We start from the raw sequence: 53,663 nt of genomic DNA on the forward strand, positions 1-53,663 counted from the left end.
CAGTAAACAGAATGACATCAGCTGGCTCTAGGTTATCTGGAGCCATTTCAAGGAAGATGTCGTACGCAGCGTCGATAACGTCGTCGTAAGAAATCAAATCAGACATGCTTATGCTCGGCTCATGTATTTACGTTCAGTCGTGTTGATGATCACGCGGTCACCAGTCGCGATGTACTCAGGAACTTGAATTACAAGGCCTGAAGCAAAGCGTGCTGGTTTAGTACGTGCAGATGCAGATGCACCTTTAATTGAAGGGTCAGTTTCTTCAATCACTAGCTCAACAGAAGAAGGAAGCTCGATACCAACAGCAGAGCCGTTGATTAGAATAAGGTGGATACCTTGAGTGTCTTCGTTGATGAACAGAAGCTCATCTTCAACTTCGTTGTGTTTGAATGTGTATTGTGAGTAGTCTTCGTTATCCATGAAGATGTGCTCATCGCCATCAGCGTATGAGTACACAACTGCACGTTTGTTCATTTCTACCGTTTCAACCACATCATCAGATTTGTAACGCTCATCTACACGAGCGCCAGTGTTTAGATCTGTACAACGCATTTTGTAGATCTTAGCGCCGCCACGACCACCAGGAGTCGTAACTTCGATGTCTTTAACTAGAAGAGTTTTACCATTAGACTCGATTGCGAAGCCTTTTTTGATTTCACTTGCCTTTGGCATTGTATTTTCCTATTTACACTTATTAAGCAAAACTTGGTGATTATAGCGCTAACTTGTTTGTCTGGCACCAAAATTAATCGTTGTTGTTTAATCCTAATGAAACGGCTGAATGGGCTTGATTCAAAACCATAGCTAGTGGATCATATTGACCATCGTTCGCTAAAAACTCGAGATCGCGTTTCAATCAATGTCTCTCTCTGTTATCAATCCAAAACAACCTTTCCAACCAGAATTTGAACCTCTTATTCGAGAGGTGCTAGCGTGCCTAAAAGGCGGCCTCGGTGCTAACCTGCATAGTGTTTACGTGTATGGCAGTGTTGCGCGAAAAAGTGCCATTGCAGGTAAATCAAATCTTGATCTGGTGGTGGTAACGAAGTCCAGTTTTGAAAACAACCGAGCAACAATACTCAACACCATCAAATGGCGAGCGCAGCAGGGACACCCACAAGTTCAAGGTGTTTCTATTCGTACCGCGCTGGTGAGTGAGGTAGCAAACCTAGACAGTATTTTTACTTGGGGGTTTATGCTCAAGCATTGTTGCGTTTGTGTGTATGGTGAGAGCTTAGGCGATTGTTTTGGCGATTATGTTCCAAGTTGGGAAATTGCTAAACACTGGAATATGGATGTGGAAGATTGGATCTCAGTCTATCGAAGTAAGATTAGCCAAGCCAGCAGCGTAAAAGAGCAGGTAGCGGCACAAATCGTGATTGCGAAGAAATTACTGCGAGCGTCTTATTCGTTGGTGATGTATCGAGATAAACGTTGGTTTGATGATCCTGTTGAATGCGGTGAGGTATTTTTGAAGTATCACCCTGAAAAGCAATTGGAGATCGAACGTTTGGGTATCTTGCTGGCTGGTCGAGCAATTCCCAAACGCTCTGTACTTGGTTTGATGGATGGCTTTGGAAGTTGGCTTGTAAAGCAGTATCAAAAAACCGAGTTCCGAATAGGTTAAGCCACGCCATCTATGCGCAGTATCTTCTAAAATAATCCCATTTGAGGCGCTGACAGTTGCTCAAAGTCAGTGCCGATAAACGGCAGAATAGCATCGGCGACCGGCTTTAGTTGTTTATCAATGTAATGTTGGTAATCGATAGGACTGTTTAGGTATTCGTGTGGCTCTGGTCCATTTACGGTAATCAGGTATTCGATTCGACCACGGTTTTGATACTGCAACGGTCTCCCAAGTTTAGCATTGATGTCATCTGCTAAGCGTGCGGCTCGCACCTGTGGTGGAATGTTCTTTTGGTATTCGTGCAGCTTTCGACGTAGGCGTTTCTGATACACCAATTGATCATCGAATTCGCCGCTGTTGGTTTTCTCGACCATTTCTCGCACGTAGTCACTTGGATCTTCACCGTGAAAAACCATTTGATACAAGGTGTTCTGGAACTTCTGTGCCAGAGGCGTCCAGTCAGTTCGAGCGCTTTCTAATCCTTTGAAGATAATGCGCTCTTGTTCGCCTTCGCCAATCAGTCCGGCGTAACGTTTCTTAGAGCCTGTCTCTGCCCCACGAATTGTCGGCATTAAGAACTTGCGGTAATGGGTCTCGTATTCAATTTCGAGAATAGACGTTAAGTTGTATTCACTCCTTAAGTGTTCCGTCCACCAGTGGTTGATGTAGTCGACCAGTGTATTCCCAACCTCATCCGCCTCTTCTTGGCTATAAGCGCCATTTAAAGATACGAAGGTGGAATCGGTATCGCCATAAATCACTTGATAGCCTTTGTCTTCAATCAGCACTTTGGTTTGCTTCATGATCTCGTGGCCACGCATGGTGATGCTTGAAGCAAGGCGGGTATCAAAGAAACGGCAGCCAGACGAACCTAGCACACCATAGAATGAGTTCATGATGATCTTAATTGCTTGCGAAAAGGCTTTCTCGTTATTCTTTTTGGCGACATCACGCGCGGCCCACAGCTTCTCAATCATCTCCGGTAGGAAGTGTTTCGAGCGATGGAACTGACCGCCACGGAATCCCGGGACGGCTTCATCATCTGCCTTGCCGATTTCAAGCTGTAAACCTTCGACTAAGCCCATTGGGTCAATCAAGAAAGAACGAATGATCGATGGATATAGGCTTTTAAAATCCAATACCAAGACTGAGTCATACAGATTCGGAATAGAATCCATCACATAACCGCCTGGGCTAGCGATCCAGTTCTCGGGATGTAGGTTAGGTGCGACATAACCTGCACGGTGAATCTGTGGCAAATACAAGTTAGTAAACGCTGCCACTGAGCCCCCTACGCGATCCAGTTCCACTCCAGTTAAACGTGATCGTTCAATAGCGAAGTCGAGTAGGTGGGTATGGTCGAAAATCTTATTTACCAAAACGCAATCTTGCAGGTTATATTTTGCAAGAGAGGGCTTATCCAATCGGTACATGCGATTGATCTCGTCCATTCGGTCATGCACGTTATGAATTTCTTTACCTTCGCCAAGCAACTCTTGAGATACAGACTCAAGTGACCATGAACGGAAATGATATGTTGCTGTCTTTAAGGTATCGATACCATCGAGAACCACACGGCCGGGAATCGAGATAAACCCTTGCTGGCTTTGCGCTGAACTCCGGAAAAAGCTGGCTTGATCCGCTCGACCAATCATTAGCTTCATACTGTGCCATTCTGCACGTTTGTGTAAGAGGCGGAAGTCGAAGTCAATGACGTTCCAGCCAACAATGACATCCGGGTCGAACTGCTTAAACCAATCAATCATAGCTTCAAGTAATGCTCTCTCGTCTTTCACCCATTGGATTTTTGTTTCTGCGGGCTCCGGTTCACCAATCATGATTACGCGAGAATCTACAGGGCTGTCTAAACCGATTGAATAAAGAATGCCTTTCTCTGAACATTCCAAATCAAGGGAAACAACGTGCAGATTTGGTTCATATTCGCCACTACGGCATTTCGCATTTTGGACACGTTGGAAGCCATTAAGGAACTGTCGGTTGCCCTTAAACTCAATACTACCTTTGATAAAACGTTCCATAAGGTAGCGATCAGCTAAGCGCACATCCCCTTCATAATGAATGATGTCATTTTGTGTCAGAGCATCTTGCAAAGCGAAAGCGTCTTTGGTGTTGTGGGTGTAGCAAGCCGCGAGAGCTGAGTGTTGGAAGTTTTTGAGTTGGAGTGGTTTTACTGACACCTCGAGCTGTTTTGAAGCAGCCAGCATATTGACTTGTTCAAGGTGCGCTTGTTCAACAAAGAACACCGGTTTTTCCCCATGAATCAGCAATTGAGTTGGTCCGTCCTCTGTCGAAAGCCAAAGTTCAATTTGCGTTTGGCCTTTGATGTCTCGTGCTTGACGAGTGAGTAGGAAGCCTTGTTGGATATTCAAAAGAGAGAAACCTTATAATTCTTTGAGTTCACTATTCTAACATTAAGAACTGTAAAAATAACCAGTAAAACCCTGAGTCGGTATGGGGGAAGAAGAACCCATGTTTTCGCTTGTTAGGCCACGTTTGCTCGCTTATGGAATAACCATTTAGGGTTGATATTGCGCACTGCTAAACAATATGAAACCTAGTTGCTTGATTTATGGGAATTTCTGTTGTTAATTAGCTTGTCTTAAATTTCGGCTTTGCAGGTCTTTCACTCAAATAATAGAGTGGTTTATGAATAAGTTCTTGCCAAATTTTGCGTTTGAGCACATATTCATAGAAAGCAATTTTTTGCCTAATGCGTTATTATATAGGCACTCATACTGATATCCACATTTAACCAAGTTATGTGGGTGCAGAGCCAATAAAAGTGTGGAGATACAAGTTTGATAAATGTTTTCCTTGTAGATGATCACGAGCTGGTTCGCACAGGGATACGACGTATTATTGAAGACGTCCGTGGAATGAACGTAGCAGGAGAAGCTGACAGCGGTGAAGAAGCAGTAAAATGGTGTCGCAGTAATCATGCCGACGTTGTTTTAATGGATATGAACATGCCAGGAATTGGCGGCTTGGAAGCCACGAAAAAAATTCTTCGCGTGAATCCTGATGTAAAAATCATCGTACTAACCGTTCATACGGAAAATCCGTTCCCTACTAAGGTGATGCAGGCAGGGGCTTCTGGTTATTTGACCAAAGGCGCAGGTCCTGATGAAATGGTTAATGCAATTCGTGTAGTTAATAGTGGGCAGCGTTATATCTCCCCAGAGATCGCGCAACAAATGGCGTTGAGTCAATTCTCACCAGCCTCTGAAAACCCATTTAAAGACCTTTCAGAACGCGAATTACAGATCATGATGATGATCACCAAAGGTCAGAAAGTTACGGATATTTCTGAACAATTGAATTTAAGTCCAAAAACAGTCAACAGCTACCGCTACCGTCTGTTTAGCAAACTGGACATTAACGGTGACGTTGAGTTAACACACTTAGCGATTCGCCATGGAATGCTGGACACCGAGACCCTTTAGTGTGAATCCTCCCTTCGATTCGGCTTCCTTTCTCAAGACAGTAACTCATCAGCCCGGCGTTTACAGAATGTACAACGCCGAGGCTGTTGTTATTTACGTAGGCAAAGCCAAAGATCTTCAAAAGCGTCTTTCCAGTTACTTTCGTAAAAAAGTAGACAGTGAAAAGACCCGCGCCCTCGTTAGCAATATCGCCAAGATTGATGTCACAGTAACTCATACAGAGACGGAAGCGCTCATTCTTGAGCATAACTACATCAAGCAGTATTTACCCAAGTACAATGTCCTACTACGTGATGATAAATCCTATCCTTACATTTTTATTAGTGGACATAAACATCCTCGATTATCTATGCATCGTGGTGCTAAAAAACGTAAAGGTGAGTACTTTGGTCCATATCCTGATTCTGGTGCAGTGCGCGAGACGTTGCATTTATTGCAAAAAATCTTACCCGTTCGACAGTGTGAAGATACGGTTTACTCTAACCGAACTCGACCGTGCTTGATGTATCAAATTGGTCGCTGTGCAGGACCTTGTGTCAGCACCATTATTTCCGACGAAGAATATGCTGAACTGGTGGGTTTGGTCCGGTTGTTCTTGCAAGGCAAAGATAAGCAAGTGCTAGAGCAACTCATCGAAAAGATGGAGTTGGCCAGTCAGCAGCTCCGCTTTGAAGACGCGGCTAAGTTCCGAGACCAAATTCAAGCCATTCGCCGTGTGCAGGAGCAACAATATGTTTCTGAAGACAGCATGGACGATATGGATGTACTCGGTTTTGCACAAGAAAACGGCATCGCTTGTATCCATATCCTGATGATCCGTCAGGGTAAGGTGCTAGGCAGTCGCAGTCATTTCCCTAAGATCCCGCACAATACCAGTCAACAAGAAGTCTTCGATAGCTTTCTTACTCAGTACTATTTGAGTCATAACGAGGCGCGCACCATCCCTTCTCGCATTATTTTGAACCAAGAGCTAGGTGAGGATGTGTTGTCTATACAGCAAGCGTTAAGTGACGTAGCAGGGCGTAAGGTGCAATTTCATACTTCACCGACAGGCTCTCGTGCTCGTTACCTCAAACTGTCCAACACCAACGCATTGACGGCGATTACGACTAAGATTAACCATAAGATGACCATTAACCAACGCTTCAAAGCGCTGCGTGAGGTGTTGGGAATGGAGTCGATAAGTCGTATGGAATGTTTCGATATTTCGCACACGATGGGCGAAAGTACGATTGCGTCGTGTGTGGTATTTAATGGCGAAGGCCCGGTAAAACAAGAATATCGCCGTTACAACATCACGGGCATTACAGGTGGTGATGACTATGCTGCGATGGGGCAGGCGTTAGAGCGTCGTTATTCAAAGCAGTTGGACGTAGAAAAGATCCCAGACATCATCTTTATCGATGGTGGTAAAGGTCAGCTAAATAGAGCTCATGAGATCATTTCGCAATATTGGGGAGACTGGCCAAAGCGTCCAACGATGATCGGTATCGCAAAAGGGGTAACCCGTAAGCCGGGGCTTGAAACCTTAATTACCGTAGATGGTGAGGAGTTTAACTTGCCAAGTGATGCGCCAGCACTGCACCTCATTCAACATATTCGCGATGAAAGCCATAATCATGCTATTGCAGGTCATAGAGCTAAACGCGGAAAAACCAGACGTACCAGTGCGTTAGAAGGGATTGAAGGCGTTGGTCCCAAACGTCGTCAAGCTTTGCTGAAATACATGGGCGGTTTACAAGAACTCAAGCGGGCAAGTGTCGAAGAAATCGCCAAAGTGCCAGGAATTAGTCACTCTTTGGCAGAAATTATTTTCCAAGCATTGAAACAATAAGGAAAATCCCGCAACATTAACACGCAATGTGTAAGAGAATAATAAAATGCGTTTGAATATCCCGAACATTCTGTCTCTACTTAGACTGTTCCTAATCCCAGTTTTCGTGGTTGTTTTCTATCTACCTTACTCTTGGGCTCCTTTTGCTGCGGCAATGGTTTTCTGGGTTGCGGGTTTTACCGATTGGTTAGATGGCATGTTAGCCCGTAAGTTAGGCCAAACCTCTCGATTCGGTGCTTTCATTGACCCAGTAGCAGACAAGGTACTGGTGGCGACAGCGCTGATTTTGATTACTGAGCATTACCACTCGATTTGGGTAACGATTCCAGCCGTCACAATGATTGCTCGTGAAATCATCATCTCTGCATTGCGTGAATGGATGGCAGAAATCGGTAAACGTGCGAGTGTTGCGGTTTCTTGGGTCGGCAAAGTCAAAACCGTATCTCAGATGTTCGCCCTTTGGGTTTTGATCTGGCGTTACGACGACTGGATGGTATGGCTTGGCTTTGGAGCGCTTTACGTTGCCACGTTCTTAACATACTGGTCTATGGTTCAATACCTAGCTGCGGCGAAAGATGATTTACTTAATGAAGAACATCACTAAGTAATCGAAACAGATGAATTTAGAAAGCAGGCTATTAGCCTGCTTTTTTATTGCCTGAGAGAAAGCAGCCTTAATAGTAATTGTGATCTAAGTCTGGTTCTTACTCGCTGGGCCGTGGTCGGATACTCAAGTACGAATTTCTCTACTGTTGGGGGCTAGCGGAATACATGATAAAGGGAGGGAAAGTAGCCCAAAATTCATGATAAACAAGTGTATTTGGGAGATTCTCAGTATTAAAACTAATCAATTTACCGTCTTTCGCACAAAATCTGGTCAAACGATTTAAAAAAATAAAAATAGTGTTGACTCGATCGCTCGAATCCGTAGAATGCATCCCGTACCCAAGAGAGCATTGCTCGAAAGGGTGGTGAAAGAAGTTGACCTTCCTTCATGAATGAGGCGCCTTGGCAGAGTGGCTATGCAGCGGATTGCAAATCCGTGGACCTCGGTTCGACTCCGGGAGGCGCCTCCATTATTCTCTTTGAGAATGAATGCGACACTAGCTCAGTTGGTAGAGCGCAACCTTGCCAAGGTTGAGGTCACGAGTTCGAACCTCGTGTGTCGCTCCAAATAAAAATGATATGGCGTTAAGCGGTATCAGATGATGGTGTTTTACTTTTCTGTAAAGGCATCACAAAGAAATTTGTGTGCCCTGGTGGTGGAATTGGTAGACACAAGGGATTTAAAATCCCTCGACGTTCGCGTTGTGCCGGTTCAAGTCCGGCCCGGGGCACCATCTCAAAATCTGCGACACTAGCTCAGTTGGTAGAGCGCAACCTTGCCAAGGTTGAGGTCACGAGTTCGAACCTCGTGTGTCGCTCCAGATACGAAAAAGCCCAGCATTTATGCTGGGCTTTTTCGTATCTGTCATTCCTCATGGCTGTTTTCATCAAGGATTCATTTTTAGTGGTGGGCTTTGAATATGCCTCTCACGCTTTTTCTTTTCAGATCTTCTGAGCCGTTTCTTCCATTCCTTGAATTGCTGTTATCGATAGTCTGTTTCCTCTAAAGCACGAACCTTTGCGGTGCAAAACTGCAGCGATACGGTTTGATATGATTAAAAATGAATGGAGTAAACGTTTGCTGTTGTTTGTGATCTCAATCAATATGCAACCTGTGAAAACATATTGCCAGAAGATTTTATTTTGTGATAAATTCGCGCGCAATCTCGGAGCGTAACTTTTACGACATTTGATTCTCTGGGGGATACGCGTAGTGACCATTCAAGCTGATTGTGACACTACGTAGGGTAGGTATCGGCAAAGCCATTTGTCGATAGACGGGATACTAATGCTGTAAACGCAGCATGTTTATGGGAAACCCAACATTGAAACCTTTTAACAACCACACACTAATCAGCTTCATACTGCCGAAATGTCCTGTTTTACAAAACGGATGCATTACGGAACCTTGATTACTTCCCAATATTTATAAAAGTCGCGCTTGTCGTGACGGGTTATCTGTATTTGTCATTTAAGTAATGACGAATGCGGAGGTGTATCTGTATCTCCTGTTATTTAATACTAACGATAATAAATACAGGAAAGAGAATCATTATAATTCAAGGGATTATGTAGTATGAGCACTGCCTTTGAAGTCGATAATACTATCGCAAACTTTTTTTCTTCCCAGGTTCCTGTAGTTGAAGGAACGTATGATTTAACGCCAGATCAAATTCTTATTGATCAGGCGGAGCATGAATCTGAGGTTCGATCTTATCCACGTCGTCTGCCAATCGCGATAAAACAAGCCTATGGTTGTTTGGTTGAAGACACTCGTGGTCAAATCTTCTTAGACTGTCTTGCGGGGGCGGGCACTTTGGCTCTGGGTTATAACCACCCAGAAATCAACCAAGCGCTAAAAGAACAATTGGATTCTGGTTTGCCGTACCAGACTCTGGATATCGCAACATCTGCGAAAACGCATTTCATTAAGTCTGTTAAAGGCTTCCTACCTCAAGAGTTGAGCGACAACTGTGTGATTCAGTTTTGTGGCCCTTCTGGTGCAGATGCTGTTGAAGCCGCGATCAAACTGGCGAAGCAAACCACAGGTCGTAATACCATGTTTGCTTTTCGCGGTGCCTACCACGGCATGACGAACGGCACCATGGGCATGATGGGTAACTTGGGCACTAAGGCTCGTCGTACCGGTTTGATGTCAGACGTACACTTTATGCCTTTCCCATACAGCTTACGTTGTCCGTTTGGTCTAGGCGGTGACGAGGGTGCGAAAGCGAGTATTCGTTACATCGAGCGTCTACTGAACGACGACGAAGCAGGCATCATGAAACCTGCTGCAATCATTGCAGAACCGGTACAAGGTGAGGGCGGTGTTATTCCTGCTCCTGCGTTCTGGCTACGTGAACTACGCCGTATTTGTGATGATCATGGTATCTTGTTGATCTTCGATGAAATTCAATGTGGTGTTGGCAAGTCGGGCTACAACTTCGCGTTTGAAGAAGCGGGTATTGTTCCTGATATTTTATGTTTGTCTAAAGCGATCGGTGGTGGCTTGCCAATGTCACTATTGGTGATCAACAAACAACACGATACATGGAAGCCAGGTGAGCACACTGGTACTTTCCGTGGCAACCAGTTAGCAATGGTGTCAGGTGCAAAAGCACTAGAAATCATCCAGCGCGACAACCTTGTAAAGCATGCAAACGTTGCAGGCCAGTACCTACGCTTTGGTCTTGAGAGCATTCAAAAACGCGTTAACTGTATTGCAGATGTTCGCGGTAAAGGCTTAATGCTGGGTGTAGAAATTAAGAGTCCAAACGGCGAACTAAATAAGTTCGGCGAGCCTTTGTCGGATGGCCAACTTACTCTAGATATTCAACGCGCGGCACTTGAACGTGGCTTGATGGTAGAAAAGGGCGGCCGTGACGGCTCTGTGATTCGTTTCCTTCCACCACTTATCATCTCTTTCGAGCAAATCGACTTTGCCCTCCGAGTATTGGAAGACGCCATTATCGCGGCGGGTGGTAGCCACGTTGAAACAGACCCACAAGAAGAGTGGAAGAAGCACTTCATTCAAACCGGTGAGCTTGGTGGTACTGAGTTTGCGTCTGTGATGAATCACATGACTGCAGCAATGAAGTCAGTGTTTGAGCAGGTGAATTCACCATACTCGGGAATGGAACCTAAACTGCTGGAAGCGGCGATTAACGCGGTCGACCTAGACAACAAAAACGCATCGCTAAAATCAGTGATTGATGAATCAGCAGAGCTTGTTGCGAAGAATGCGATTTTCACTCACCACCCTGATTGTATTGCTCACTTGCATACGCCTCCTCTCATGCCTGCGGTAGCGGCAGAAGTCATGATTGCAGCGTTGAACCAATCAATGGATTCATGGGATCAAGCATCGTCTGCGACTTACGTTGAGCAGAAGGTAATTAACTGGCTGTGTGACAAATTCGAGCTTGGTGATAAGGCGGATGGCATCTTCACTAGCGGTGGCACACAAAGCAACCAAATGGGCTTAATGCTGGCGCGTGACTGGATTGCTGACAAGCTAAGCAACCACTCAATCCAAAAGCTGGGCCTTCCTGATTACGCCGACAAACTGCGCATTGTGTGCTCTAAGAAATCACACTTCACGGTTCAAAAGTCAGCATCTTGGATGGGGCTAGGTGAGAAAGCCGTGATGACCGTCGATGCGAACGCTGACGGCACAATGGACATTACTCAGTTAGATCATGTTCTAACGCAGGCAAAAGCAGAAGGTTTGATTCCATTCGCTATTGTTGGCACAGCGGGTACGACTGATCACGGTGCAATTGACGATTTAGATTTCATTGCTGATATGGCAGCGAAACACGAAATGTGGATGCACGTGGATGGCGCTTACGGTGGTGCATTGATTCTTAGCAGCTACAAATCACGCCTGAAAGGTGTAGAGCGTGCACACTCAATCAGTGTCGACTTCCACAAACTGTTCTACCAAACAATCAGTTGTGGCGCGTTGCTGGTGAACGACAAGTCGAACTTTAAGTTCTTACTTCATCATGCTGACTACCTAAACCGTGAACATGATGAGCTACCAAACTTGGTCGACAAATCTATCGCAACCACGAAGCGTTTTGATGCATTGAAAGTCTTTATGACGATGCAAAACGTCGGTCCTAAGACGCTTGGCGATATGTACGACCACTTATTGGTACAAACACAGCAAGTTGCTGACATGATTCGCAACCACGATCAGTTCGAACTTCTCGCTGAACCAGCACTTTCTACAGTTCTATTCCGTGCAACAAACGTTCCCGTAACAAACGTGTGTGCTGATCTAGATGAACTGAACAAAGCATTGCGTCTTGAAGCGCTGACTCGCGGTATTGCAGTTCTTGGTGAAACCATTGTTGATGGTAAGACCGCTCTTAAATTTACGATTTTGAATCCTTGTTTGACGACAGCGGACTTTGAATCTTTGCTCTTGAAAATCAACACGCTAGCAGTTGAGCTAGTTTAATAAAGGTAACGGAAAACTATGGCAGTTCTACAGATTGGTGCAGGCGGCGTTGGCTGGGTTGTTGCACATAAAGCAGCACAAAACAACGACGTTCTGGGTGATATCACAATCGCATCACGTACTATCGGTAAGTGTGAGAAGATCATCGAATCGATTCAGAAGAAAAACAACCTGAAAGATTCAGCTAAGAAACTAGACGCGCGTGCAGTGAATGCTGACGACGTAGATTCTCTGGTTGCTCTTATTGAAGAAGTCAAACCGGATCTAGTGATTAACGCGGGTCCTCCGTGGGTTAACATGCCAATCATGGAAGCGTGTTACCGAGCAAAAGTTTCATACTTAGATACATCAGTAGCAGTAGACCTATGTTCTGAAGGCCAACAAGTACCAGAAGCTTACGATTGGCAGTGGGGCTACCGTGAGAAGTTCGAAGAAGCGGGTATCACAGGTATCCTAGGTGCGGGTTTCGATCCAGGCGTAGTATCAGTATTTGCGGCGTACGCAGTGAAGCATCTGTTTGATGAAATTGACACTATCGACGTAATGGACGTGAACGCAGGCGACCACGGTAAGAAGTTTGCGACGAACTTTGACCCAGAAACGAACATGCTTGAGATCCAAGGCGATTCGTTCTACTGGGAAAATGGCGAGTGGAAACAAGTACCTTGTCACTCTCGTATGCTAGAGTTCGATTTCCCGAACTGTGGTTCACACAAAGTGTACTCAATGGCGCACGATGAAGTTCGCTCAATGAAAGAGTTCATCCCTGCTAAACGCATTGAATTCTGGATGGGTTTCGGTGACCGTTACCTAAACTACTTCAATGTAATGCGTGATATCGGCCTATTGAGCCCAGATCCGCTAACGCTACACGATGGTACAGTCGTACAACCTTTACACGTATTAAAAGCGATGTTGCCAGATCCAACGTCTTTAGCGCCAGGCTACACTGGCATAACGTGTATCGGTACTTGGGTTCAAGGTAAGAAAGACGGCAAAGAGCGTAGCGTGTTTATCTACAACAACGCAGACCACGAAGTGGCTTACGAAGATGTAGAACACCAAGCGATCTCTTACACAACAGGTGTGCCAGCAATTACAGCTGCGTTGCAATTCTTCCGCGGCGAATGGGCAGATAAAGGTGTGTTCAACATGGAACAACTAAACCCAGACCCGTTCCTAGAAACAATGCCAACTATCGGCCTTGATTGGCATGTTCAGGAATTAGAAGCAGGTCAAGGTTTGCCGCTGATTCACGAACTGAACAAATAAGTTTAAGGTTAAACTTATTTAGATTACTCGAGCAGTCATGGCGTGAAGCCGTGGCTGCTTTTGTCGTATTTAAGGTTACCCCCCCCCAGCCTCCCCTTGAAAAGGGGAGGAGCAAAGACAGGCCGATCTTAGTTTCAAATCTTCCACTTTTAAAAGGGGGGAAGCTGAGGCAAACCGAGTACGGTTTCCACTTTCCTTTGTAAGGAGAGGAACAGGGATTTACTGGGTATAGCTTCAATCTTTCCACTTTTTTGGCAAGAGTAGAGGTGGCTTGGTTTAATCCTCCCCCTTTCTAAGAGGGTGTTAGAGGGGGTTAATCGTTGATAAATGGTTAGTTATGAGTAAAGAGCAACTGAAAACCCCGTACTTCATGATCAATGAAGACAAGTTGGTTGAGAACTTAGAGAAAGCAAAACAGCTGAAAGATATCTCTGGTGTGAAACTGGTGTTGGCACTGAAGTGCTTCTCAACATGGGGCGTGTTCGACATCATCAAGCTTTACTTAGACGGGACAACCAGCTCTGGCCCGTTTGAAGTAAAGCTTGGCTATGAAACTTTCGGCGGAGAGACACACGCATACAGCGTGGGTTACAGCGAAGATGATGTCCATGAAGTAGCCGATATCTGTGACAAGATGATCTTCAACTCTCAGTCACAGTTGGCGGCATACCGTCATATTGTTGAAGGCAAAGCGTCGATTGGTTTGCGCTTAAACCCTGGTGTGAGCTACGCAGGTCAAGACTTAGCGAACCCTGCTCGTCAGTTCTCTCGTCTTGGCGTACAAGCAGACCATATCAAGCCGGAAACCTTCGATGGCATTGATGGCGTGATGTTCCACATGAACTGTGAGAACAAAGACGTCGATGCGTTTATTGGCTTGTTGGATGCTATCTCTGAACAGTTTGGTGAGCATTTAGATAAGCTTGATTGGGTAAGTATGGGCGGCGGCGTGTTCTTCACATGGCCGGGTTATGACATTGAGAAGCTAGGCTTAGCACTAAAAGCTTTCTCCGAGAAGCACGGTGTACAAATGTATTTGGAGCCGGGCGAAGCCATCATTACCAAGACCACGGACCTTGTGGTTACCGTAGTGGATGTCGTAGAAAACGTGAAGAAGACGGCGATTGTGGATTCTGCAACGGAAGCGCATCGCTTAGACACGCTTATTTACAATGAACCCGCGTCAATTCTAGAAGCCTCTGAAAACGGCGAGCATGAATACGTGATTGGTTCTTGCTCTTGCTTAGCGGGTGACCAGTTCTGCGTGGCGAACTTCGACCAACCGCTTGAGATCGGCCAACGTCTACATATTCTAGATAGCGCGGGCTACACCATGGTTAAGCTGAACTGGTTTAACGGTCTGCGTATGCCTTCGGTATACTGTGAACGTTCAAACGGCGAGATTCAAAAGTTGAATGAATTTGATTACTCAGATTTCAAACGCTCTCTGTCTCAATGGACAGTGAAGTAATCCTATTTCATTTGGTTGAACGTAAAAAGAGCAGCATAACGCTGCTCTTTTTTATTGGATGAAAGCGTTTGAATAGTGCGTTAACCTTCCACAATAACGCGTGTATCTTCACTTAATGCTTCAAGCTCATTCGCTACGTCATCAATGCCCAACTCACTTGGTAACTTAATCGCCATTTTTGCGCTGAAGAGGCTCGAGCTAACGCCACCTCCGCCAGCAATAAACACACGTTGGCAGTCCATATCGAGAATAGAGATGCCTTGCCCGTCGAGGACATGAGTGATTTCATTGACGATACCAGCTCGATCGTTCGCATCCAGACGTAATTGAAAAACCGTATCTTCTGAGTGAGCATGCGGCTCTGAATCAACAAATTTTACGACCAATGTTTGGCACGCTGAAAACGCTTCTTTAACAATGTCTGCGTTTTCTTCAGGAAGTTCAACCTTGATAACACCGGCGACCTGATCTTCAATAAAGTTCACTTTACTGATTAACCATTTGCCGTCGTTTTCGTGTGTAACAGCTGCAAGCTGTTTAATGGTCGCTGGTGATGCCTGACCGACAAAATTAACGATAAACACTGTGTTCATAATGTCCCCTCCCGGAATAAGGTTTGGGTGCGGCACGGTAGACGTATCGCTATAGTTATTTGGGCTTAAGGTTCAAGAACTTAAGTTAATAGAGTTTTTCCTTAAATTCAGTGTAGATGTTGGGGGAGGGGTAGGTTTGACAAAGGTCAATTTTTGACGCTAATTCGTGATGCAAATAATGAAAACTATGCTTGGGGCACAAAAAAAGCAGCCCGTGAGCTGCTTCTTAAATGTTTGGTTTTAGAAGGTTACCTTCATTTCGAAACCGTAGAAGACGTTGTCGTAGCTTGCGCCAGCGTCCATCGCGAATTTCGCTGCGTCTTGGTTGCCGAACCATGGGGACGAGCTGAACTGGAATTCTGCGCTACCACCCCAAGCATCGGATACCCAATAGTGGATATGACCTACAGGGTTTAGGAAGAACAGAGATACATCACCCATCGTTTCTGAACCCATCACTTCACCGCCGCCGGCAATAATGTCCTGCTCGGCTGTTAGCATCATTTCACCTACCACGGCACCAAAAAATGGAGTAATAAACAAGTCTTGCCATGATGGGATTTCTGCAAATGCTTCTACGCCGTATTCCCAGAAGAAAGTCGACATGGTCGCTGAGTATAGGAACGATTCAAACTCGTTGTAACCCGCGTGACGTGCAGCCGTATAGTAAACACCGCCAAAGTAAGGGTGCATAACGTAGTTTAGGAAGTGTTCATCACGATCCCAAACTGGACCGCTTGAAACGTTGTCTTTCCATTTACTACCAAGCTTACTCATGTCACGATCTTCATCGTCCCATTTCGTGATGCTTTCAGGTAACAGTGTCATCAAACCGACGGTTGCGACACTCAAGCCAAGAATGGTGTATGTCTGCCCCATTAAATAGTCCCAATCTTTATCTTTAGGGATGATGAGGTGTTTTGGTTGAAGACCAGCGTCAAGGTTTAAAGAGTCATCATTATCCAGACCCATAGCGAAACTACGATTTTGTGGCTCGAAGCTATACAGAGTGGTTGTTTCGCAGTAACCTGACAAGCAATCAGGCGTGTAAGAAAACTCAATATGATTAGTCATATCGTACTGGCTTGCGTTTGCTGAAGCAGATGCTGTCAGAACAAGACCACTTAGCGTTTTCTTGAACATGGATGATTTTGACACAGAGGTCTCCGAGTTGTTGGTTTGATGATCGGGCTCACAATTATCCCTTAAAAGAACAGCCATTTAAATACTTGACCTACATTTAATCTCAACAATTTGACTAAGAGATTAGTCTAATAAAAAGAAAACGATATAGGCACAATGTCGAAAAAAAGTGAATTTTGCCTATTTCCAGGAGTCAGTTGTGAAAATTTCGATGCTTAGTACCGGAGAAGAAGTGCTTCACGGTGATATTGTTGATACGAATGCAGCTTGGTTGTCGAGCTTGTTTTATCAACATGGATTTGGCTTAACCAAGCGCTCGACGGTCGGAGATAAACAGTCGAGCCTTATTGAAGAATTTCTCATGCTTAGCTTTAACAACGATGTTGTTATTGTTAATGGAGGTTTGGGCCCAACTACAGATGATATGAGCGCCGCTGCAGCGGCAAAAGCCGCCGAATGTAAATTAGTACTGTTCAAAGATTGGTTAGAGAATCTGGAGTCGATGTACGCTCGTCGTGGTATCCCAATGCCAGCCAGCAACCTCAAGCAAGCGATGTTGCCAGAGACGGCAGAAATCGTAGATAACCCAATCGGCACCGCTTGTGGTTTTAAGATGCTGATCAATGATGCGGTTTTCTATTTTACCCCTGGTGTGCCAAGTGAATTTAAGTTGATGGCAGAGGCGCAGATTCTGCCTGATTTAAAAAAACAGTTTCCTGAAATCGAAAGCTCGTCATGCAGTCGAATTTATACCTTTGGTCTCTCTGAATCTGGTATTTCTGACAAGCTCGATCAAATGAAATTGCCGCAAGGTTATGAGCTTGGCTACCGCTCTTATTTGCCTTTTATCGAAGTGAAGCTGTTTGGGCCATCTAATCAACTAGAGCAGCGTATGAAGCTCATGCAGCTCATTCACAAACACCTTGAGAGCAACACGGTGAGCGTTGACACACCAATGGTTGAGCACGTCGGCCACTTGCTGGTGGAGAAAGGGTTAACCTTATCGGTTTCTGAGAAGAGCAGTGCCGGGCATTTAACTTATTGGCTCAATGGCGATGAGAACGTCGAAAAACAATTTGGACATGGATGGGTGCTCTCAGCGCAGAGCCAAACCATTACTGATGAAGGTGATCCGTTAGCGGCGACGTTTGCGTTGGCGGGGGCGACGCGTGAGAAGTGTGGTACTGATTTAGCGTTAGTCACAGGTAAGCTTGATGAGGGCGTTTTCTCTGTCGCACTTTCCACTTCAACGGGAGAGTGGGGCGCGTTGTATAAGTTATCGAGAAAATACCAGCGTGACGACCAAGTGAAAGTCATCAGCGCGGCGGCACTAGATATGCTACGTCGTTATTTGGAACGCAAGCCAATGTCTGCACAATACGCTTTCTTAGAGAAAGTCAAAGAAATGCACATTCCAAGTAGTGCGCTTTAGGCTAATGGCAGACTGCCCAATTTACATAGCAAAAAGCCAAGACGATTGTCTTGGCTTTTTTGTATTTGTTAGAGCTAAGCTTATGCGCGTTTTTCTTTCATCGCATAGTTTACGCCACTAAGCGAAACACTGGATTTCGCTTTGCAAATACAAGGCAGAATCTCATCTGGCTGAGTGTAAGCCATTGCAAAACCTACATACTCTACTTCACCAGATTCTAACTTGCAGCGACAAGCACCACAGTGGCCGTCTCGGCAGTTATATTCTGGTAACAGTCCAGCTTGCTCCATCGTCTCCAAAATAGTATTGGATGGGTTAGACTCAATGCTGACGAGTTTGTTGATTTTGATGCTTGGCATTACAGCTCAAATCCTTCGAAGTCGTCTGCGCTTACTTCGTTGTCAATTTGACCAACAAGGTAAGAAGAAATCTCTGCTTCTTGTGGCGCTACTTGAACGTTATCCGATGACAACCAAGCGTTGATCCATGGGATAGGGTTCGTTGTTGCTTCTGGGTATGCCATTGGTAGACCTACCGCTTGCATACGGATGTTGGTGATGTACTCAACGTATTGGCTCAGGATATCTTTGTTCAGACCGATCATTGAACCGTCTTTAAATAGGTACTCTGCCCATTCCTTTTCTTGCTCAGCCGCTTCTTTGAAAAGATCAAAACAGTCTTGTTTTGCTTCTTCAGCGATTTGCATGAATGTGAAGTCATCTTGGCCGTTGCGTAGCAAGTTGATCATGTGTTGCGTGCCGTTCAGGTGAAGGGCTTCATCACGTGCGATCAGCTTGATGATTTTCGCGTTACCTTCCATCAGCTCACGCTCTGCGAAAGCGAATGAACAAGCAAAACTTACGTAGAAGCGGATGGCTTCTAGTGCGTTTACTGACATCAAGCACACGTACAATTTCTTCTTCAAGTCGTACAGGCTAACTTTAACCGTTTCGCCATTTAGAACGTGCTCGCCTTCACCGTAGCGGTGGTAATCATTTGTCGCTTGGATCAAATCATCATAGTAGTGTGCAATGTCTTTCGCGCGCTTTAGGATATGCTCATTTTTAACGATGTCATCGAATACAACACTTGGGTCATTCACGATGTTACGGATGATGTGCGTGTATGAACGAGAGTGGATCGTTTCAGAGAAAGACCAAGTCTCAATCCATGTTTCTAGCTCTGGCAAAGAAACAAGCGGAAGTAGTGCTACGTTCGGGCTACGACCTTGGATTGAATCTAGAAGCGTTTGGTACTTCAAGTTTGAGATGAAGATGTGCTTCTCGTGATCTGGTAGCTTGTTGTAATCGATGCGGTCGCTTGACACGTCAACTTCTTCTGGACGCCAGAAGAAAGACAATTGTTTTTCGATTAGCTTTTCGAAAATTTCGAATTTTTGTTGGTCGTAACGAGCAACGTTCACGGATTGACCAAGGAACATTGGTTCCTTTAGCTGGTCATTTTTGTTCTGGTTAAAAGTACTGTAAGCCATAATGCCTCAATTCCTTTTAGACCTCCCCAAGAGGGGAGGCGTTCGATAGTCTGTTTTTACGTATTGTTCAGTTGGGAAGATTAAATCTTACAACCGCCGCCTGCACAATCGTCATCTTGTGGTTGAACTGCGTCTTTCTGGTCGTCTTTCGCGCCATCACGAGTGTTATGGTAGTAAAGTGTCTTCACACCAAACTTATACGCAGTTAGCAGGTCTTGAAGAAGCTTCTTCATTGGAACCTTGCCAGTTTCGTAACCTGATGGGTCGTAGTTTGTGTTAGCTGAGATCGCTTGGTCAACGAATTTCTGCATGATACCCACAAGATGCAAGTAACCGTCGTTAGAACCGATGTTCCAAAGCAGTTCATAGTTGTCTTTCAGCTCAGTGAAATCAGGCACAACTTGCTTCAGGATACCGTCTTTCGATGCTTTTACTGATACATAACCACGTGGTGGCTCAATACCATTTGTTGCGTTCGAAATTTGAGAAGAAGTCTCTGATGGCATCAGCGCAGTCAGTGTTGAGTTACGTAGACCGTGTTCAACGATTTCTTTGCGTAGACTATCCCAGTCGTAATGAAGTTCTTCTTCACAGATAAGATCGATGTCTTTCTTGTAAGTGTCGATTGGCAATAAGCCTTTCGCGTAGTTCGTTTCGTGGAACGAAGGACACTTACCTTGTTCTTTCGCAAGTGCTACCGATGCTTTCAATAGGTAGTATTGAATCGCTTCGAATGTACGGTGCGTTAGACCGTTTGCGCTACCGTCAGAGTATTTAACACCGTTCTTCGCTAGGTAGTATGCGTAGTTGATAACACCAACGCCCAGCGTACGACGGTTCATTGTCGACTTGTATGCTGCTGGTAGTGGGTAATCTTGGTAATCAAGTAGTGCATCTAGTGCACGGACTACAAGTTCAGATAGCTCTTCGAAATCATCAAGAGATTTGATTGCACCAAGGTTGAACGCAGAAAGCGTACATAGTGCGATCTCGCCTGAGTCATCTTCAACGTTCTTCAGAGGCTTAGTTGGCAGTGCGATCTCTAAACATAGGTTTGATTGACGAACTGGCGCGACTTCTGAGTCGAACGGGCTGTGAGTGTTACAGTGGTCTACGTTCTGAATGTAGATACGACCCGTTGATGCACGCTCTTGCATTAGCAGAGTGAACATTTCAATCGCTTTAACGGTCTCTTTCTTGATTGAAGGATCGTTCTCGTATTTCACGTATAGACGTTCAAATTCTTCTTGGTTTTCGAAGAATGCGTCATATAGGCCTGGTACGTCAGATGGTGAGAACAGCGTGATGTTGCCACCCTCTACCAAGCGTTGGTACATCAGTTTGTTTAACTGAACACCGTAATCCATGTGACGAACACGGTTCTCTTCAACACCACGGTTGTTCTTAAGAACCATCAGTGAACGAGCTTCACCGTGCCATAGTGGGTAGAACACCGTCGCAGCACCACCACGAACACCACCTTGAGAACAACATTTCACTGCAGTTTGGAAGTATTTGTAGAATGGGATACAACCAGTGTGGAATGCTTCACCACCACGGATTTCAGAACCTAGCGCACGGATACGACCTGCGTTGATACCGATACCAGCACGTTGAGATACATAACGTACGATTGAGCTCGCCGTTGCGTTGATAGAATCAAGGCTATCACCACACTCGATCAGCACGCATGAGCTGAACTGACGAGTAGGAGTACGTACACCAGACATGATCGGTGTAGGTAGAGAAATCTTAAATGTCGATGTCGCATCGTAGAAACGCTTGATGTAATCAAGGCGTGTTTCTTTCGGGTAATTTGCGAACAGACAAGCTGAAACTAGGATGTATAGGAACTGAGCACTTTCGTAGATCTCGCCAGATACACGGTTCTGTACGAAGTACTTACCTTCTAGCTGTTTTACAGCAGCGTAAGAGAAGTCTAGATCGCGTTTGTGGTCTAGGTACGCATCAAGTTCGTCTAGTTCTTCTTTTGTGTAGTCTTCCAGAATGTGCTGATCGTACTTACCCATATCAATAAGACGAGCTACGTGATTGTATAGCGTTGGCGGCTCGTATTGGCCGTATGCTTTTTTACGTAGGTGGAATACCGCTAGGCGAGCAGCTAGGTATTGGTAGTCCGGTGTTTCTTCTGAAATCAGGTCTGCGGCAGACTTGATCATCGTCTCATGGATATCTGACGTGGTGATGCCGTCGTAAAACTGGATGTGAGCACGCAGTTCTACTTGAGATACTGAAACGTTGTTAAGACCTTCGGCAGCCCAAGTGATAACGCGATGGATTTTTTCCAGATCGATAGTTTCTTTACGGCCATCACGCTTGGTGACGGTAAGTTGTTGGTTCATTCTGCTTTATTTCCCTAAGAAAACTGATAAAAGCCGTGTTTTTGTTTGTTTATGTGCAAAACTTGTAAAATTTGCGGCGGCTTTGTGATCAAAGTCTATCTATATATTGTAGCTTAAACACAACATATAGGGGTTAATTTGTTTTCGAGTTACAAGATAGTGCTGTTACCCCAATTTTTCAAGGCACAGGTTTGGGATGACTTGTGGATAACTAACAAAATAAAAAAAATCAGTAAGTGAACACTAACCGATGAGAAAAGGGCGGACTTGAATGGGGAAAATTACGTTTTTCAGATCGGTTCATAAATAACCGCATGTAAAAATATTTTCCTTGATCTTTGATAGTTTTTGTCTGTTAAAAATAGATTGGTCAAAATGGAATCTAGAGCACTATTTTTATACAGAATATGACAAAAAAAGCGGTGCATTTATGCTACCGCTTTTCACTTAATTTCATATTTTAATGAAAGGATATCTCTTGGCGAGATGGTGACATTATCAATACTTCTGAGTGTGCACGATGTAGTTTACATCCACATTACGGCCTAGTTTGTAACTGTCGTTTAGCGGGTTGTAATGTAAGCCGGTGATGCCCATTTCTGTTAGGTCAGTTTGGTCTATCATCTTCATCATTTCTGCTGGCTTAATGAACTTTTCATGGTCGTGCGTGCCTTCAGGAACAATCTTTAATAGTTTTTCAGCACCCACAATCGCAAGCAAGTAAGATTTGATGTTGCGGTTTAGTGTAGAGAAGAAGACATGGCCACCAGGTTTCACAAGTGCCGCACACGACCGAATAACTGAAAGCGGGTCTGGCACGTGCTCAAGCATTTCCATACAAGTGACGACATCGTAAGACCCCGCATTTTCTTCTGCATGGTCTTCAATCGTGCTTTGGATGTAAGTCAACTTGGTGCCTGTTTCAAGCGCATGAAGACGAGCAACTTCGAGAGGCTCTTTACCCATATCTAGCCCGGTAACGACGGCGCCTTCTTTTGCCATACTCTCGGCAAGGATGCCACCACCGCAGCCAACATCGAGCACTTTCTTCCCAAACAGGCCATCGGCTTTGTCTAGGACATAGTTCAAGCGAAGCGGGTTAATTTGGTGAAGAGGTTTGAACTCGCCCTCTAAATCCCACCAACGAGAAGCCATCTCTTCGAATTTCTTAATTTCACTAGGGTCGACGTTTTGTGCTTTAGTCATGATAGTTATATCGCTTCGCTAATAGTCCTTTGGAAGGCGCGATTATACTCCAATGGTACGATACGTTAAAACTGCTTCTTTTCTCACAATCGCTACAGGGGAGATTTTTGAACGACGTTGGTGGAAATATAGTCAGTTTTCAGAAAGATATGGGATGAATGTGCAAATTCTCTTCATTTAACTCATAACGAAGCTCACAACCTGATAAAAGGAGCGGGAAAGTGATGCCCCGTTGATGAATTGTGTGTTATATTTTTGCACCTTACACGTATCGTAATTACGATCAGATAATAGAGGGATAATGGCTCTATGAGCGATTTAGCTAAAGAGATCACGCCCGTAAACATTGAAGATGAGCTTAGAGGTTCATACCTAGACTACGCGATGTCAGTAATCGTGGGTCGTGCTCTTCCAGATGTGCGTGATGGCCTAAAACCAGTACACCGCCGCGTTTTATTCGCGATGAACGTACTAGGCAACGATTGGAACAAACCATATAAAAAATCAGCCCGTGTTGTCGGCGACGTAATCGGTAAATATCACCCACACGGTGATAGTGCTGTGTACGACACAATCGTACGTATGGCTCAGCCGTTCTCACTTCGTTACATGCTGGTCGATGGTCAAGGTAACTTTGGCTCGATCGATGGCGACTCTGCTGCGGCAATGCGTTATACCGAAGTACGTATGGCGAAAATTGCCCACGAGCTTCTGGCTGACCTAGATAAAGAAACCGTGGACTACGTACCTAACTACGATGGTACGGAGCAAATCCCAGCGGTTCTTCCAACGAAAATTCCTAACCTATTGGTAAACGGTGCTTCTGGTATCGCGGTAGGTATGGCAACCAACATCCCGCCACACAACCTTGGCGAAGTGATCGATGGCTGTCTTGCATTCATCAATAATGAAGAAATCACCATTGATGAACTGATGGATTACATTCCTGGTCCTGATTTCCCTACGGCAGCACTTATCAGCGGTCGTAAAGGCATCGTAGACGCGTACAAAACTGGTCGTGGCAAAATCTACATGCGTTCAAAAGCGGACATCGAAGTGGAGAAGAATGGTAAAGAAACCATCATCGTCACTGAAATCCCTTACCAGGTAAACAAAGCTCGCTTGATCGAAAAGATCGCTGAGCTAGTGAAAGATAAGAAAGTAGAAGGCATCAGTGCACTGCGCGACGAGTCGGATAAAGACGGTATGCGTATTGTTATTGAATGTAAGCGCGATGCAGTGGGTGAAGTTGTACTAAACAACCTTTACGCACAAACTCAGCTTCAAACCACTTTCGGTATCAACATGGTTGCGCTAAACAACGGCCAACCACAGCTATTCAACTTAAAAGACATGTTGAAGTGCTTCGTTGACCACCGTCGTGAAGTTGTAACTCGTCGTACTATCTTCGAACTACGCAAAGCGCGTGAACGTGCTCATATCCTTGAAGCACTGTCTCTTGCTCTTGCAAACATCGATGAAGTTATTGAGTTGATCAAAAACGCACCAACACCAGCAGAAGCAAAAGTTGGCTTGGTATCGCGTGGTTGGGATCTTGGTAACGTAGCATCAATGCTTGAGCGTGCTGGTACTGATGCAGCTCGTCCAGAATGGCTAGAAGATCAATACGGTATCCGTGATGGTCTGTACTACCTAACTGAAACTCAAGCGCAAGCAATCCTAGAACTTCGTCTACACCGCCTAACCGGTCTAGAGCACGAGAAGATTCTTGATGAATACAAAGCACTTCTAGAAGAAATTGCAGAGCTAATGCATATCCTTGCAAGCACTGAGCGTCTAATGGAAGTGATCCGCGAAGAATTAGAAGCAGTTCGTGATAGTTACGGTGATGTTCGTCGTACAGAAATCACAGCAGCAACCCATGACATTGACATGGAAGAGCTGATTGCTCGTGAAGACGTGGTTGTGACTCTGTCTCACGAAGGTTACGTTAAGTACCAAATTCTAAGCGACTACGAAGCTCAGCGTCGTGGTGGTAAAGGTAAGAGTGCAACGAAGATGAAAGATGAAGACTTCATCGAGCGTCTACTTGTTGCAAATACTCACGATAACATCCTATGTTTCTCTACTCGTGGTAAGACTTACCGTCTGAAAGTTTACCAATTGCCGCATGCAACTCGCACTGCTCGTGGTAAGCCAATCGTAAACATCCTTCCGCTAGAGGAAGGCGAGCGTATTACTGCAATCCTTCCTGTTGATGAGTTCTCTCCAGAGAAATTTATCTTCATGGCAACGGGTGACGGTACGGTTAAGAAGACCCCACTAAACCAGTTTGCAAACGTACGTTCAAACGGTCTAATCGCTGTTAACTTGCGTGATGATGACTCGCTAATTGGTGTTGATATCACCAACGGCGATAGTGACATCATGCTGTTCTCTAAAGCAGGTAAAGTGGTTCGCTTTAGCGAAGACAAAGTACGTGCAATGGGTCGTACAGCGGCGGGTGTTCGCGGTATGAAGTTAGCAGACGATGACCAAGTGGTTTCTCTGATCGTTCCATCGAACGAAGGTGACATCCTAACCGTTACTCAAAACGGTTATGGTAAACGTACTGAACTAGCAGAATACCCAACGAAAGGTCGTGCAACTCAGGGCGTTGTGTCTATCAAGGTTTCTGAACGTAACGGTCCAGTAGTTGGTGCGGTACAAGTAGAAGAAGGCGACGAGATGATGATGATCACCGACGCTGGTACTCTAGTTCGTACACGTGTTGCAGAAGTTAGCCAAGTTGGTCGTAACACTCAAGGTGTGACTCTGATCCGTACAGCAGAAGACGAATCAGTGGTTGGCCTACAGCGTATCGATGAAGTTGAAGAAGTTGAATTGCCTGAAGGCGAAGAAGCAGAAGCAGCCGAAACGACAGAAGTGAATGCAGAGCAACAAGCACCTGAAGCGCCAAAAGCAGATGACGCAGAAGAAGGCTCTGAAGAAGAATAATCTTCACCTTCATAGCTAAATGTGAAAGCCGAGCGAAATGCTCGGCTTTTTTGTATTTGTATCACCGCAATTCAAATCATAAACCAGTAAACTGTGCGTACATTCTCCGATAGGTCGTGTTATGTCTGTTTGGTTTTTTGTTGCCATCACGTTGATGGGTTTGTTCATCGTCTTGTTGTCCTTGAGCGCGTCTCGAATAAAACCGGCAAAATGGTTTGGTTTTTGCGTATTAGTTTTCGTTCTGACGACCGCTGGCTTTTTGCTATTTCGACAACCGCCGCCACCGCCGATTCAAGCCGAAATGTCACGCATGATGACCACTCGCGACATCATGGAAGAGATTCAAACCCAACTTCGGGAGGAGCCTAATAATGCCGAGCTTTGGTTCCAGCTAGGGCAGGGCTATTTGCTCGAAGGAGAGTTTGATGGTGCTCTTATTTGTTTCGACTACGCGATCCAATTGACTGACCCTGTCAGTGCTACTCAGCTTGCCGCTAAAGCGACGACCCTGTATTACATTCATAAGCAAGCAATGACGGATGAAGTGGGTTTGTTGCTTGAACAAGCGCTACAACTTGAACCTCACAATGAAGCGGCTTTGTCTTTGATCGCAAATGACCATTTTTTGTCATTCCGCTTTCAGGAGGCCATTGATACTTGGGTACTATTATTAGATTCTAATGATCCAAACTTAGATAGAGTGCAAATCATTAACTCTATCAACAAAGCAAAAGAGCTGTTGTAGGCGTACAATTTAATAAGCAGTAGAGGGAAAGGTGGGCAACGAATGAAAAATAAAGCACTGAGCATATTGGTTTTGCTGTGCGGCTCTATATTGGCGGGTTGTAGCTCTTCCGATCATTCTGGCTCTTCCTCTTCGGTTTATTATTCTTCAGGTTACTATGATCCTTGGTGGTACGATCATGACGACTACTGGATTTATTACTACCCGGGTTGTTGCGACAACGACGATGAATACAAAGAGAAGCTCGAAGAATGGTGGAATGGCTTAGATGAAGACCAACAGCAATCGATTAAAGACAAGGTAGAAGATTGGAAGGACGATGATATGTCCGCCAATATTGACAATATGAAGCGTCAGTTAGACGACCATTGGCAATCGCTTCCTGAAGAACAAAAGCAGGAGATTCAAACCAAGTGGGAAAATCGTCCGGAGCGTATTGAGCCTGCAGCTTTACAAGACAAAGCCTTGAAAGAAAAGGTTCAACAAAGAAAAGCATTACCTGAAACGAAAATCCAGCGACCAGTTGCTCGTCCAAATGTGCAGATGCCTAAAGCACGTCCAAATATCCAACCTAGGCCGAGGCTTCCTCGTCGCTAGTGAATCTAATTTTTATCTCTCGATAAGATCGAGGGTGAAGAAATAAAGAAAGGGGCGTACTGTGCGCCCCTTGTCGTATCTATTTAACCATATCTGTCAGTTTAATTAGTACGTGGCTTCGCGTTCGGCTGCAGCCTTATCCCAATCTGGAGCAATGGTTTCCAAGAAGTCTTTCTTATCGGCGTTCATTTTCTCCATGTCCATACCGAGTGCTTGCTGCGCTTTCGCTTTAGTGGAGATGTCCGGGATCTGTACTGGTTCGGTAATGCCTTTCTTCGCAAGTAGACGAACAAGTTTAGTACGCGCATCCGCAGCACGGTCAACGGCGGTACCGAGCACTTCGAGCGCAACTTCAGGTGCATGCATGTGGACACCGTGAGACGCTATTGCATAGTCCCAACGCCATTGTGCGTGACGGATGTCTTGTAAGATTGGTTGCATTTCTTCTTCTGTTGCACCGGCATCCCAAGCCGCTCCTGCTTCAAAGTGTGCAGCAACGATTTGTTTCTCGGCGGTTAGCTTCATGTTCAATACTTGCGCCTTACGTGTTGAAACGATGCCCTGTAGCTGCTCTTTTGTTTGAGTGTGGCATTGCGCGCACGTATCATCAAAGCGATCAAATGGGTTACCGACTTTATGATCGGTATACACAGTGCCATCTTCTTTGGTTACTTTCGGCATGTGACAGTCTACACAAACTACTTTGTTCTTACCGTGGATGCCTTCTCGCCAAGTTTCGTAACCAGGGTGTTGTGCTTTTAACATGGGTGCTTTAGAAACGGCATGCGTCCAATCTTTGAAGTTTAGTGCGTCGTAATACTTCTCCATGTCGTTTACTGAAGTTCCCATATCCCAAGGGAATTTGACCGCTTTTGTTGGGCCTGTGAAGTAGTATTCAACGTGGCATTGTGCACAAACAGAGGCTTGTTGATCGAGGCGGGATTGCTCATCAAATTTTTTGCCAATCGTATCAAAAGCTCGCTCAACATACGGGCGAGTGACCGCAAGTGCTGGCTCGCCATTTTTGAACTCCTCAGAGCGAGTATCGTGACAGTCAGAGCAGCCAATAGGATTTACGATTTCTGAGCCCAAGCGTGCCCATTTTCCCTCGAAATACCCATCTTCACCTCGTTCATCAATCACACGTGCGACATCTGGGCTCTTACAGCTCCAACACGCCATTGGCATGGGACCTGATTTTTCATCGGTGGGAGCACCAGTGCGAAGTGTTTGACGAACATCATCGAGAGCGTAAAAGTGCCCGCGAGCCTTATTGTAGTCTTTAGCGAAGCCATAGCCAGCCCAAAGAATGACCATATTAGGGTCTTCTCCGAGTGCATCTTCAATATGTTCGCTTTCAGATGTCGCTTTCCAAGAATGGTATTGGTCAGGGTGGTTTTGTTCGAAGGCGTCATTGCGTGGATCGATGAGACCTTTATCTTCCGCCGCCAACGGAGCGCCGACCAAAAATAATTGGCTGGCAAATAAGGTCGCAACCGCGATAGGTGTGCTCATCCAGTGTTTTATGCTCACGGTGTTATCTCCATATTCATTTTTATTAGCAGCGTTGTGAGAAGCTATTCCAAATAAGAATCGGAGATCTACTGTTTATAATATGGCTTAATTAAATAGATGAAATAGTGAGCGGAACTTGTTTTGTTTTAGATCAATTTATACCAGTGATCTCAATCATGTTTGAATTTATATAACCCTAAAGGGGTAGTTATCAATGCTTTGTTTGATAAGGGGTTAGCTTTTTAACCATTTTAAAAATAGGGTGATTAAGCTCGCTTTTTGAACGGTTGTCTCTACCTCTTATGAATAATAGAGGTATTATAAATATAGGTTTAGCGTTGTGGCTTTCTGAAATAAGAATTGATGTCATTTGAAGATGTTAAAAATATCTTCAGAGGAAATTAATTGTCGCTCAAATAAATAATTGAGAATAATTATCACTTATTTAAGAGCTAAGGAAAGAAAATATGGGCAATATAAAATTGGCCATAGAGACAATGTTGAAACTTCTCTTCATCTTTGCCGTCTATGGTTTTTCCATCGCCGCCCATGCGACTTCTTCAGAGCTAGTTGAAGGTGCTCAAACCGAGCGCCATCAAGTCGAATTAATCCGTGACAGAGACTATAAATGTCTCCAGTGTCATAAGGACGCCAAAGATACTCTGAATCTATCGCATGACCCGCAAGCTCTATTAAGCCAGGGCAAACAGCTCAACTGCACGAATTGTCATAGTAATATCGGACCCGATCACCGTGAAGGGGCTTCGGAGGTGATTAAGTTTTCCGCAGTACAATCTCAAGCAGTTCACGATAAAGTCTTTCTTGATCCAAGTTTAATCCTTAAAGCCAATAGTCAATGTGTGGATTGTCATACACCGTTGAAGTTACGTGAAAGTCACTGGACGCATGATGTACACGCGAAAAACCTGACGTGTTCAAATTGTCATGATGTGCATGCTGCGAAAGCCAAAGCGCTGGCATACGACCGTAAAGAGCTGATTAAGCAATGTGTCGACTGTCACTCTGAATTTGCCATCGAGCCTGAACTTGCAAAAGAGGAGGAGAGATAGCATGAAATGTTCTAGAAGAAATTTCTTAGCCGGTAGCGGCGCACTGATTTTGACCACAGGCGTTGCAGGCACTTCCGTTGTGAGCTCTTCTCTTTATGCCAGTGACAGTGAGCGAGCTAAACGTTTAGGTATGGTACACGATGAAACGGCTTGTATTGGTTGCACCGCGTGTACTGATGCGTGTCGTGAAGTGAATAATGTTCCGGAAGGTGTGACTCGTCTTAAAATTCATCGAGGAGAGCCGATAGGGGAATTCCCTGATGTGGAATACCAATTCACTCGTGAATCTTGCCAGCACTGTGATAACCCACCTTGTGTGTATGTTTGTCCAACAGGTGCTGCATATAAAGACGAAACGACAGGCATCGTCGATGTGCACAAAGAGAAATGTGTCGGCTGTGGTTATTGCTTAGCGGCCTGCCCTTACCAAGTGCGCTTTTTCAACCCTGTTGACCACTCTGCAGATAAATGTAATTTCTGTCGCGATACCAATTTAGCGCAAGGTAAACAGCCTGCTTGTGTGGAGTCTTGTCCGACGAAGGCACTGATATTTGGTGATTTGAACGATCCGACGAGTGAAGTGAGCAAAGCGATAGAAGGCCACGTTGTTTACCGGGATAAATCGCACCTAGGTACGCAACCTAAGCTGTATAAAATTCCGCATAGCAAAGGGGAGGTGTCATCATGAACGGCTTTGAAAGTGCTTTCCACTTTGACTCGTTAGTCTGGGATTGGATTATCGCGATCTATTTGTTCTTAGCGGGTATGTCCGCTGGTGCGGTGATGATTGCCATCTATCTAAAACGTAAAGTCATCGAGGGTGACCCAGCAAATAACGGCATCATGAAGGCCATGGCTTGGTTGGCGCCATTTGGTATCATTGCTGGTTTGGTTATTCTGATTTTCCACCTAACTAAACCGCTAGAGTTTTGGAAGATCATGATTTACTACAATCCGACTTCCGTGATGTCGATGGGCGTTATCCTGTTCCAAGTGTACATGATTGTGTTGTTTGCCTGGATCGGCGTAATTTTCCGCCATCCTATCATCAACTTCTGTGAAGGAAAGCTGCCAAGTAAGCTACTGGACTTTGTTGATGGTCTGCTTATTAAGTTAGGTAAAGGCAACAACGCCATAGAACTTTTTCTGGGATTTTTAGCGATAATCTTAGCTGCATACACCGGTTTCTTACTGTCTGCATTGAAGACCTATCCAATGCTTAACAACCCAGTGCTGCCTATTTTATTCTTGTTCTCGAGCTTGTCTTCTGGCGCAGCGGCTTGCTTGATGTTCGGAATTCTCGTCTTTAAAGAACCGACTAGCAGCCCTAGCGTGTCTTGGGTTCACGGGTTTGAACGCCCAGTGGTGTTGTTCGAATTGTTCGTATTGGTGACATTTTTCACGGGCTTAATCTTCAGTGGAGGGCAAAATGAAGCAGCTGCGTGGAACGCGATATCCAGTGGCTTTTGGGCGCAGTGGTTCTGGGTTGGTGTAGTACTAATAGGTATGCTAACACCTCTTACCATGAACAGGCTGATACCTTCAGAAGTGCGCCATAAAGGCAGTTATGTCTTTGTCGTTACCACTTTGAGCTTGGTCGGTGTAATCATGCTACGTACGTTCATCCTTTATGCAGGCCAAATGACGGTTGTATAAGGAGGTAAAATGGAAGCTGAATTGGGGTTTTTCTTACTGGTATTGGTGGTCATGGCGTCCAGCAGCGCAGCATTGTTGCACTGGTTTCGACGTGCTATCGGAAAGAACGTGGCGTTAACACATCAAATTGCCACGTCGCACATCATCAGTTTAGCTTCCGTTATCTGTCTATTGCTTCTTGTTCTTTGTTTCATTAAAGACAACTTCGCTCTTGAATATGTCATAGCTCACTCTAATAGCCATTTGCCAGTCGCTTTTAAGGTTGCTGCCGCATGGGGAGGGCATCAAGGCTCGATGCTGTTTTGGGTGGTAACGCTTAGCTTGTGGGCGTCATTTATTGCGTTCAAATCTCCTATTAGTACGCAATATACAGGTGACTGCTTAGGCATCATGAACGTCTTAATAGCCGTCTTTGCGTGGTTCACATTAACAACTTCTAACCCCTTTGAATACGCTCAAGTCCTAGCTACAGAAGGACGAGACTTGAATCCGATGTTGCAAGACATTGGGCTTATTATTCATCCACCACTGCTTTATTTAGGTTATGTCGGTTATGCCGCGATATTGGCCTTTGCTTTAGCTGCTTTGCTGGGTAAATGTCCTCTGAGTGAATGGTACGGGATTGCTCGTCGTGCCGCTTTCTTTGCTTGGGGGACACTCACTGTCGGTATTTTGGTTGGCTCTTGGTGGGCTTACAACGAGTTAGGGTGGGGCGGTTGGTGGTTCTGGGACCCAGTAGAGAACGCTTCATTATTACCATGGTTAACCGGAACCGCACTGTTACACAGCGGAGTTCTAGCTCAAAGACATAAAAGTGCTCTATGGAGTACCTATGCGTTGGCATTTGCGACTTTTAGCTTGAGTATTTTGGGAACATTCATTGTGCGCTCTGGGGTTCTTACCTCGGTGCATGCTTTTGCGGTTGATCCAACCAAAGGCTTATTACTGCTGGCGGTGTTGAGTCTGTTGGTCGTGGTCACTTTTGGGATACTTATCGTTCGAGGTGACGGCATCAAAGCTTTTAAGCTAGTTTCTCTTCTTAGCCGAGCATACTTGACTTACGTTGCGATAGGTTTGTTCGTCATTACTACAGCGATTGTTTTCTTGGGTACGTTCTACCCGATGGTCTACCAACTGTTAGGACTTGGTAATATTTCCGTTGGTGCTCCTTACTTCAACAGCTTGCTATTCCCATTGTCATTATTAGCATTGGGCGTAATGGCGATTATTCCTTTGCTTAGGTGGCAAAAGGGAGCGGATAAAAATGCTTTTATCTTTGCCTTGATTGCTATGATGGCAGTGGTGAGCTCTGCTTTCGTGTTTGTTTTCTCGGTTGAAAGCGTGCGTACAACCAGTTTGATCACGATTATGTTAGCGGTGTGGGTTGTGGTCGCCCATTTTTTGCTGATATTAACGTCTGAGGCTAAGGTGACGCTGGTTCCTATGGTAATGGCACATATTGGTTTTGCCTTCGCCGCAACTGGGGCGGTGATAAACAGTGACTATTCTTATGAATATCATTTGCGAGTTGAGCCTGAGAGCTCGCACCAACGTTCAGACGTGAGTATTGATTATCATGGCATTGAGTGGGTAATTGGTCCAAATTACACCGCAGAACGAGCGAGTATTTATCTTCATTTGGAAGATGGTCGTACCTTGTCCCTTCAACCGGAAAAACGCCATTATCCAGTTCGAGTTATGAATATGACCGAGCCAGCCATTCGTTCATTGTGGCATGGAGACTACTATGTCACGCTAGGCGATAAAGTAGATTCCAATGCCTATGCAATTAAACTTCAGTATCGAGCCGGTATCTGGTGGATTTGGAGTGGTGGGCTAATCGCAGTATTTGGTGCGTTAATGACACTCGCGAACAAAAGAAAAAAGGTGGCACATGGTGTCGAAGAATACGCTTAAGTTGTTTTTTCTTGTTAGCGTTGTAGCTTTGTTTGCTGCTCTTACGGCAACCGCTCTGTCTGACAGGCCCAATGTTGAATTGTCTGAGCAGCGCAAGTTGGTGATTCCTAGCTTTACCTCGATATCATTGCTTTCTGAAAAGGAAGTAAACCAAACCGTGTTTAAAAGCGAAGGTTATAAATTGCTGAATATTTGGGCTTCTTGGTGTGGAATATGCAAGAGTGAGCACGATGAATTACTTCTATTAGCAGAGCAGGGTGTACCCATCATTGGTTTGAATTATCGAGACCAAAAACAAGCCGCTCGTGAATATTTGAGCTTTAAACGAAATCCATATAAAGAGGTAATCAGTGATCCCAATGGAAAGCTTGCTGTTGAACTTGGTGTAATAGGTACACCAGAAACTTACTTGATTGATCAAAATGGAATCGTGTTGATCAAATATCGTGGAGAGCTCACTAAAGATAAATGGAATGATATATTTTCGGAGTATTTTGATGTTTCGATTTAATTATCTACTCGCCTGTTTGTTGGCTTTTACGTTATTTTCATCTTTAGTGAAAGCGGAAGACATTAAGCAGAGTGTTGATCTATTTCAGTTTCATTCTGTTGAAGTGCAACAACAGGCAACCGCTCTAGCCAAGACATTACGCTGTCCTCAATGCCAAAATCAAAACCTTGTTGAATCAAATGCCCCAGCGGCAAAAGACTTACGTTTAAAGGTCTACACGATGGTGAATGAGGGGAGTAGAGAACAAGAGGTCAAAGAATATTTAGTTGCAAGGTACGGGAATATTGTTCTTTATCAGCCGCCGTTTAATTATTCCACAGCATTGTTGTGGATCTTTCCTGCGCTATTTTTGATCTTTTTTGTCTTATATTCGATCCGAATGACAAAACGTAATTAATGTGATGATAATTCCACTATTAAAAATAAATTGTGCACATAACAAGCAGAATGTTATCATTTTGCAGAATTTATGAAGGCTCCAGTGAATAGCAGACCATAAAAATGAGCTGGAGAAGTAATAAAAGAACGAAAGGTGTACGCAGTGGATTCAGTTATATCGCAATTAAAAAAGGACTTTTATTCGCAGATTCGTGCATTGCAGTCACCGAAGCTGCCACAAGTCACTTCGTCTCTCGCCGTCTTAACCGACGAGGAAATTCAAGAACTCGAAGCCGTTTGGATTGAGCTCGCTGTATGGAAGCGAAGCCAAACTCATTAAACCGATTCAAACTTAGCGACTTTAAACCCCAGGCAAATTTGTCTGGGGTTTTTTTATTGTAGTTAGCTGTAAATGTTATACTATAACAAATGTAAAGTCGGCAGTTGGGGATCATTTTCGCTATGAATTCTCGCTGTTGCTAGAATAAGAGTACGCCTCGTTGTGATCTCAACATTGAAAAATGCGGTATCAATCCCCATAGTTGAAGAGCAAATGAGAGCAATCCTATGAATGCGATAACGAAAATGCATCAAGCAATAAATCGAGTGAGTGTAGATATGGCGGAAGTACGTGCCAGAGTAGATTTTAAAGTCGGGGCTAACAGCAACATAGATGCCGAAATCCTGTCTTTCCATGGCCTAAAGACAGATAAAGAGCATGTAGCAATTATCTTTAAACAAGCGGATCAAACGCAGGATATGCCTTTAGTGCGTATGCACTCTGAGTGTCTGACTGGCGATGTGTTCCACTCTTCACGCTGTGACTGCGGTGAGCAACTAGAAGAGACCATCAATCGAATGGGCGAATCAGGTGGCATTATCCTATACCTTCGTCAAGAAGGCCGCGGTATCGGTCTTTATAACAAGATTGATGCATACCGTCTTCAAAGTCAGGGTATGAATACCTACGAAGCAAATAATCATTTGGGCTTCGATGATGACTTACGTGACTTCACAGAAGCAGCACAAATGCTTGAAGCACTAGGTGTGAATAAGATTCAGCTTGTTACTAACAACCCTAAGAAGATACGCGAGTTGTCAGAGTACGGAATTGAAATCGCAGAGGTTGTCAATACTTCTGCGCACATCAAAGATGGCAATGAAAATTATCTGAAGGCGAAAGTTTCCCATGGTAAACATCACCTAAAGGTTTAATCTTTAAAGATAAATCTAACAATAAAGCATTTTAAAAGCCTCATATTTATGAGGCTTTTTTTGTATCTAGAGTTGCAAATAAATTGTAAATTTGTATTATCTCGGGACAAAAGTGCAAATAAGAATAATTAGCACTACGAATAAGATTATTAAAAACGCTCAACAAGGATGCTTCTGATGAATGCAAAAAAAGTGTTAGTCCAATCTATTGCTGCATCACTTCTCATTGCTAGTGGTTCTACGGTTGCTGCTTCAGTAACTCAACAACAAGTTGTCGCACATTACGCGGACGTTGCTCATGCTGTATTTGCTGATTCAGTGACAACAGCTAAAGCACTCGACGTAAAAATCGACGAATTCCTAAAATCCCCATCTGCTGCAAAGCTTGAAGAAGTAAAACAAGCTTGGCTTGACTCTCGTGTACCTTACCAACAGTCTGAAGTTTTCCGTTTTGGTAACGCAGTCGTTGATGATTGGGAAGGCCAGCTAAATGCATGGCCACTGGATGAAGGGCTGATCGATTACGTTGCGACAGATTACCAATACGAATTAGGCAACGAAGGCGCCTCTGCTAACATTATTGCCAATACAAGCCTACAGATTGGTGCGTCTAAACTCGATGTATCAAAAATTACACCAGAATTAATTGCGGACTTGAACGAAGTTGGCGGCTCGGAAGCAAACGTGGCTTCTGGTTACCACGCGATTGAGTTCTTATTATGGGGCCAAGACTTAAACGGCACTAACGCAGGTGCTGGTCAACGTGCTTACACAGATTTTGTTGTGGGATCTGAATGTACTAACGGTCACTGTGACCGTCGCGGCGAGTATCTAAAAGCCGCTGCTGATCTGCTGGTTCAAGACCTTGAGTGGATGGAAAAACAGTGGTCTGCAGAAGTGAAAGGCAACTACCGCGAAGAGCTACTTGCTGGCTCGGCTGAAAATGGTCTACGCAAAATGCTATTCGGTATGGGTTCTCTTTCTCTAGGTGAGCTGGCGGGTGAGCGTATGAAGGTGGCACTAGAAGCGAACTCGACAGAAGACGAGCACGATTGTTTCTCAGATAACACGCATAACTCTCACTACTACAATGAGCAAGGTATCTACAACGTTTACACTGGTACCTACAAAGGTGTAAACGGTAAAGAATTGTCTGGTCCAAGTATCGCTGATCTTGTTGCTCAAAAAGATCAAAAAGCAGTGAAAGAGATCCAAAAACAGTTTGACATGACTCGTAGCCAAGTTGGTGAATTAGTAACGTCTGCTGAGAAGAACAACCAGCACTTCGATCAATTGATTGCAGCGGGCAACGCACAAGGCAACGCGCTAGTAAACGACACCATCATGTCGTTGGTAGCCCAGACCGGTGCGATTGAGCGAGCGGCAAACATTGTCGGCATCGACAGCCTAAGCCCTGATACTGCTGACCACGAGTTTTAATCGTTCATAACCATAATAAATAAGGGCTCTTTGTGAGCCCTTTTGCCGTTTGAGCTCGTTGTTATCACCCTTGTTGTATATGTAGAGCAATGATATGAAGCCATACCTAATTTCTGCGCTAGCCGCGATCCTTTCTTCTTCTGCCATGGCTTACGATGTTAAGTCTGGTGGCAAAACCAGTGTTAAAAAAGATGGAGCGAATGCGTATTCTCTCCCTGCTGCAAACCTTCCAATGAGCAAGCGTCTCGACTTTAGTGTCGGCAACAGCTTCTTTCGTAACCCTTGGGTGCAGGCGCCTGCATCAACTGATGCTCGCGATGGTTTGGGACCGTTGTTTAATACCAATGGTTGCCAAAACTGCCACATCAAGGATGGCAGAGGTCATCCGCCAGAGAAAGATGATTTACATGCGGTGTCTATGCTGGTGCGCTTAAGCATTCCTGCAATGACCCCAGAACAAAAGAAAGCTTTTATTAAGGATGGCGGAATCCCTGAACCAACATACGGCGGCCAGTTACAAGATTTTGCACTCCAAGACCAAAAACCAGAAGGAAAAATCGACATTATCTATACCGATGTTCCGGTGCAGTTTAAAGATGGAACGACAGTCGTTTTGAGAAAACCAAACCTGAAAATTACCGAATTAGGCTATGGTGACATGCACCCAGATACGGAATTTTCCGCGCGTGTGGCACCGCCAATGATCGGTCTTGGTTTGTTGGAGAGTATTCCCGACGAAACGCTACTCGCTTGGGTTGATGAACAAGATGCCAGCAAAGATGGTATCTCAGGCAAAGTAAATAAGGTGTGGGACATTGAGAAGGGTGACTTCTCAATTGGTCGTTTTGGTTGGAAAGCAGGACAACCGACGTTGATGCAGCAAAATGCCGCGGCATTCAATGGCGATGTGGGTTTGACAAGCCATTTATTCCCGAACGAAAACTGCACCTCGAAGCAAAGCATTTGTGACGACATGCCAAATGGCGGCAAACCAGAAGTGAGTGAAAATATTCTCGACTTCGTTGAGTTTTACAGCCAGCACTTGGCGGTGCCGATTCGTCGCAATGTCAAGGATCCGAAAGTGCAACTAGGACAGCAGATCTTTGCATCATCGGGTTGTGAAAGCTGCCATAAGACCAGTGTCAAAACGGCGAAACGACCTGAATTGCCAGCGCTTTCTAAGCAGCTTATCCACCCATACTCAGACATGCTTCTGCATGACATGGGTGAAGGCTTAGCCGATAACCGCCCGGAATACTTAGCAAACGGCCGTGAGTGGCGAACTGCGCCGTTATGGGGCATTGGTTATACCGAAGAAGTAAACGGTCACACGTACTTCTTACATGATGGCCGTGCTCGTAACCTAATGGAAGCGGTGTTGTGGCATGGCGGTGAAGCTGAAACGGCAAAACAAAACGTCTTAGCACTGAACAAAAAAGAACGAGATGCATTGATTGCGTTTCTGAATTCTCTATAAGGAAGCAACCATGAAAGAAACACTGTTAGTGAGTGCGATTACCGCAACGTTAAGTTTGGTTGGTTGCCAATCGACCATTAGTTCGAGCTCTGCAAAGCCTGAGAGTACAAGTCATATTTCTCAAAGCGTGTACGAGGTCGAGTTTCAATCAGCTCAGACGTTTTTAGCGCAAACCACAGAACTTGAACAACGCTTCGCGGATTACTGCGCATCAGAGTCGAAAGATGATGCACAAGTAAGGCAACAATGGCACCAAACCATGTTGTCTTGGATGTCACTTCAAGGCCAAGAGCGCGGTCCTGCTACGGCACTAGAGCAAAGCTGGAATGTTCAGTTTTGGCCAGATAAAAAGAACACCGCTGGTCGTAAAATGTCTGTACTGACGAAATCTGACCAAGCTTGGAGTGCGGAAGATATCTCCACGCAAAGTGTTACTGTGCAAGGCCTAGGGGCGTTGGAATGGTTGCTTTACGACAATGCATCGACACTTTCTACCAACAACAACACTTGTGCTACCGGCGTTGCAATTGCCGAAAATTTAGATAACAAAGCACAGATCATCGCAGACTCTTGGGCAGAAAACCCGTGGAAATCGTTAGAGGTGACAGAGTGGGAGTCTGAGTACATCTCGCTGTTATCTAACCAGCTTGAATACAGCATGAAGAAGCTGAGTCGTCCTTTGGCGAAGATTGGCAAGCCCCGTCCTTATTTCTCAGAATCGTGGCGTTCAGAGACTTCGCTATCAAACTTGAAAGCGAACCTTGAAGGAATGGAAGCACTCTATTTTGCCAATGGTAACGGTTTGGATGCTCTGTTGAGAGATCAAGGCCATTCGGATTTGGCTGATCGTGTTGCCCATCAGTTTGAAATGGCGTTAGAAACTTGGCCAGAAGATAAAAGCTTATTTGCTGCACTACAAACAAAAGAAGGCTATCGCATGGTGCTCGCTCAATACAATAAGTTAGAGCAATTGAAGTACTTGATCCACGAAGAAGTGGCGATCGAACTTGGTGTCGTAATAGGATTCAATGCTACCGATGGTGACTGATCAAACCCGCCGCACATTATTAAAGGCCGCTCTGTTTGGAGCGGCAGCGCCCGTTATGCCATTTGGTTGTGCTTCGACAACGTCGCGAGAGCCTGCACTGATTGGCTGTTCAATCATAGGCCGAGATAAGTTTGCTGCTATCGTCGCTGATGAACACGGTATGCCGATCACGACATTGCCGATCCCAGAGCGTGGTCATGGTGTGGCGACAAACCCACAAGGTCATGCCGTGGTTTTTGGTCGCCGACCTGGTACGTTCTTTATGGTGTTTGATTATCGCTCTGAACAGATGATCAAATTGCAACCAGCGAAAGCGGATCGCCACTTCTACGGTCACGGCGTTTATTCCCACGATGGGCAATACTTATTTGCTACTGAAGGGGAAAGAGGAACCAGCCGAGGAATCATTGGTGTATATGACGTCCAGAGACATTATCAAAAGATTGATGAGCTGACTGACTTTGGCCTTGGCCCACATGAAGTCATTATGATGCCTGATGGTGCTTTGGCCATTGGTGTCGGTGGCGTCCATACAAACGGACGTGAATCGCTTAACCTTGATAGCATGACGCCTAGCCTGAGTTACCTTTCGCAAGGCGGTGAGTTGTTGGATCAAGTTTCTCTGCCAGATCATAAGCTGAGTATTCGTCATCTAGCTCATGATGGGGCGGAGACCGTGCTTTGTGGGCAGCAGTATCGTGGGGAGCCTGACGAATACCCAGCACTGATTGCCATGCACACTCGTGGTGGCAAAATGCAGGATCTTCACGCAGAACCAGAACAATGGGCGCGCTTTAATCACTATGTTGCGAGTATTGCTGCAACAGATGAGTGGATTATGGCGACGTCCCCACCGGGAAGTTGCTATGGAATATGGTCGAAATCCACTGGTAAACTGGTGGAGCTCAATGCGTTGCCGGATGCGTCTGGAGTCGTGATTTATGGTGATGAATTTCGCCTGAGTTCTGGTGCAGGAAAAGTCGTCGAGCAGCGGCCTTTGAAGTCAAAAAATATCTTATCTAGCGGCATCCAATGGGACAACCATTGGTCACGAATTATCTAGAAAGATCATAGCTTAATCGCTTATTGAGAATTTTGTTGTCGATTTCGTCTTCAGATTCTTAATTTTAAAGCTGCAACCCGTGAGATATTTGCCATACTTTTTTTATGGCAAACAAACGGAAGGATCGATTCAGTGATTGCTAGATTCCTTATAATAACGGCACTTATGGTGCCGTTTTGCAGCTTTTCTACTGTAGTTTCCCTCGATGCTTCTGCGCAAACAGAGCAAGAAGGAGCAGTCGCTCAGCTGTCTGTAGAGAAGATGATCCATTACCCTGAGGTGATTGATCAACTTTACCAAAGCACAAATTATCGTCTGAATTGGGAAAACGACAATGACGTCGATCAGTTAGTGTTCCAAATGAATTTGGTGGCGTTGGCTGACGTTACCAAAGAGTTTGACGATCAGCTTCGTCGTATTGAACAAGTTCGAGAACAAGGCGATAAGCTCGATTTCGATCTTGTCATGACGGACTCTCTACTCATGTATCTGAGTTACCTCGAGCAAGTTCCCGAAGAAGGCATCAATTGGCTATTTGCAAACAAAGAGTATATAAAATTACCTGCCCCAAATGTCGAAACACTCTCTTTACTCAGTAATGAAATTACAGTTGGTAAATTGGACCAGTTCTTAACCAGCTTACGTTCTCCTTTGCAAACGGAGGATTCGTTTAATACTGCATTTGCTTCGTTATCGACTTACTCAAAATTCGAATTTCCTTTGTATCAACAAGACCAGCGACTTGCACGAGTTGGGGATGAGCTGTTTGATAAAGCAAGCCTAATCGCGAGAATGCAAATTGTCGGGGTTGAAGTCGGACATTTAGATACAGAGACGACGCTTTACGACGAAAATCTAGAGCTCGCAGTGATGGAGTTCCAGCGTATTCATGGTTTGAAACAAGATGGTGTTATTGGCCCAAATACAATTCGTTGGATTAACTTCTCTCCACAACATCGCCTACATTCATTGGCGTTAAACGCCGAGCGTTCACGCATTTGGGCAAAAGAGCGTGATAACGTCGTGTTTGTTAACGTACCAGGTTATGAAGTGACATATTGGCATGATGGTCAAGCGCTGTTTGAATCGAAAGTGGTGGTGGGACGCGCTTCGCGTAAGACGCCAATCATGACGAGTACATTAGACTCAGTCATTCTTAACCCTACATGGAATGTGCCTTGGAGCATCATGGTGAAGGACATCATTCCTAAGGTGCAGCGCAATCCGATGTATCTGATAGAGAATAATATTCAGATTATCCGTTCTTGGACATCACGTGAGATCATTGACCCTACTACGATTAACTGGGCAAGCGTGAACCCTAGAACATTCCCTTATCGTATGCGCCAATCATCTGGTACACACAATGCTCTAGGTTTGTACAAATTCAACATGCCGAATCCACAAGCGATTTATCTGCACGATACGCCAAGTAAAAACTTATTCCAACAAGACCGACGCGCTTATAGCTCAGGTTGTGTTCGAGTGGAGAACGCTGACCAGTTGGCTGAACTGTTGTTCAAAACTCAAGGTTTAGAGGAACGATTGGCGAAAAAGCGTCAAAGTTCACGTCGCTCAAACAACTCAGTGCCCCTAAGTGAGCGCATTCAAGTACACATCATTTATCAAACCGCATGGTTAGAAGAGGGTGTGCTTTACTACCGTGATGACATTTATCAATACGATCATCAAGGGTGAGTTACGTTCGCAATTTAAAAAAATTTACAATTCATAAAATCTGTTTGTTGTTCAATAAGTAAACAGAAATTCCAGCCTAAATGTGACAAGCCGGACCGATTTATGCATTTGACGTGCTAAATTGGTTTCGGTAATGTCCCCCGCTTGTACAGTAAATGAGCAGTGTCTTTCAAATGGTAAGTCGTAATTTTTCTCGTCGTGATTTTCTAAAAATGAGCGCTGGCGGTGTGGTTGTCGCAGCCACAATGCCAACCATGTCTTGGGCATCATTGCCTGATGACCCACGCGTACTCGCTATGAACAACTTAAACACAGGTGAGTTGCTAGAGTCCTGCTACTTCGATGGTAAAGGTTATGTGGATGAAGAGTTGAAACGCTTGGATCAGTTCTGTCGCGATCATCGCCGTAACGAAGTGCACCCAATGGATCGACGCTTGTTCGACCAAATCAGCCAAATTCAAAAGTTAATTGGGACTGAGTCAGAAGTCATTGTGATTTCCGGCTATCGTTCTCCGGTAACCAATGCATCTTTACGTAATGGCTCTTCAGGTGTAGCGAAGAAAAGCATGCACATGGAAGGAAAGGCCATTGATTTCCGTTTAGATGGCGTGAAGCTCTCTACCGTGCGTGAAGCCGCGCTTAGCTTAAAAGCGGGTGGGGTTGGTTATTATCCACGTAGTAACTTTGTTCACATTGATACCGGAGCAGTACGTTCTTGGTAACACCTTATTGATACTCTATTTTTTGTGATAAATCGCCGTGAACAACCCGTCCCACAAAGCTTGAAGTCGCTTAGGGTTAGTGTCATAGTTGCGGCAGTTTTCATGCAAATTTATTCGGTATAGGTTATCTATGGCTCTGAAATACCAAGTTGTTCCAGTAACATCTTTCTCTCAAAACTGCTCTATCGTTTGGTGTGATGAAACCATGAAGGGGATTGTGGTTGATCCAGGTGGCGACGAGAAGCAACTAGCAATGTTAATCAAAGAACTGGGTGTTGACGTTGTGAATTTAGTATTGACCCATGGTCATTTGGACCATGTAGGTGGCACTGAGCCTTTGGCTGCTATGCTGGGCGGTACAGAGATTGTTGGTCCTCATAAAGCGGACAACTTCTGGTTGCAAGGCTTAGAAGGCCAAAGCCAAATGTTTGGTTTTCCTTTGACAGAGGCCTTTGAACCTCATCAGTGGCTGAATGAAGGTGACAAGGTCACTTTTGGCCAGCAAACCCTAAATGTCATCCACACGCCAGGCCATACTCCGGGCCACGTAGTGCTTTACAGCGAAGACGCGCGTTTGGCATTTGTCGGTGATGTTCTGTTTAACGGCAGTGTTGGTCGTACAGATTTCCCACAAGGTGATTTCAACACGCTTATTGGCTCGATCAAAGAGAAACTGTGGCCACTTGGTAACGACGTTACTTTCGTCCCGGGTCATGGACCTCAATCGACTTTTGGTCATGAGCGTAAAACTAACCCGTTTGTCGCTGATGAGATGCCGCTATACTAGAGCATGCAGATTTAGCTCTCGTAAATTATGCATCTGGCTCGGCTGCTGCTAGGTACCGTCGAGCCAACCCTACAAACTCTTCCGCCTCTCTATCCAAATCACTGGCCGAAATAAACACATCATAGCCATAGAACTTCCTTTGATATCTCATTCTATTTGCTAGCATGGCTTGTAGGCCGTCGAATTGCATTCCGTCCTCATTGATGTAGGGAGCAGGGTCGAGCACCATGTCTTCGAACTTTGTCTCGCAGTTATTTTGTCTCGCTCCCAAATAGAGCAGTGCGCGTTGGCCCAATAAAATTTCAGTTGCGATACGTGGACATATCGCGTTGAGGTAGGGCGAGTAATGCTTGAGGCGTATGCCTATCCAAGGTAGTGGTTGATGCCACCCTTCTTGCTCATAAGTACACACACCAATGGAGTCGATATTCTTCCAACGGACGACCCATCCGCCTTTGAAAAGGTGCTGCTGAAAATGCGAAGCGGTCAAGGTATAAGATACTTGGCTCTTTTTAATCATCATGATTGCAAAGCCGATGATGATGGCCATCAGCACCACAGAGAGCATCGCTTGCTTCCAGCCAGGTGCAATTAGAACCAGAAACAAGGTGATCAGCACCACAAGGAGCATGATCAGTTTGTTCACTGGGGAGTTGGATTTGAAATGTGAGTTAGTCAGATGCAGCGTTTCCATGCTTTTAACCTCAATGAATAATGAGTCTGAGGTCTCTGATATTGATTGTTCAACTTGTTGCTTATTAAGTGCAAAGAACCTCTGTTTTTATACCCAGTATTCAATAAATCCGTTCACAATTTATCTGATTAAATAGTAGACGTTCTATGCAGTGAGCGCATTTTTCATCGCGTTTCGCCGCTAAAACCTACAAATCGCTTGTGAATTTTGGTATAAAACGCGCTTCAAATTTTCATCCCTGCTGAGATGCAGTGAACTGGAGAAATATTCGATGAGACTTGCTCATAAGCGTAAGGTGCAGATGAAACTGCAAAAACGCATTAAAGCGACAGTAGCAAAAGTAGCTGCTGCACCTAAAGCGGCTAAGCCTGCTGTTGAAAAAGCAGCAGCACCTTCTGTTGCTGAGAAAGTTGTAGCTGAAAAGAAAGTAGCTGCAGCAAAAACGGTTGAGGTTGCACTTACTCCTAAGCAGCAACAAGTACTAGACATCGTTGTAGCAAATGCTGAAGGTATTAACCCTAAAGGTATTGGTCAAGCTGCAGGTCAAGAAGACACTAAAGCGGCATCATGGGCTACTGGCGCACTGAAGAAGCTTCTTGAAGAAAACCTAGTTCAAAAAGAGCAGTTAGCAGGTAACAAAGTTATCTATAAAGCAGTTTAATTACCGCTGTAATTCTGTTTTCTAATTAAATGCCTCGACATTGGTCGGGGTATTTTTTTACCTGCGATACGCTTAATAGAGTTTCTAATTGAGAATTCTAAAGATATAAAGCCGTCATTTGTCACATTTTTTTAAATACTGTGTAAATTCTTCTGCAGTTAGATACTTAAGTAGTTCCTTATTCTTATAATCCAGAATGCTAGCTTAACTGTCTGATTAATAGACTTTATAAAATTTAGCCATCATAAAGACTACGTATAAGTACGTAATACTAATGGCTAAAGCCCGTTTCAAAGCACAAATTTGTGCGTGTTCATGCCCATTTCTTACTTCCATGTAATGTCCCATCTTAATACCCAAGAAACCTCAAGATACCAGCTTCAGCGAGAATGAGTTGATTTGATAACGAGGCAACGATTTGTCGATCTAGTGGTTCCAAATCAACAATCGTTAACGAAGTTAAGTGAATCAGACAACTCGCCCTTTGGGAGCTTGTCACTGACACGATTTCTGCGTCAAACAACTTGGAAAGAGCTAGCTATTACGCGGCGTTGCTTTCCTTGAACTCGTACCAGTGACAAAGCCCTGAATCCTGAATCTTGAAGTTACTTGGGTATACCGCGAATCCTTATGTAATGGATGACAACAATAACCTTGGTGACAAAGGACGTGAACGATGAGTCTTATCCAAAAATCTCTGAAACGAGTGCTCAAAGCGACAGCGATGGTTGCTGCTATGGCATTTGTAACTACTTCTGCTCATGCTGCTGACGACAAAGTTTATCGCTTAAAACTGGCGGAGACATGGGGACCGAACTTCCCAATCTTTGGTGATGCGACTAAAAACATGGCGAAAATGGCAGAAGAAATGTCAAACGGGCGCTTACAAATCCGTATTGACTCTGCGAACAAACATAAAGCCCCACTGGGTGTGTTTGATATGGTGAAATCTGGTCAGTACGACATGGGGCATTCCGCGTCTTATTACTGGAAAGGCAAAGTTCCAAACACTCTTTACTTTACTTCTATGCCTTTCGGTATGCTGCCTACAGAGCAATACGCGTGGTTCTACTACGGTGGCGGCATGGAATTGATGGAGAAGGTTTACTCTCCTCATAATTTACTCTCTTTCCCTGGTGGTAACACAGATACTCAGATGGGTGGCTGGTTCCAGAAAGAAATCAAGTCGGTAGACGACCTACAGGGTTTGAAGATGCGTATTCCAGGCTTTGCTGGTGAAATTCTTGCAGAACTGGGGGCGAAGCCTACCAATATCGCACCGGGTGAGCTGTACACTTCTCTTGAGCGCCGCACTATCGATGCATTGGAGTGGGTTGGTCCATCACTCGATTTACGTATGGGCTTCCACAAAATTGCGCCTTACTACTACACCGGTTGGCATGAGCCGGGTACTGAGCTGCAGTTCCTAGTGAACAAGCGTACTTGGGAACGTCTACCAGATGATTTGAAAGCGATCCTTCAAGTTGCGATGAAAGCCGCCGCGTACGACATGTACACTCAGTCTAAGCACGAGAGTGGTAAGAACTGGGCATCAATTCAATCAGAATACCCTGATGTTCAAGTCAAAGACTTTCCGCCGGAAGTTATCTCTGCGCTACGTGAAGCGAACGAACGTCTTCTAAAACAACATGCGGAAAAAGATGCATTGGCAAAAGAGATTCAAGAATCTCAAGCGAGCTATATTGAGCAAGTGCGTCCTTGGTCTGACATTTCTCACCGAGCTTACTTAAACAGCCAAGCTCAACAGTAACTTCAATATGCTGGCTGAATCTATTGGTTCTAGCCAGCTAGCGAAGCCCAAGAAAAACTTCTCTTAGAGAAGATCATAACAAGTGCTCCGTGAGCCAGCGGAGCCAATTCACACGTTCCATGGAGTTCGGAATGAGAAGCCTTATTTATATTGAGCGAATCTTTAACCGCTTCGGTGATTTTCTGGGGTGGTTATCCATCATCCTATTTATATTGTTATTAGCGAACGTGGTGTACGACGTTGTCATGCGTTACGTGTTTAATGATGTCTCTATTGCCTTTCAAGAAATGGAATGGCACCTCTTTTCTGCGGTATTTTTACTCGGTGTTCCTTACGCGATTAAATCCGGTGGTCACGTTCGAGTGGATATTTTCTATGAGCGTTTATCTTATAAAGCTCAATCCGTTATCGATCTCTTAGGCACACTCTTTTTCTTATTTCCTTTCTGTCTATTGGTTGCTTGGTACGGCATCGACTTTGCCAAAGAAAGTTATGCCTTGGGTGAAACGTCGGGTGATCCCGGTGGCTTACCATATCGTTGGATTATTAAAGCAATGATCCCACTTTCTTTCTTGTTCATGGCACTCAGTGGTATGGGATTGCTGCTGCACTCCATCAACAAAATTGTTAACCCTCATCTTATCTATGCCGGTAATAACGGTAAGTCGTAAAAGGAATTCAGTATGATCGGTATAGTGATGTTTTTTGTCGCCTTGTTTGCGCTACTGCTCGGTTTTCCTGTTGCTTTTACTTTTGGCGGGATCGCATTAATTTTTGGCGTTTGGGCAGAAGGGATCGAGATGTTCGCCTTCATGCCATATCGCATTCAATCCATCATGGAAAACACGGTATTGATGGCTGTACCTCTCTTTGTCTTTATGGGGTTGGTATTACAAAAGACACGGTTAGCAGAGCAGTTGCTGGAATCCATGGGACGTCTATTTGGTGGCGTTCGTGGTGGTATTGCGATTTCTACCGTGCTAGTGGGGGCGTTATTGGCGGCATCGACTGGTGTGGTTGGTGCGTCTGTCGTCGCGATGGGTTTGATCTCTCTTCCCGTCATGCTCAAGTATAACTACGATAAAGGGTTAGCTTGCGGCACTATTTGCGCGTCGGGGACACTCGGCCAAATTATCCCACCTTCGATTGTATTAATTTTATTGGGCGATGTACTTGGTGTCCCAGTTGGCGATTTGTTCCAAGCTGCGGTGTGGCCGGGTATTGTGCTGGTGGGTGCTTATGTTATCTATATTCTGATTTACGCCAAACTTAACCCAGAAGCAGCCCGTCCTATTGATCGTGATGAATCGATCAGTCGCAAAGAGGAAGTGATCACCGCGCTGAAAGCTGTATTGCCGCCTTTAGCGTTGATCATTGTGGTGCTGGGCTCTATTTTTGCGGGCATTGCGACGCCAACAGAATCTGCTGCACTCGGTGGTGCAGGCGCGATTGTGCTGTCACTGTTGTATAAACAGTTTAGCTGGTCGATGGTGTACGAAGCATCGAAAGAGACCGTCAAAGTAACCGCGATGGTATTTGCTATTTTGTTGGGTGCGACGGCGTTCTCTATGGCATTTACTTATACTGGTGGTGACTACTTGGTAGAAGAGTGGATGCTGCAAATTCCGGGAGAAAAGTGGGGCTTCTTGATTATCACCATGCTCGTGATTTTGATTCTCGGTTTCTTCATCGATTTCGTTGAGATTTGTTTCATTATTGTCCCAATCATTGCGCCTGTTGCTGAGCTCATGGGCATCAACATGACGTGGTTTGCGATTCTGATTGCTATGAACTTACAGACTTCATTCCTCACACCACCGTTTGGTTTTAGCTTGTTCTATCTGAAAGGGGTGGCGCCAGCAGGTGTGACAACACGAGATATTTATAAAGGGGTAATGCCGTTTATCGCGATTCAAATTGTTGTACTCGCCTCACTGTTATTCTTCCCTGGTTTCTACGGCATGTCGTAATACGCATGCAGTGACACTAGCGTAGCAATGCAAAGGTGAAAGGCGAATTTGTGAGCTGAGAGTTTTTACCTTTTGAGACAAGTTGTTAAGCTGATTAGTCATTAAGCTAATCAGCGTTTCATTGGAGGAAAGGGATGCCTCTCAAAGCCAAATTAATCTTGCTGGCATTGATCCCTGTGGTGTTGGTGTCAGCAAGCATCAGTTGGATTTCCATCTACCAAGCGAAAACGTTGGGTCAACGCGAAGTGGAGATATTTCACCAAAGTCTGATCCAATCAAAAGAAGTGGCATTGAAAGATACCGTTGATCTGGCTTTCGATGCGATCTCTCACATCTATAACGATTCTACAATCGACGAGCATGTTGCCAAAGAACGTGTAAAGGCCATCCTGAACCGCCTTCGCTATGGCTCAGATGGTTACTTCTTCGCTTACGATAAACACGGTACTAATTTAGTCCATCCGATTCTGCCTGATCTCGTGGGGCAGAACTTACTTCACATTCAAGATGAAAACGGCGATCACCTGATTGAGGCGTTGCTTTATCAAGCCCAACTCGGCGGCGGTTTCCACCAATACCTTTGGCAGAAGCCCTCTACAGGTGAAGTCGTGCCTAAATTAAGCTACGCCGCATGGCTTGATAAGTGGGATTGGATGATTGGAACGGGATTGTACATAGAGGATGTGAGCCGTGAAGTTGCCAACATGCGCGCGGCGGTGAATCAGAATATCGAAACGACTTTCTTTACCGTAGTTGTGATTTTGGTCGTGACAGTCGCCGTGATCATTGTTTTAACCCTTGCTATCAACCTCCATGAACATCGCTTAGCGGATAAAAACCTTAAAGAGCTCGCTCACAAGACGGTGATGTTCCAAGAGGACGAGAAGAAGCATTTAGCTAGAGAGTTGCATGATGGCATTAATCAGTTATTGGTTTCGAGTAAATGCCATTTAGATCTAATGGGGCATCGGATCGACGATGAAAAACTCAAATCACACCTCGATAAATCTCAGCGTTCGTTGATTACCGCAATCAATGAAGTTCGCCACATTTCCCATCAGTTGAGACCAAGTGCGTTGGATGACATTGGTCTTGAGGCGGCGCTATCAACCTTATTGCAAGATTTTCATTCGCATTCCGGTATTGATATCGACTGCCATTTTGATACCAACCATGTGAAGTTAAAATCCGAAGTAGCGACAACGTTGTATCGCGTTGCTCAAGAGTCGTTGAACAATATTGAGAAACACGCGAAGGCAAAAAAGGTCACGGTAATTTTGCAAAAAATGGGCAATATGCTGCAATTACTGATACGTGATGATGGTACGGGGTTCTTAGTTAACCAATCGGTTCATCGGCAAGGTATCGGATTGCGTAACATGCGTGAGCGGGTCGAATTCATTGGTGGTGAGTTTGAACTGATGAGTGAACCAAGGTTAGGGACAGAGATTACCGTTTTGTTAGATTTGGATGGATTAGTTTATGGATAAACCGATTAGTGTGGTGATTGTGGATGACCACCAAGTCGTGCTTGATGGTTTTATGGCACGCTTGGAGCTTGAGTCTGACATCAATGTTATCGGTACTGCGAGTAACGGGCTGGAAGCCATCGAAGTCGCTAAGTTACTTAACCCTGATGTCATCTTGATGGACATCAGTATGCCGATCATGAACGGTATCGAAGCCACGGGGGTGATTAAGGAGGAACGACCCGAGAGTAAAATCTTAATGCTTACCATGCATGACAATCGTGAATACATCATGAAGGTGATGCAAGCGGGTGCGGTCGGCTACATGCTTAAAGAAATCTCGGCAGAAAAAATGGTACAAGCGATAAAAACCGTCAACCAAGGTTCAACATATTTTTGTGAATCGGTTACTCAAACATTATTTACACAAGATGTTGTACCTGTGGCACAAAAGCCGAACCCACTCAGTCGCCGTGAAGAAGCGGTATTGAAACTGGTGGCTCAGGGCAATAGCAGCAAAAAAATTGCTACGCTTTTAGATATTAGCTATCGAACGGTAGAAACGCACCGCCACAACATTAAGCACAAGTTGGATCTGCACTCGACAGCGGAATTGGCTAAATACGCGTTTGAGACTGGTTTGACAGAGTGATTTCTGGGTAGGAGAAAGCGCTCATCACTGGACGAATGAGCGCTAACAAAGCATGTTATTCAGGTTTGGTGATGCTACCGATCTCTAGCATTGGTGCAACATCGATATCTTCCGCATTCATCATGGTAGAAATGCGCTGAACAGACGAAAGCAGCAAGCTTTGCTCCCATTCTTCCAGTTTTTGGAAGCGGCTGATGAAGTGCTCTTGAAGTGGCGTTGGCGCTTGTTTTAACGCTTCTTGTCCTTTTTCTGTTAGCACTGCATGCACTTTACGCTTGTCTTCCACACTACGGCGGCGTTCAACAAGCTGATTACGCTCTAAACGGTCTAAAATAGTGGTAGCGGTTGCCTGACTCATATTGGTGTGGCTAGACAGTTGCTTAATCGTGACATTGTCTAATTCACTAATGGCACGCATAAGAATCAGCTGTGGAGCTGTCAAACCAGACTCTTTGCTCAACTTTTTAGAATGTAAATCAATGGCGCGGATGATCTGACGAATCGAGACCAAGACTTCTTCGTACTTTTCCAATTTAGTAATCCAGTCATTAGGGGATCATGTAACGACGCGACACTAACTCAAAAGCGTTGCTAATAAAAGGGGTTAGTCAGGGATCGCGACACCATTTTTCAATTATTTGCCTTGGCTCTCCTTATTAAATTTATGGTTTTTTGCGGGTAAAAAAGGATGACCTAGAATTATTATAGTAAGAAATGTTTGTGGTCTAATTATTGCTGTGGTTGTTTTCGCTTTTTTTGGTGGATTTTTCTGATTGAAAAGTAAGTTATTGGATTTTTTATCAGCAAAAGATAGACAAAAACGCCTCAAATGGTAGGATCTTCCACTTTCATGGAAAATAAAATGTATCGTGTTCGAAAGGTTTTTTGGCGCTGCGTCGAAAAACTAGAATGCAAAAGAGAGGAACAATGACAAAAGGTATAGATAAGTACAGTATCGACAGTACCGACTATACGGTTGGTCAAGACAACGTGCAAAAATGGGGTTTTGACGTACATAATCCTGTTTTTGGTATCAGTGCGGGTTTCATTGCACTATTTCTTATTGCTGCATTAGTTCTTGATGCACATACCGCAAAAACAGCGTTAGATGGCATTAAGCTGAAAATCATCAGCTCATTTGACTGGCTGTTCATCCTTTCCGGTAACATCTTCGTTATCTTCTGTTTGGTATTGATTGTTTCACCAATGGGTAAGATTCGCCTTGGTGGTAAAGATGCCGTTGCCGATTACTCTTTCATATCATGGCTTTCTATGCTGTTCGCTGCAGGTATGGGTATCGGCTTGATGTTCTGGAGTGTTGCTGAGCCAGTGGCTTACTTCACCGGTTGGTATGAGACACCGTTGGGTGTTGAAGCGAATACACCAGAGGCGGCTAAGTTAGCGCTAGGTGCGACCATGTTCCACTGGGGTCTACACCCTTGGGCAATTTACGGTGTGGTTGCGCTTTCACTCGCCTTCTTTACCTATAACAAAGGTTTGCCGCTATCAATGCGTTCAATCTTCTACCCGTTATTGGGTGATCGCGCTTGGGGTTGGGCTGGCCATATTGTTGATATCCTAGCGGTACTAGCAACGCTATTTGGTCTTGCAACGTCTTTGGGTTTAGGTGCACAACAAGCAGCAAGTGGTATTCACCACGTGTTTGGTGTTGAGCCGGGTCTAGGCCTACAGATTGTTGTCATTGCTGTTGTGACTTTACTCGCTGTTGTATCCGTTATTCGCGGTATTGACGGTGGTGTGAAAGTCATTAGTAACATCAACATGGTTATTGCCTTTTTACTTCTTATCCTTGTTGGTTTAATTGGTTGGGCTGTGAGCCTTGGTTCTATTCCGACGACATTTATGTCGTATGTAGAGAACCTAATTCCGCTGAGTAATCCGTTTGGTCGTACTGATGAAGCATGGTTCCAAGGCTGGACTGTATTCTACTGGGCTTGGTGGATTTCATGGTCACCATTTGTTGGTATGTTCATCGCGCGAGTTTCTCGCGGCCGTACAGTTCGTGAGTTCATCACGGCGGTACTGATTGTCCCTACAGCTGTGACGTTGATTTGGATGTCAGTATTCGGTGGTCTGGCTATCGACCAAGTGATCAACAATGTGGGTGAGCTAGGTGCAAACGGTCTAACTGACGTTTCATTAGCGATGTTCCAAATGTTTGATGTTCTACCATTTGGTAACATCCTATCTATCATTGCGGTTGTTCTGGTATTGGTATTCTTTATTACCTCTTCAGACTCTGGTTCTTTAGTTATCGACAGCATTACCGCTGGTGGTAAAGTGGATGCGCCAGTTCTACAACGTGTATTCTGGGCGTTTATGGAAGGTGCAATTGCGGTTGCACTACTGTGGATCGGTGGCTCAGAAGCGGTTCAAGCACTGCAAGCTGGTGCAATCTCAACTGCGCTTCCATTCACATTCGTATTGCTTGCCATGTGTGTCAGTTTATTGATGGGCATGAGAACAGAACGACAATAATTGATAAGATTTATAAATATCTCTTAGATATTAATGAGTTAAAAAGCCAGCGTAATGCCTGTCTCTTGATCACAAGTCTAGTGTTCAAGAGACATTGCTAGTTCGTAGCCTTCAAGGATGGTTTGTAGTTTAAACCATCCTTCCCAAAGCACCTTTATTGAAGCTCTACCCGTCCT

45 protein-coding genes and 4 tRNA genes (1 of these 49 only partly in view) are annotated in these 53,663 nt (G+C 44.8%); 37 read left to right on the forward strand and 12 right to left on the reverse strand.

What is annotated here, in order from left to right:
• Window positions 1-106, reverse strand: the 5' end (the start) of a protein-coding gene (locus OQJ86_RS05325) for an HI1450 family dsDNA-mimic protein (protein WP_005431208.1). Its footprint begins 215 nt before the window's first position; only the first 106 of its 321 coding nucleotides appear in the window; its start codon is at window positions 104-106; its stop codon lies beyond the left edge, outside the window.
• A 2-nt stretch (window positions 107-108) separates the two neighbouring features.
• A complete protein-coding gene (gene yeiP, locus OQJ86_RS05330; protein ID WP_005431209.1) occupies window positions 109-675 on the reverse strand; it encodes an elongation factor P-like protein YeiP in 567 nt (188 codons plus the stop codon).
• Window positions 676-862: 187 nt separating this feature from the next.
• Here yeiP and OQJ86_RS05335 point away from each other — a divergent pair, with 187 nt between their 5' ends.
• On the forward strand, window positions 863-1,630 hold the full coding sequence (locus OQJ86_RS05335) for a nucleotidyltransferase (protein ID WP_038880500.1): 768 nt from the start codon (window positions 863-865) through the stop codon (window positions 1,628-1,630).
• A gap of 26 nt (window positions 1,631-1,656) precedes the next feature.
• On the opposite strand, the gene OQJ86_RS05340 is transcribed toward OQJ86_RS05335, so the two are convergent.
• On the reverse strand, window positions 1,657-4,020 hold the full coding sequence (locus OQJ86_RS05340; RefSeq protein WP_265986993.1) for a DNA polymerase II: 2,364 nt from the start codon (window positions 4,018-4,020) through the stop codon (window positions 1,657-1,659).
• Window positions 4,021-4,449: 429 nt separating this feature from the next.
• Here OQJ86_RS05340 and uvrY point away from each other — a divergent pair, with 429 nt between their 5' ends.
• The 10 genes from uvrY (at window position 4,450) to nspC (ending at window position 14,745) form a co-directional block, all read left to right on the forward strand.
• Complete coding sequence (gene uvrY / locus OQJ86_RS05345) at window positions 4,450-5,094, forward strand: UvrY/SirA/GacA family response regulator transcription factor (protein WP_005434947.1); 645 nt, start codon at window positions 4,450-4,452, stop codon at window positions 5,092-5,094.
• On the forward strand, window positions 5,066-6,928 hold the full coding sequence (uvrC, locus tag OQJ86_RS05350; protein ID WP_081094937.1) for an excinuclease ABC subunit UvrC: 1,863 nt from the start codon (window positions 5,066-5,068) through the stop codon (window positions 6,926-6,928). Before uvrY ends, uvrC begins: the two co-directional genes overlap by 29 nt.
• 46 nt (window positions 6,929-6,974) lie before the next feature.
• A complete protein-coding gene (gene pgsA, locus OQJ86_RS05355) occupies window positions 6,975-7,532 on the forward strand; it encodes a CDP-diacylglycerol--glycerol-3-phosphate 3-phosphatidyltransferase (RefSeq protein WP_005530466.1) in 558 nt (185 codons plus the stop codon).
• A 398-nt stretch (window positions 7,533-7,930) separates the two neighbouring features.
• Window positions 7,931-8,004: transfer RNA gene (locus tag OQJ86_RS05360), tRNA-Cys, on the forward strand.
• A gap of 21 nt (window positions 8,005-8,025) precedes the next feature.
• Window positions 8,026-8,101 (forward strand) — tRNA-Gly (locus tag OQJ86_RS05365).
• Window positions 8,102-8,181: 80 nt separating this feature from the next.
• Window positions 8,182-8,268 (forward strand) — tRNA-Leu (locus tag OQJ86_RS05370).
• Between the two features lie 11 nt (window positions 8,269-8,279).
• Window positions 8,280-8,355, forward strand: a tRNA-Gly gene (locus tag OQJ86_RS05375).
• 755 nt (window positions 8,356-9,110) lie between these two features.
• Complete coding sequence (locus OQJ86_RS05380; RefSeq protein ID WP_265986998.1) at window positions 9,111-12,002, forward strand: pyridoxal phosphate-dependent class III aminotransferase; 2,892 nt, start codon at window positions 9,111-9,113, stop codon at window positions 12,000-12,002.
• Between the two features lie 18 nt (window positions 12,003-12,020).
• On the forward strand, window positions 12,021-13,274 hold the full coding sequence (locus OQJ86_RS05385; RefSeq protein WP_265987000.1) for a carboxynorspermidine synthase: 1,254 nt from the start codon (window positions 12,021-12,023) through the stop codon (window positions 13,272-13,274).
• A 337-nt stretch (window positions 13,275-13,611) separates the two neighbouring features.
• On the forward strand, window positions 13,612-14,745 hold the full coding sequence (gene nspC / locus OQJ86_RS05390) for a carboxynorspermidine decarboxylase (protein WP_265987002.1): 1,134 nt from the start codon (window positions 13,612-13,614) through the stop codon (window positions 14,743-14,745).
• Between the two features lie 80 nt (window positions 14,746-14,825).
• On the opposite strand, the gene OQJ86_RS05395 is transcribed toward nspC, so the two are convergent.
• Window positions 14,826-15,338 carry a glycine cleavage system protein R gene (locus OQJ86_RS05395; protein WP_038871841.1) on the reverse strand — a complete coding sequence of 171 codons (513 nt, stop codon included), beginning with the start codon at window positions 15,336-15,338 and terminating at the stop codon, window positions 14,826-14,828.
• Window positions 15,339-15,578: 240 nt separating this feature from the next.
• Window positions 15,579-16,481 carry a DUF3943 domain-containing protein gene (locus OQJ86_RS05400; protein WP_038871838.1) on the reverse strand — a complete coding sequence of 301 codons (903 nt, stop codon included), beginning with the start codon at window positions 16,479-16,481 and terminating at the stop codon, window positions 15,579-15,581.
• A 199-nt stretch (window positions 16,482-16,680) separates the two neighbouring features.
• Between OQJ86_RS05400 and OQJ86_RS05405 the strand changes: the two genes are divergently transcribed.
• The gene (locus OQJ86_RS05405) at window positions 16,681-17,913 is read left to right on the forward strand and encodes a CinA family nicotinamide mononucleotide deamidase-related protein (protein WP_265987006.1); all 1,233 of its coding nucleotides are present in this window, start codon (window positions 16,681-16,683) and stop codon (window positions 17,911-17,913) included.
• 80 nt (window positions 17,914-17,993) lie between these two features.
• Here OQJ86_RS05405 and yfaE read toward each other — a convergent pair whose 3' ends face one another.
• From yfaE to ubiG, 4 genes are all read right to left on the reverse strand, one after another.
• A complete protein-coding gene (yfaE, locus tag OQJ86_RS05410) occupies window positions 17,994-18,272 on the reverse strand; it encodes a class I ribonucleotide reductase maintenance protein YfaE (protein ID WP_005443370.1) in 279 nt (92 codons plus the stop codon).
• Window positions 18,272-19,405 carry a class Ia ribonucleoside-diphosphate reductase subunit beta gene (gene nrdB, locus OQJ86_RS05415; RefSeq protein WP_265987010.1) on the reverse strand — a complete coding sequence of 378 codons (1,134 nt, stop codon included), beginning with the start codon at window positions 19,403-19,405 and terminating at the stop codon, window positions 18,272-18,274. The genes yfaE and nrdB overlap by 1 nt, the downstream gene beginning before the upstream one ends.
• 80 nt (window positions 19,406-19,485) lie before the next feature.
• Window positions 19,486-21,768, reverse strand: a complete 2,283-nt coding sequence (nrdA, locus tag OQJ86_RS05420) for a class 1a ribonucleoside-diphosphate reductase subunit alpha (RefSeq protein ID WP_038871826.1) — start codon at window positions 21,766-21,768, stop codon at window positions 19,486-19,488.
• Between the two features lie 498 nt (window positions 21,769-22,266).
• Window positions 22,267-22,974: a bifunctional 2-polyprenyl-6-hydroxyphenol methylase/3-demethylubiquinol 3-O-methyltransferase UbiG gene (ubiG, locus tag OQJ86_RS05425; RefSeq protein ID WP_265987014.1), complete on the reverse strand. Its 708-nt coding sequence runs from the start codon at window positions 22,972-22,974 to the stop codon at window positions 22,267-22,269.
• A 309-nt stretch (window positions 22,975-23,283) separates the two neighbouring features.
• Here ubiG and gyrA point away from each other — a divergent pair, with 309 nt between their 5' ends.
• The 3 genes from gyrA (at window position 23,284) to OQJ86_RS05440 (ending at window position 27,274) form a co-directional block, all read left to right on the forward strand.
• Window positions 23,284-25,932 carry a DNA gyrase subunit A gene (gyrA, locus tag OQJ86_RS05430; protein WP_038876068.1) on the forward strand — a complete coding sequence of 883 codons (2,649 nt, stop codon included), beginning with the start codon at window positions 23,284-23,286 and terminating at the stop codon, window positions 25,930-25,932.
• Between the two features lie 121 nt (window positions 25,933-26,053).
• On the forward strand, window positions 26,054-26,677 hold the full coding sequence (locus OQJ86_RS05435; RefSeq protein ID WP_042602730.1) for a tetratricopeptide repeat protein: 624 nt from the start codon (window positions 26,054-26,056) through the stop codon (window positions 26,675-26,677).
• Between the two features lie 42 nt (window positions 26,678-26,719).
• Entirely contained in the window at window positions 26,720-27,274 is a 555-nt protein-coding gene (locus OQJ86_RS05440) for a hypothetical protein (RefSeq protein ID WP_042605894.1), read from the forward strand.
• A gap of 105 nt (window positions 27,275-27,379) precedes the next feature.
• Here the strand turns inward: OQJ86_RS05440 and nrfA are convergent, their stop codons facing one another.
• Window positions 27,380-28,807: an ammonia-forming nitrite reductase cytochrome c552 subunit gene (nrfA, locus tag OQJ86_RS05445; RefSeq protein WP_038871812.1), complete on the reverse strand. Its 1,428-nt coding sequence runs from the start codon at window positions 28,805-28,807 to the stop codon at window positions 27,380-27,382.
• A 449-nt stretch (window positions 28,808-29,256) separates the two neighbouring features.
• Between nrfA and nrfB the strand changes: the two genes are divergently transcribed.
• The 15 genes from nrfB (at window position 29,257) to OQJ86_RS05520 (ending at window position 43,771) form a co-directional block, all read left to right on the forward strand.
• Window positions 29,257-29,859: a cytochrome c nitrite reductase pentaheme subunit gene (gene nrfB, locus OQJ86_RS05450; protein WP_265987022.1), complete on the forward strand. Its 603-nt coding sequence runs from the start codon at window positions 29,257-29,259 to the stop codon at window positions 29,857-29,859.
• A gap of 1 nt (window position 29,860) precedes the next feature.
• Window positions 29,861-30,547 carry a cytochrome c nitrite reductase Fe-S protein gene (nrfC, locus tag OQJ86_RS05455; RefSeq protein ID WP_039977595.1) on the forward strand — a complete coding sequence of 229 codons (687 nt, stop codon included), beginning with the start codon at window positions 29,861-29,863 and terminating at the stop codon, window positions 30,545-30,547.
• Window positions 30,544-31,515, forward strand: a complete 972-nt coding sequence (gene nrfD, locus OQJ86_RS05460) for a cytochrome c nitrite reductase subunit NrfD (protein WP_265987026.1) — start codon at window positions 30,544-30,546, stop codon at window positions 31,513-31,515. Before nrfC ends, nrfD begins: the two co-directional genes overlap by 4 nt.
• A 9-nt stretch (window positions 31,516-31,524) precedes the next feature.
• Window positions 31,525-33,432, forward strand: a complete 1,908-nt coding sequence (locus OQJ86_RS05465; protein ID WP_265987028.1) for a heme lyase CcmF/NrfE family subunit — start codon at window positions 31,525-31,527, stop codon at window positions 33,430-33,432.
• A complete protein-coding gene (locus tag OQJ86_RS05470; protein WP_038871805.1) occupies window positions 33,410-33,943 on the forward strand; it encodes a DsbE family thiol:disulfide interchange protein in 534 nt (177 codons plus the stop codon). The genes OQJ86_RS05465 and OQJ86_RS05470 overlap by 23 nt, the downstream gene beginning before the upstream one ends.
• The gene (locus tag OQJ86_RS05475; RefSeq protein WP_265987030.1) at window positions 33,930-34,340 is read left to right on the forward strand and encodes a cytochrome c-type biogenesis protein CcmH; all 411 of its coding nucleotides are present in this window, start codon (window positions 33,930-33,932) and stop codon (window positions 34,338-34,340) included. Before OQJ86_RS05470 ends, OQJ86_RS05475 begins: the two co-directional genes overlap by 14 nt.
• A gap of 144 nt (window positions 34,341-34,484) precedes the next feature.
• Entirely contained in the window at window positions 34,485-34,661 is a 177-nt protein-coding gene (locus OQJ86_RS05480) for a hypothetical protein (RefSeq protein ID WP_038871948.1), read from the forward strand.
• A gap of 227 nt (window positions 34,662-34,888) precedes the next feature.
• On the forward strand, window positions 34,889-35,536 hold the full coding sequence (locus OQJ86_RS05485; protein WP_170946265.1) for a GTP cyclohydrolase II: 648 nt from the start codon (window positions 34,889-34,891) through the stop codon (window positions 35,534-35,536).
• 177 nt (window positions 35,537-35,713) lie between these two features.
• Complete coding sequence (locus OQJ86_RS05490) at window positions 35,714-36,976, forward strand: imelysin family protein (protein WP_265987031.1); 1,263 nt, start codon at window positions 35,714-35,716, stop codon at window positions 36,974-36,976.
• Between the two features lie 94 nt (window positions 36,977-37,070).
• Entirely contained in the window at window positions 37,071-38,453 is a 1,383-nt protein-coding gene (locus tag OQJ86_RS05495) for a di-heme oxidoredictase family protein (protein ID WP_265987032.1), read from the forward strand.
• A gap of 10 nt (window positions 38,454-38,463) precedes the next feature.
• Window positions 38,464-39,501, forward strand: coding sequence for an imelysin family protein (locus tag OQJ86_RS05500; RefSeq protein WP_265987033.1), 1,038 nt, complete (start codon window positions 38,464-38,466; stop codon window positions 39,499-39,501).
• Window positions 39,482-40,564 (forward strand): DUF1513 domain-containing protein, encoded by a 1,083-nt coding sequence (locus tag OQJ86_RS05505; RefSeq protein WP_265987034.1) that lies wholly within the window; start codon window positions 39,482-39,484, stop codon window positions 40,562-40,564. The genes OQJ86_RS05500 and OQJ86_RS05505 overlap by 20 nt, the downstream gene beginning before the upstream one ends.
• 165 nt (window positions 40,565-40,729) lie before the next feature.
• Complete coding sequence (locus OQJ86_RS05510) at window positions 40,730-42,262, forward strand: L,D-transpeptidase family protein (protein WP_045398176.1); 1,533 nt, start codon at window positions 40,730-40,732, stop codon at window positions 42,260-42,262.
• A 173-nt stretch (window positions 42,263-42,435) separates the two neighbouring features.
• The gene (locus OQJ86_RS05515; protein WP_265987049.1) at window positions 42,436-42,984 is read left to right on the forward strand and encodes a DUF882 domain-containing protein; all 549 of its coding nucleotides are present in this window, start codon (window positions 42,436-42,438) and stop codon (window positions 42,982-42,984) included.
• A gap of 130 nt (window positions 42,985-43,114) precedes the next feature.
• The gene (locus OQJ86_RS05520) at window positions 43,115-43,771 is read left to right on the forward strand and encodes an MBL fold metallo-hydrolase (RefSeq protein ID WP_038876088.1); all 657 of its coding nucleotides are present in this window, start codon (window positions 43,115-43,117) and stop codon (window positions 43,769-43,771) included.
• Between the two features lie 25 nt (window positions 43,772-43,796).
• On the opposite strand, the gene OQJ86_RS05525 is transcribed toward OQJ86_RS05520, so the two are convergent.
• Entirely contained in the window at window positions 43,797-44,465 is a 669-nt protein-coding gene (locus tag OQJ86_RS05525) for a DUF2982 domain-containing protein (protein WP_038876090.1), read from the reverse strand.
• A 271-nt stretch (window positions 44,466-44,736) separates the two neighbouring features.
• Here OQJ86_RS05525 and OQJ86_RS05530 point away from each other — a divergent pair, with 271 nt between their 5' ends.
• The 6 genes from OQJ86_RS05530 (at window position 44,737) to OQJ86_RS05555 (ending at window position 50,988) form a co-directional block, all read left to right on the forward strand.
• The gene (locus OQJ86_RS05530; RefSeq protein WP_038871782.1) at window positions 44,737-45,126 is read left to right on the forward strand and encodes a MarR family transcriptional regulator; all 390 of its coding nucleotides are present in this window, start codon (window positions 44,737-44,739) and stop codon (window positions 45,124-45,126) included.
• A 676-nt stretch (window positions 45,127-45,802) separates the two neighbouring features.
• Window positions 45,803-46,897 carry a TRAP transporter substrate-binding protein gene (locus tag OQJ86_RS05535; protein WP_042602709.1) on the forward strand — a complete coding sequence of 365 codons (1,095 nt, stop codon included), beginning with the start codon at window positions 45,803-45,805 and terminating at the stop codon, window positions 46,895-46,897.
• Between the two features lie 131 nt (window positions 46,898-47,028).
• The gene (locus OQJ86_RS05540; RefSeq protein WP_265987035.1) at window positions 47,029-47,568 is read left to right on the forward strand and encodes a TRAP transporter small permease subunit; all 540 of its coding nucleotides are present in this window, start codon (window positions 47,029-47,031) and stop codon (window positions 47,566-47,568) included.
• Window positions 47,569-47,580: 12 nt separating this feature from the next.
• Entirely contained in the window at window positions 47,581-48,867 is a 1,287-nt protein-coding gene (locus tag OQJ86_RS05545; RefSeq protein ID WP_038871776.1) for a TRAP transporter large permease, read from the forward strand.
• Window positions 48,868-49,001: 134 nt separating this feature from the next.
• The gene (locus tag OQJ86_RS05550) at window positions 49,002-50,357 is read left to right on the forward strand and encodes a cache domain-containing protein (protein WP_265987036.1); all 1,356 of its coding nucleotides are present in this window, start codon (window positions 49,002-49,004) and stop codon (window positions 50,355-50,357) included.
• Window positions 50,350-50,988 carry a response regulator gene (locus OQJ86_RS05555; protein WP_265987037.1) on the forward strand — a complete coding sequence of 213 codons (639 nt, stop codon included), beginning with the start codon at window positions 50,350-50,352 and terminating at the stop codon, window positions 50,986-50,988. Before OQJ86_RS05550 ends, OQJ86_RS05555 begins: the two co-directional genes overlap by 8 nt.
• A 55-nt stretch (window positions 50,989-51,043) precedes the next feature.
• Here the strand turns inward: OQJ86_RS05555 and cosR are convergent, their stop codons facing one another.
• Window positions 51,044-51,520 carry a MarR family transcriptional regulator CosR gene (gene cosR, locus OQJ86_RS05560; protein WP_038871769.1) on the reverse strand — a complete coding sequence of 159 codons (477 nt, stop codon included), beginning with the start codon at window positions 51,518-51,520 and terminating at the stop codon, window positions 51,044-51,046.
• A gap of 395 nt (window positions 51,521-51,915) precedes the next feature.
• Between cosR and OQJ86_RS05565 the strand changes: the two genes are divergently transcribed.
• Window positions 51,916-53,487: a BCCT family transporter gene (locus tag OQJ86_RS05565; RefSeq protein WP_265987039.1), complete on the forward strand. Its 1,572-nt coding sequence runs from the start codon at window positions 51,916-51,918 to the stop codon at window positions 53,485-53,487.
• The last annotated feature ends 176 nt before the right edge of the window (window positions 53,488-53,663 follow it).

The sequence above is a fragment of the Vibrio sp. Sgm 5 genome (genome assembly GCF_026241575.1).
Lineage (GTDB): Bacteria > Pseudomonadota > Gammaproteobacteria > Enterobacterales > Vibrionaceae > Vibrio > Vibrio jasicida.

Excerpts from the sequence above, each read along its gene's own strand:
- yeiP (WP_005431209.1), bottom strand. The coding sequence starts at position 675 with ATGCCAAAGGCAAGTGAAATCAAAAAAGGCTTCGCAATCGAGTCTAAT.
- OQJ86_RS05335 (WP_038880500.1), top strand. The coding sequence starts at position 863 with ATGTCTCTCTCTGTTATCAATCCAAAACAACCTTTCCAACCAGAATTT.
- uvrC (WP_081094937.1), top strand. The coding sequence starts at position 5,066 with ATGGAATGCTGGACACCGAGACCCTTTAGTGTGAATCCTCCCTTCGAT.
- pgsA (WP_005530466.1), top strand. The coding sequence starts at position 6,975 with ATGCGTTTGAATATCCCGAACATTCTGTCTCTACTTAGACTGTTCCTA.
- OQJ86_RS05380 (WP_265986998.1), top strand. The coding sequence starts at position 9,111 with ATGAGCACTGCCTTTGAAGTCGATAATACTATCGCAAACTTTTTTTCT.
- OQJ86_RS05385 (WP_265987000.1), top strand. The coding sequence starts at position 12,021 with ATGGCAGTTCTACAGATTGGTGCAGGCGGCGTTGGCTGGGTTGTTGCA.
- nspC (WP_265987002.1), top strand. The coding sequence starts at position 13,612 with ATGAGTAAAGAGCAACTGAAAACCCCGTACTTCATGATCAATGAAGAC.
- OQJ86_RS05395 (WP_038871841.1), bottom strand. The coding sequence starts at position 15,338 with ATGAACACAGTGTTTATCGTTAATTTTGTCGGTCAGGCATCACCAGCG.
- OQJ86_RS05400 (WP_038871838.1), bottom strand. The coding sequence starts at position 16,481 with ATGTTCAAGAAAACGCTAAGTGGTCTTGTTCTGACAGCATCTGCTTCA.
- yfaE (WP_005443370.1), bottom strand. The coding sequence starts at position 18,272 with ATGCCAAGCATCAAAATCAACAAACTCGTCAGCATTGAGTCTAACCCA.
- nrdB (WP_265987010.1), bottom strand. The coding sequence starts at position 19,405 with ATGGCTTACAGTACTTTTAACCAGAACAAAAATGACCAGCTAAAGGAA.
- nrdA (WP_038871826.1), bottom strand. The coding sequence starts at position 21,768 with ATGAACCAACAACTTACCGTCACCAAGCGTGATGGCCGTAAAGAAACT.
- ubiG (WP_265987014.1), bottom strand. The coding sequence starts at position 22,974 with ATGACTAAAGCACAAAACGTCGACCCTAGTGAAATTAAGAAATTCGAA.
- gyrA (WP_038876068.1), top strand. The coding sequence starts at position 23,284 with ATGAGCGATTTAGCTAAAGAGATCACGCCCGTAAACATTGAAGATGAG.
- OQJ86_RS05435 (WP_042602730.1), top strand. The coding sequence starts at position 26,054 with ATGTCTGTTTGGTTTTTTGTTGCCATCACGTTGATGGGTTTGTTCATC.
- OQJ86_RS05440 (WP_042605894.1), top strand. The coding sequence starts at position 26,720 with ATGAAAAATAAAGCACTGAGCATATTGGTTTTGCTGTGCGGCTCTATA.
- nrfB (WP_265987022.1), top strand. The coding sequence starts at position 29,257 with ATGGGCAATATAAAATTGGCCATAGAGACAATGTTGAAACTTCTCTTC.
- nrfC (WP_039977595.1), top strand. The coding sequence starts at position 29,861 with ATGAAATGTTCTAGAAGAAATTTCTTAGCCGGTAGCGGCGCACTGATT.
- nrfD (WP_265987026.1), top strand. The coding sequence starts at position 30,544 with ATGAACGGCTTTGAAAGTGCTTTCCACTTTGACTCGTTAGTCTGGGAT.
- OQJ86_RS05465 (WP_265987028.1), top strand. The coding sequence starts at position 31,525 with ATGGAAGCTGAATTGGGGTTTTTCTTACTGGTATTGGTGGTCATGGCG.
- OQJ86_RS05470 (WP_038871805.1), top strand. The coding sequence starts at position 33,410 with ATGGTGTCGAAGAATACGCTTAAGTTGTTTTTTCTTGTTAGCGTTGTA.
- OQJ86_RS05475 (WP_265987030.1), top strand. The coding sequence starts at position 33,930 with ATGTTTCGATTTAATTATCTACTCGCCTGTTTGTTGGCTTTTACGTTA.
- OQJ86_RS05485 (WP_170946265.1), top strand. The coding sequence starts at position 34,889 with ATGAATGCGATAACGAAAATGCATCAAGCAATAAATCGAGTGAGTGTA.
- OQJ86_RS05490 (WP_265987031.1), top strand. The coding sequence starts at position 35,714 with ATGAATGCAAAAAAAGTGTTAGTCCAATCTATTGCTGCATCACTTCTC.
- OQJ86_RS05495 (WP_265987032.1), top strand. The coding sequence starts at position 37,071 with ATGAAGCCATACCTAATTTCTGCGCTAGCCGCGATCCTTTCTTCTTCT.
- OQJ86_RS05500 (WP_265987033.1), top strand. The coding sequence starts at position 38,464 with ATGAAAGAAACACTGTTAGTGAGTGCGATTACCGCAACGTTAAGTTTG.
- OQJ86_RS05505 (WP_265987034.1), top strand. The coding sequence starts at position 39,482 with ATGCTACCGATGGTGACTGATCAAACCCGCCGCACATTATTAAAGGCC.
- OQJ86_RS05510 (WP_045398176.1), top strand. The coding sequence starts at position 40,730 with ATGGTGCCGTTTTGCAGCTTTTCTACTGTAGTTTCCCTCGATGCTTCT.
- OQJ86_RS05515 (WP_265987049.1), top strand. The coding sequence starts at position 42,436 with ATGGTAAGTCGTAATTTTTCTCGTCGTGATTTTCTAAAAATGAGCGCT.
- OQJ86_RS05520 (WP_038876088.1), top strand. The coding sequence starts at position 43,115 with ATGGCTCTGAAATACCAAGTTGTTCCAGTAACATCTTTCTCTCAAAAC.
- OQJ86_RS05525 (WP_038876090.1), bottom strand. The coding sequence starts at position 44,465 with ATGGAAACGCTGCATCTGACTAACTCACATTTCAAATCCAACTCCCCA.
- OQJ86_RS05530 (WP_038871782.1), top strand. The coding sequence starts at position 44,737 with ATGAGACTTGCTCATAAGCGTAAGGTGCAGATGAAACTGCAAAAACGC.
- OQJ86_RS05535 (WP_042602709.1), top strand. The coding sequence starts at position 45,803 with ATGAGTCTTATCCAAAAATCTCTGAAACGAGTGCTCAAAGCGACAGCG.
- OQJ86_RS05540 (WP_265987035.1), top strand. The coding sequence starts at position 47,029 with ATGAGAAGCCTTATTTATATTGAGCGAATCTTTAACCGCTTCGGTGAT.
- OQJ86_RS05545 (WP_038871776.1), top strand. The coding sequence starts at position 47,581 with ATGATCGGTATAGTGATGTTTTTTGTCGCCTTGTTTGCGCTACTGCTC.
- OQJ86_RS05550 (WP_265987036.1), top strand. The coding sequence starts at position 49,002 with ATGCCTCTCAAAGCCAAATTAATCTTGCTGGCATTGATCCCTGTGGTG.
- OQJ86_RS05555 (WP_265987037.1), top strand. The coding sequence starts at position 50,350 with ATGGATAAACCGATTAGTGTGGTGATTGTGGATGACCACCAAGTCGTG.
- OQJ86_RS05565 (WP_265987039.1), top strand. The coding sequence starts at position 51,916 with ATGACAAAAGGTATAGATAAGTACAGTATCGACAGTACCGACTATACG.